The organism is Lysinibacillus telephonicus, assembly GCF_003966145.1.
Lineage (GTDB): Bacteria > Bacillota > Bacilli > Bacillales_A > Planococcaceae > Ureibacillus > Ureibacillus telephonicus.
Window position 1 is genome coordinate 1 of record NZ_RXNR01000011.1, and the last position, 57,671, is coordinate 57,671.

The window sequence follows — 57,671 nt, forward strand, 5'->3', positions numbered from 1 at the left end:
TTTTTATAATCATTATCGTTACACAAAAAAATTAAACGGCTTAAGCCCTTTAGAATTCCGAGCTCAAGCCGCTTAAAATCTTTTTATTATTTATACTGTCTACTTGACGGGGAGCAGTTCATAATTGGAGACAGTCAAATGTTTGATTAGTCTTCTTTAAAAATTGTTGACCATTCATTGCGTTTTTCGAGCATTTCTTTTGCAAGCTCTTTAGCGCCTTCTAAGCTATGATTTGCAGCCCATCCACACTGAACTTCATTGCAAGCAGGTACTTCTTTTGCATTCAGTACATCTTGAAGAGTTTTTTCCAGAATGGATAAAACATCTTCATAATCATCATGATTGATCATTGTTAAATAAAAGCCAGTTTGGCATCCCATTGGACTCATATCTACTACTTGATCTGTATGATTACGAATATTTTCTGCCATTAAATGTTCAATGGAGTGAAGTGCAGCCATTTCCATATGCTCTTTGTTCGGTTGTTTAAAGCGAACATCATATTTACGAACAACATCGCCATTTTTTCCTTCTTTAATGCCTGCAAGTCGTACATAAGGTGCAGCAACTTTTGTATGATCTAAGTTGAAACTTTCAACATTCATTTTTGTCATTTTATATAACCTCTTTTCCAATTATTTTTTTCTTGAACGAAGTGCACCAACAATTGCTGGCAACACAGAAACAAAGATAATTAATAAAATTACTGTGGAGAAGTTTTCCTTAACAACGGGGATATTGCCAAAGAAGTATCCTGCAAAAGTACAAATAACTACCCACAATACTCCGCCGATCACATTGTAACTAATGAAGTATCTATAATTCATTCGACTAGCACCCGCAACAAACGGGATAAAGGTTCTGATAAAAGGCATGAAGCGTGCAATTACTATTGTTTTGCCGCCATGCTTATTAAAGAACTTTTGTGCAGCATCCATTCTTTCTTTACTTATAAAACGTCCGATAAACGAATTTGGTGGAATAGATGTTCCAACCTTTTTACCAATATGATAATTTAGTGTATCGCCTAGTATAGCAGCAGCAATAAAAACAATAATTATTGTAGGCAAATTAAATGCCCCTAAAGCTGCCAGTGCCCCGCTTGCAAAGAGCAATGAATCCCCTGGCAAGAATGGCATAATGACGACTCCCGTTTCTACAAAGACAATTGAGAAAACAATTCCATATGCCCATATTCCAAATTGTTGAATAATCTCTACTAAATGCTCGTCAATATGTAGAATGAAGTCTATTAATCCTTGTATAACAGCCATTTGTATACTCACTTTCAATTCAATTTTCTCTTACCATTTTACAGCCTATACTTGCATATGTCACTTTGAAATTTATTCATCATTTCTTGCTAAATTAATCAATTCCATTAAAATTTAACAGAAAAAAGATGTTCCATTTAAGAAACATCTTTTAATATTTTATGATTTAGTTTTTTGTAGTTCTTTTAAGGATCTACGCAAAATTTTCCCTGTTGAATTTTTCGGTAGCTCATCTAGTATTTCTATAACTTTTGGTACTTTATACTTCACAACATGCTGCGCACAATATTGTCGAAGCTCCTCCTCGGATATACTATTATCTTTTAATACAACATAAGCATGAACCGCTTCACCTAAGTTTGGATCAGGGAATCCAACAACAGCTGCTTCGATTACATTAGGATGGGAAAATAAAACTTCTTCCACTTCCCTTGGGTAGACATTAAAGCCCCCTACGATAATCATGTCTTTTTTACGATCAACGATAAAGAAGTAGCCCTCTTCATCTTTTTTCGCTAAATCACCTGTATATAGCCATCCATCTCGTATAGCATTTGCTGTTTCCTCAGGCATTTTATAGTAGCCCTTCATAACATTTGGTCCTCGGACGATTAGTTCCCCAACTTGTCCTACAGGAACTTCATTTCCATATTCATCGACCACTTTATTTTCAACGTTGGAGATGGATGTGCCGATTGAACCTGCCTTTCGCTCGCGATCAAGCGGATTAAAGCAAGTCACTGGAGAAGCCTCTGATAATCCATATCCTTCAGAAACCCTAACCTTAAACTTTTCTTCAAAATCATTAAGCACTTGAACTGGCAGCGGTGCACCGCCCGATACAGCTAACCGTAAATTTGAGAAGTTTTCAACGTTTCCTTCAAATTGGTAGAGGAAATTATACATTGTAGGTACTCCAGCAAATACGGTAGCCTTTTGACTGCCTGCAAGTTCATAAATTTCACTAGGACTAAATCGTGGTGCTAACAAAACTGTTGCCCCTTGAAGCAGTGGTGCGTTGACAACTACTGTTAATGCGAACACGTGAAAAACAGGTAATGTCGCAATCACACGGTCATCAGGTGTCATACCTAAAAAATGGCCTACATCCCGGGCATTTGAATATAAATTGCGATGGCTAAGCATTGCACCTTTAGGATATCCAGTAGTGCCTGATGTGTATAAAATAACCGCTACATCGTCATCATCCAACTCAACTGGGTCAGCACTCGAAGTTGCCGAAGCAAGAAGCTGCGAGAAAAGATAGGTTTTTTCTTTTGCCGCAATTGATAACGAATTAAATTTTTCCCCTGTATCTGCTGTTGTTTCGCATACAATATATGTTTCTACTTGCGGCAATGCTTTTACTCCAATTTCCACAAATGGTAGTAACATATCAAGTGCAATGACAGCTTTTACATCCCCATTTCGAATAATATAGGTAACTTCATCTTGCGTATACATAGGATTGATTGGTATTGCGGTCGCACCAATACGCATAGTTGCATACAACGAAATTAAAAAATGTGGTGTATTTCCTAATAACAACGCCACATGATCTCCTTTTTCCACCCCTAATCGTTGTAGTGCATAAGCAAATTGGCTGACCTTTTGCTCAAACTCACCGTATGTAGTATCACTACCTAAAAAATGATATGCACGTCTTGCTGGCTGTTCCAATGCTGTTTGTCGAACTCGTTCAACTATATTCAAAACACCCATCCCCCTTTGCATTTCACTTCAAAAAACCTAGAATTTATATCCAGTAAAATTGAAGTGAAGAAATGAATAATCATTCATTTTCTAAATATTATAAATTAAGTATATTAATAAAACAATGAAATTTTGTAATTCATTACACATTTTCCTTAGAAAACGATATATTATTCTGCAAATAACTTTATTTCTGTCAGTCTCGTACGTGAGCAATATAACGCCATCTTATTAAGTAAAAATAGGTTACTTGTATAGCAATTAAGAAACCAAATGCAAGAACAAGTTCTTTTACAATAGAGATGTTGGCGATGTTTTCTAATATATTTTGAAGAGCAATAAAAGCAAATAAACTATGAATTAGCGCAACTCCCCAAGGCAGGAAAAATTGGGGAAATAAATATTTTGTTACAAGCTTCTTTAGCTCACCATCAGAAATTCCCATACGTTTCAATACATCAAATTTTCTCTTCTCTGAATCGAGATTTGTGTGCAATTTAAAATAAATAAAGCTTCCAGCTGCGAGCAAGAATACCGCAGCAACTAATAACCCTACTAAAGTAAATAAGGAATATGCTGATAATAAATAAGAATAATTCAGACCTGCATTTTCAAAATAATAAGGCAGTAAATAATCATCTTTTAAATATTCCTGTGCAACCTTTTGCTGAATTGGCAACCCAATTTCCTTTGTTTCAATCCATTGTGGAATATCAAATGTAAATAAATGATATCCTGGCTCAAATTCAGGAAAACCATTGTATGGATGTATGAGTTTTTTAAAGTCCTCATCGCTAATGATAATAGAATTTAAGCCAACGATAGAACTAGGGAAAATTAACTTTGGATAAACTTGGTCAATCTTTATGGATACATTATTTTCTAGTAAAACAGTGTGAACAACTTTCTCTGACAAGTCATTTATTGCATCCTCAGAGTACGGTATGAACATTCCTTGCCCCTGTGATAAACGAACCATTGGGTAGCCATAAGAAAACAATAAATTATTAACATCAGATTCCTTAAATACTTCCACACCATAACCTGTAGTTGATGATGTCTGTTTTAGTACTGTAAAGCTTGTTAAATGATAGGATAATCCCTTTTCCTCTAATTCTGAAACAATTGAAGCTATATGTTCATCCTCATATGGGTTATTAATATGCCCTTTATAAATTAACCCTAATGGATTTAATGTATCGTATTGTGAAGTATAAGAAGAAAGAGCTGCAAGCAGCCCAACAGATAAAAATGCCAGCGTTGATACTAAAGTTACAACAAAAAACATTTTCCCATTGTTTTTTAAAATAAAAGTTTGTTCTGCTATCGGCAACATTCTAGATTTTTTCCAGTAAACTTGTTTCTTATTTTTAACTCGATCGACAATAAATTGTGCAGTATCAGAAAAAAAGTAGTATGTACCAATCGTTATTAAAATCGGGATAAACATCGTAAATGTAAAAAGAGTCGTTCTCGTAGTAAGCAAAGCTAAAATATAACCGACCATAATAAATACAATCCCGATTATAGCTTTTCGTTTCATATACAATACATTGACATGAACATTTTTCGACCCCGTCATTAAATCGATAATTTTTCTTTCAGGTGCGAAATGTACGCTGAATAAAGAAATAAAAATAAATGCACTTAAATAGACCGCAATGGTTAGAACAAATGGTTCCCATGAGAAATACAACGGCAGGTCATCCAACATTAATATTTCGCGAACAATCATAAAGAAAAATTTCGAAAATGCATAGCCAAATAAAATCCCAAACATAATTGAGATTGTTCCGATTATAATGGTTTCTAAAAAAACAAGCTTACTAAGCTGTCTTCTCTCCATTCCAAGATGAAGCAAAATCGCAAACTCTCTTGTACGTGCTTCTAAAAATGCTTTCATCGAATAAAAGATGAAAAACCACGAAAATAATACTAATATAATTTCAGCAATGACCATCCAAAAAATTGGTACAGTTCCTAGAAAACCATTCTCAATTTTCGGGTGAAATACCAACATTGAATAGATAAAGAACACAAATACTGAAAAGAAGCTTGCCATGAAAAAAGCAGCGTATATTCGGATGTTTCGGACGACGTTACGGTAAGCGAATTGATGAAAGGTCACCTACTTTTCCTCCTCCTAATAAGCTAAGTACATTCAGTATGCGTTGGAAAAATGTTTGGCGTCTGTCATCGCGATAAATTTCATTGAAGAACTCTCCATCTTTTATAAACAAAACACGGTCACAGTAACTTGCAGCAATCGGGTCGTGAGTTACCATCAAAATGGTAGCCTGTTTCTCTTTATTAATTTTGCTTAATAATTCGAGAACTTCCCGAGAATTGTTTGAATCTAAGTTACCTGTAGGCTCGTCTGCTAATATAATAGTTGGCTCGTGAATCAAAGCTCTTGCAATAGCTACTCTTTGGGCTTGACCACCTGAGATTTCATTAGGTCTCTTATAAAGAAATGACTTTAAATCAAGTCTGTTCACAAGTGATTGTAATCTTTCTTCCATTACTTGAACTGGTTTTTGGTCTAACGTTAAAGGGAGGACGATATTTTCCTCGACTGTCAGCATCGGTAACAGATTAAAATCTTGAAACACAAAGCCCAGCTCACGTCTTCTAAAATAAGCAAGCTCGGTATTATTTAAGTTTAGAGGCTTTATATCATTGAATATAATTTCACCTGATGTTGGTTTATCGATTGTAGAAATTAAATTCAATAATGTTGTTTTCCCGCTTCCTGAAGGTCCCATAATAGCTAAAAATTCGCCCTTTTCAACATCGAAAGTAAGTTGATTAATGGCTCTATTCGTCACTTTTCCCTCATATACCTTGGTGACATCTCTCACTTGTAATATTGACATTAGTGCTCCCTCTTTTTTTAATCAATTTACTTTAGTCAAATTGTACCCTTGAATTTTTATAGAACTATCCTTTTTAACCGTGTCAAAACGTTAGTGTAATCGTCGTTCCAACTCCAACTTCAGAATCAATTTCCAGCTTATGACCCAGCTTTTCACATATCTCGTTTGCTAAATATAAACCCATCCCAGTAGACTCTCCAGTTTTACGACCATTTTCTCCTGTGAAAAATGGTTTTGTCACTCGAATTAAATCTGATTTTGGAATACCTATTCCTTCATCTTTAATCAATAGCTGCACATTTGATTCATTTTTAATTGCTGAAACAATAATACGCTTGTTCTGTTCAAATGTGTATTTAACGGCATTGGTAATAAACTGCCCTATAACAAATTTCAACCATTTTGAATCGGTAGTAATTGTAATCGTTTCATCAATTTGCATTTCAGGAAAGACACGATTTGTAATAAATAAACGTTTATTTTCGTTTATTGTTGCGCTGACTATTTCCTTTAACTTTACTTGCTCAACCTGCATATCTTCTTCAAATTTTTCTAATCTTGCGTTCATTAACACCATTTCTAATCCTTTTTTCAAACGATCCACTTCTTCTTGAACACTTTTTTTATCAAGATTACCCTCTTCTTGCAATAATAATTCCAGTACCGAAATAGGTGTTTTCATTTGGTGGATCCATTGGTTCAAAAATTTCTCTTGTCTATTTTGGATAGCATATAATGTTTGAACTTCGTGTTGATATACGCGGTATAATTCATGCAAGTATTGCTCTGTTTGCATATATTCAATGGTCTTAGCATTTTTCTGCAATGCATCTTCCATTGTAGTAGGAAGATGGGTAATTTTTTTCAAATAGCTTTGACGCAAATAATAACGCACCCCTAAAAAGGACGTCATTAAAACTATGCTAATAGTTATAGAGTATATTGCAGTATCAACATTTCGAAATCCGTCTAACCAGTATAAGGATAAGATAAAAATGACAATTATTAATTCAAAAATGATAAATGAAAAATGTTCCTTAATAAACAATTTAAGTCCCATTACATTTCCTCCGAGTTTAAAACAAACCGATATCCGGCACCGCGCACTGTTTCAATGATTGAAAGCACCCCATAATCCGCAAGCTTTTTTCGAACACGTGTCATATTTACATTTAGTGTATTTTCATCTACAAATGCTTGGTCATCCCAAAGCTCCTCCAACAGCTTTTCTCTAGAAACAACTTTTGGGGATTGTCCCATTAGTAAATCTAAAATGATGCATTCTTTTTTCTGCAACGGAATCTCAACATCTTTTAAATGAAGCTCCATTCTCTCTAAATACAATGTTAGTTGTCCAAGCTGAATCGTTCGTTCTTCATGTCTAGTCGAATACTCACCATATGTTCTGCGTAAATGACTTTTAATTTTTGCTAGAACAATTTCATAATTAAATGGTTTTGTAATAAAATCATCTCCACCATTTTCTAGAGCAAATATTTGATCCATTTCACCTGAACGCGCAGAGATGAATATTATTGGACATTTTGTATGCTGCCTTAATTGGCGGCACCAGTAGTAGCCATCATAAGAAGGTAAATTTATATCAAGCAACACGATATGAGGTGCAAAGGCAAGGCATTCCTCAACGATTTCTTCAAAGTTTTGCACAATTTCTACTTCGTATTGATATTTTCTTAATGTATCTGCTAAAAGTGAGGCGATTTTTATATCATCCTCAACGATAAATATTCGATGATTTTCCATAATCATTCCCCCGATATTTTTTGGAAGGTGTTATTCTTTCATTTTATCAAAAAAGAACCATCTCATAAAAGATGGTCCCTTAGAATGTAAACTAATTGTCATTCGTGCTTGTCCAGCTGTTATATAATCTTTGATACATAATGAATGGTACTTGCTTTCTAATGGAAATCAACAACTTCAGAAACGCACTAATATAGCTTAGTAAATCAACTGTAAAAATTCTTCTTTTGTTACGCCGCCGAAGTAGTGGGGGATATCGATTGCTTCAAGGGCTGCTGCAATATTTCCACGGTCGTATTTAGTGCCGACTAGTAATTTTTCAATCTCTTTTACGTCCCCAACACCAAAGAAATCTCCGAAAATTGTTGCTTCTTCAATAATTCCCTTATTTACTTCTAAACGAATATCTATATTACCTGAAGGGAAACGATGTGTTTTTTGAATGTTGAAACGTGGTGATTTTCCATAATTCCATTCCCATGTTTGATAACGTTCTTTTGAAATTTGATTGATTTTTTCCCAATCCTCTTCTGTCAACTCGTAATATTGAATGTTTTCTTCGCCGCCGAATATTGATTTTAAAATTTCCATTCGGAATTGTTCTACTGTCATCGGTTCTTTTATAAAATCTGAAATATTGCCTACTCGTGAGCGAACTGATTTAATGCCTTTTGATTCAATTTTATCTTTTTTTACTTTTAACGCATTTGCGACAGCATCAATATCAGTTTTAAACATTAATGTTCCGTGGCTAAACATACGCCCCTTTGTAGCATACTGCGCATTTCCTGATACTTTGCGTCCTTCTGCTAAAATATCATTTCTCCCTGACAGCTCTGCGTTAACGCCTAAATTAGCTAAGGCATTAACAACTGGCTGCGTAAACTTTTTATAATTGTGGAAGCTGTTTCCGTCATCTTTTGTTAAGAAACTAAAATTCAAATTATTTAAGTCATGGTAAACAGCACCACCCCCTGATAAACGTCTAACGACAATAATATTGTTCTCTTCTACATAATCTGTGTTAATTTCTTCGATTGTGTTTTGATTTTTTCCAATGATAATGGACGGCTGATTGATATAGAACAGTAAATAGTCATCTTTTTCAATATCCATATTTCTTAATATATACTCTTCTATTGCTAGGTTGATTCGTGGATCTGTAATGCCCTTATTATCTATAAAATACATGTTCATCACTCCTTCTAAGCTACATTTATTTATTTTACACGAAAATGTAATTTATGTGTTGACGAATGCAAACTGTTATAATACAATTAAAAATATCAAAACAGTATTATAACAGATTGTCCAAAAGGAGGGACTTACGCATGTTAGAAAGTGTTGTAGAATTTTTCAAAAACTTGCCTGATAAAGTTTGTGTTCAGTGTGGAGAAAAAATCGAAGAACAAAGTGAATGCTACAGCAGTACTTGTGATAAATGTAACTCTTTATAAACAATCACTATATTATTGACAATCTGTATAGGGGACCTAATTTCAAGAGATGAACCTATAAGTAAATAGCTTACACAAAAAGAAAAGCGTAATTGTCCTACTACTTCGCTGCGTTGTCGTCGCAAAAGGGTTATGCTCAAGCCCTAATCGACGAGAGGAGCCCGCGTCCTCGATGGGCTGTATGGCTTGCGCTAAAAAAATTAAACCCTCAAAGCTCGCTCAAGCTTTGAGGGTTTTCTAGTTGCTATAATTTAATGCTGATGATTACTGCTGCTATCTTGCTCCTGATTCATGTCACTTTCTTCATGAGTATCTGTTTCAAGCTCATGATTCATCATTGATTCACTGCCTTCATCTTCTTTAACTTTGCTCATATCTGGGTTGCCAACGATAATTTGTTGTTTAGGCATAACATGAAGTCCACGAGCATTAGTATGTGCATACATATAATAAACTCCATCGTGATCGAAAGTTATTTCTGCTTTATACACACCCTCGCCTTCTAGTTTACCATCAATCATTTGCCCATCATCGCGGTAGCCTGATTCCCATACTTCGAATTGAACACTATCTGCATCATCTACATTTTCATTATTTTGTGTAACATGTGCTGCAAGTTCTATCGGTTCATTAACCGCTGCTTTTTCCGGTGTTAAAATATTAACCTTTACTTCCAGCGCTTCTACATCTACCGGCTCATCATTTGTATCGACCTCAGTTTCATTTGAAGAACATCCAACTAATAATGCTGGTACTGCTATAAAAGCTAAAAATAACTGTTTCATTTATAACTCCTCCATCATTGGAATATTAATTGTTACTTTTGTTCCTTTTCCAACTTCACTTTGAATTGTTAAATTACCTTTATGCTGTTTTACTAGCTGTTCAACAATAGACAAACCTAAACCACTTCCACCGTCTGCTCGGCTTCTTGCCTTTTTCACTCGGTAGAATCTTTCTGTAATATGAGGCAAATCTTTATCTGGGATGCCAATGCCCTGATCGGTAATTTCTATCACCGCATTATCTTTCATCATCTTAGTCAAAATGGAAATCTTTGAATCGTTATTTGAATAGCGAATGGCGTTTTCAATTACATTAATAAAAATTTGCTTTAGTTTTTCTTCATTGCCCTCAACGATTATTTGTTCATCAAATGATGTTACAAAATGAATGTCCTTTGAGTCTGCCTGATTTTTTAGAAGGCGAATAGCTTCTCTAACGGTCTCTGATAAAACGATTGGATAAAATTCTACAGCTGTATTTTCATTTGATCCTCTTACTAGTTCAAGAAGCTCATTCGTGAGCCGCTCCATCCGTTCAGCTTCTCTAACGATTAAATTCATCGCTTGCTCCCGTTCCTTGCCTTCAATATAATTCTTCTGTATCGCTTCACCATAGCCTTTAACATAACTAATCGGAGTACGTAATTCATGTGATACCGTTGCAAGAAACGTTTTTTGCTGATCATCTTCCCGTTCAATCGCTGCTGCCATCTCATTAAATGCTTCGGAAAGCTTGCCCATTTCATCTTTGGATGAAACATTTACCCTAGTGCTATATTCACCATTTGACATTTTTTCAACTGCACTCTGCAATTCCTTTAAAGGCCTCAAAATATGCTTAATTCCTTGATATACGAAGGCTGCTAATATACAAGAAAAAATAATGGCACTTCCGATTAATAGCAGTACTTCTTCATTCGCTAGCTCTGTTATTTTAGCCAATGGATAATATATATAAATTATCCCTTCTAAACGATTTTGGTCTACTAAAGGAAAAATAACAGAAATAATTTGTCTTTGGAACCGCTCTTCATAGCCAATTTTTGTAACAGATTCACCTTGAAGCAAATGCTGTCTTTCATTAGGACCAATGAGTGTATCATAATCAATTTCAAATGGAACACACGCACTTAATTCCCGGGGATTTCGAACAGCAAATACATCTAAATTTGAATACGTATTGTAATCCTCTATTTCAGCAATTAATGCATCGGTTACTTTGCCGCCCTTATACTTTGTTTGAAGCTTGTCACCTACTTCTATCATCGAGGCCTCTGTGTCTTCAACATATAATTGCTCATATAAATAATCGGTTAAGACATACATGAAAACAATTGTTACCACAATAAACAGTACAATTAATCCCCAAATTTTAGCAAATATCTTTTTCATTCGTTTTTCTCGAAGCGGTAACCAATACCCCAAACTGTCTGTATATACTCGCTTGCTTCCTTCGATTCTTTCGCTAGTTTTAGCCTTAACGTTTTTATATGAGTATCAACTGTTCTTGTCCCACCTGAATATTCCATATCCCAAATTCTCTCAAGTAATTGTTCTCTCGAATAGACAGTACCAGGGTTTTTTATAAATAAATATAGCAGTTCAAATTCTTTTAATGTTAACGGAACAGATTTCTCACGGATGAAAACCTTCCTTGAAATTTCATCTATTTTTATAACACCACATTCAATATTCGACTGATTTACAAAATCGTTTTGAGGCTTAGTTCTTCTTAAAACAGCATTGATTCGTGCAACTAATTCACTAGCTGTAAAGGGTTTTACAATATAATCATCCCCACCAATTGTAAGCCCTCTCACTTTATCTTCATTAGCATCTCTTGCCGTTAAAAATATTACTGGGACAGGAGAAAGCTTTCTTATATTTTCACATACAGCAAAACCATCTTCCCTATCCATCATGACATCCAGCAATACGATGTCTATATCTTCATAGGCGATAATTTGATATGCTTCTTCTCCATTTGGCACAGATAATGTTTTAAAGTTTGATTGCGACAGCATCACTTCAATTAAATTACGCATATCTAGTTCATCATCAACTATTAATACTGTTGTCATTTTCTTCTATACCTCCCTTACTAATAGTTGAAAAGGGCCTTTGTTTGTATAAATTTCTTTCGTGATTTGTCCATTCTTTAAGAAATATAATTTATGATCATCGTAGCCAGCTACAACAACTTCATCTTCAATAATCGCAACTGAAAATGGGTTTGCACCAACTTCAGTTTTCCATAATGTATTGCCTTTTAAATCCATTGCATATAATTCATTTGCTCCATGATTGACAATATATACTACATCTTCATTTCGGGAAAAACCAATGGGCATCATAGAGACTTTTATTTTATCTACAAGGTTCCCAGTTTGTAAGTCTAGAACATCTATTGACTGATTTGGACGACTACCCTCACCATGGCCCCCTATCCAAATGGTATTTTCTTCAGGTATTATCAAAACTCCGTTTGAAGATTTTGCAATTGGCCATTCTGCTTCTAGCTTTAAATTCTCCATATTTACTACAGATAGAAGGGTATCTTTATAATTCACTACATAGAGCTTGCCATTATAAGATGCCATTGACATCGGGTAATTACGCAATTCTAACTCATTTAATTTATTTCCTTTATCATCATAACTAGTGACACTATTTCGCTCACTATTAGCAATAAAAATCTTTTTCTCTTTTTCTTCATAATAAACATTTGTCGTTCCAATGCCGGTTTTTATTGTTTGGAGCTTCTTTCCAGAAGATAACTCGTAAATATCGGCTTCATCTAATTGATGGCCGTATAATAATATTCGATCCTGCTGTATTAATGCCGCACCGGTATAAGCTTTGTTAAAGTTCCAAACTGCAATCTCTTCCCCTAATGGATTGTAAAAGGTAACAGATGGCTCCAATATACTTACAGAGGCGACGAATGATTGATGATGGTTGATTGATGAAAATTTTTCATCTCTACAACCTGCAATTACAGTGATTAATAAAAGAAATATAAATGTCTTTATATAGTTCATTTTTGCCCATCACCTCTATAGCCATCTTACTGTATAAATGTGAACTTTGATTGAAAAAAAATCGACAATCTCAAGTATTTTGAGCTTGTCGACTTTAAATCAATTATTTTTCCCCGCAATTACACCAGCCTACCATCGCTTTCGGTGCCACTATATTCTTTAGATTTCCGCCTTCGTTTCTCTTTTTATTGAATCTTTACTCTGGCCACTAAATAAAGAACTTTATGTTAACTGCATCTCAAACATTTCTTCTAGTACGTCAGAAGCAGCTTTTTTTCCTTGTGCAACACAACTCGGAATACTTATTCCTTCATAAGAGCTGCCTACTAATTTTACTTTAGGAAACTCAGTTTGTATTTGTTGACGAATTTCTTCCATTCGTTTTTCATGACCAACAGTATACTGCGGCATAGATTGATTCCAACGAGTAACGACAGTAAATAAAGGAGCCTCAGAAATACCAATTGCTTTCTTTAAATCTTGAAGAACTGTTTTTTCTATATCACTATCTGACAGTTCTACAATTGTCTCATCTCCTACGCGTCCAATATAAACTCGCAGCATGTCATAGCCATCTGGAGCAACATTATTCCATTTATGATTACACCATGTACAAGTTGTAATGGCTAAATCACTATTTCTTGATACAAAGAAGTTCATTGCATCTTTATGTCTTTTTATCTCTTCTTGCTTAAAAGCCAACGTTACAGTAGCAATTGTTGCATAATTCATATCTGGCATTTCTTCTAGTAAACCATAACTATTAAAAATCCTTTTTGTTGCATTAAAAGGCGTCGTCATAACTACCGCATCACATTTAAGTGGAGCAATATTATTAAAATAAACTTGAATTGAACCATCGCTTAGTTTATCAATCGATTCAACTTTGATCCCTTTTAAAACAGAGTTAGGCAACAATTGAGATTCCAATGACTCAATTAAAGTTTCGAGACCATTCTTAAACGTTTGATAGGATTTAATATAATCTTTACTCTGAGACAGCCCTGATTTTTTTAATCCTAGAATTAAACTTCGATATTGTTTTTCCAGCTGATAAAACTGTGGAAACATTGATTGAATGCTTAAATGATCAATATCACCAGCAAATGTTCCTGCAAGTAATGGTTCTACTAGATTTTCAACAACCTCTTTGCCAAAACGACGTCTAAAAAAGTCACCTATTGGTTCATCCTCTTCTTCTCTAGTTTTTGGCAATAATAAATCACCTGCTGCACGGACTTTTCCACTTAATGAAAATAATCCTGATGTAATGAATGAGGAGACTTCAAGCGCCCCACCGAACATTAAATTAGACGGAATAGGATACAATTGACTACCTACCGCAACATAAGTTTGCCCGTCATTATTCGAAACCATCTCTTTTTCAATTCCTAAGTCCTTTGCTAAATCGCGAACACTGTTCATATAATCTAAAAACGATTCAGGACCACGTTCGATAATAAATCCATCTTTTCTTAAAGTTTGAATTTTCCCACCTACACGTAAAGATGATTCGATTAAAACGACATCAACTGGTAAATTGTTTTGTTGTGCATATCTTTGTAAATAGAATGCTGTCGTTAAGCCGGTAATACCACCACCTATAACAGCAACTTTTCGTCTACCTAAAGTCACCCTCATCATCACTCTCTACGTTAGTTCGCTAACTTTTTATTAATCGCATCTACCATTGCATCTATAAATAATGGATGTGTATTTGGCATTGGTGGTCGTCTGTAATTTGCCCCAAGTTCTTCACAAACAACTTTACATTCATAATCGTTATCATATAGTACTTCTAAATGTTCTGTTACAAAGCCGACAGGAATATATACGAATGAACGGAATCCTTTTTCTTCATAAAGCTCACGAGTTAAATCTTGAACGTCTGGACCAAGCCAAGGTTCTGGTGTTTGTCCAGCTGATTGCCAACCAACTTCAACATTTTTTACCCCAGTAGCTTGCTGAATTAAACGTGCAGTTTCAATTAATTGTTCCTCATATGGATCTCCTGCAGCTTTAATTTTCTCTGGTAATGAATGATTCGAAACGATTAAGCATGCTTTTTCGCGCTCTTCCTCAGACATTTCAGCAAACGCATTGTTTACCACCTGTTTCCAGTACTCAATAAACTTCGGCTCATTGTACCAAGCTTCAACTGAAGTTAGCTTCATCGAGCTGCCTAATTTTTCAATCATTTCCTGCGCACGGCCATTATATGATTTGATTGAGAAAGTTGAGAAGTGCGGTGCTAAAACAATCGATACCGCTTCTTCAATTCCTTCTTTAACCATAGCTTCCACAGCATCTTCAATAAAAGGTTCAATATGTTTTAAACCGATAAATACTTTATATTCAACTTCATTTTGTACTTCATTTAAACGTTTACAAAGAGTTTCAGCTTGTAATTGCGTCATTTTTGCAAGTGGAGAAAGCCCACCAATTGCCTTATAACGGCTTTTTAAATCTTCTAAATGCTCTTCTGAAGGTTTGCGTCCATGACGAATGTGTGTATAGTATCTTTCAATATCTTCTTCTTTATATGGAGTGCCATATGCCATCACTAATAATCCACGTACGGGTTTCATAAATTTCACCTCAAATTTTTTTACAATTTCACTAAATTATATTAACACATTAATCCATTTGACCTATTTGTTGACGACTGTATTCATGGATAAGTGTAGTAAGACGTTTTAATACATCAGGATTTACTTCTGGGAAAACCCCATGACCTAGGTTAAAGATGTGGCCAGGTACTTCCAACCCTTGATCGATAATATTTTTCGTACGTTGCTCAATTACAGACCAATCTGCTAAAAGCAATGATGGATCAAGGTTGCCCTGTACAGCTTTATTTACACCTAATTCGCGTGCTTTTCGTATAGGCATGCGCCAATCTAGTCCAACTACATCAATTGGAAGGTCATTCCATTCATTTACTAAATGGCTTGCACCAACACCAAATTGAATTAAAGGAACGTTTTCCTTTCGTAGTTCTGCAAAAATCCGAGTCATAATCGGTTTAATAAATACACGATAATCCTCAACATTTAAGGCACCAACCCAAGAGTCGAATACTTGAATTGCTTTTGCACCAGCTTCAACTTGAGCTGTAATGTCGGAAATTATCATATCTCCTAATTTATCCATTAATGCGAACCACGCTTGCGGCTGTGAAACCATGAATGATTTCGTTTTATTGTAATTTCTTGATGGGCCGCCTTCGATCATATAGCTAGCCAAAGTGAAAGGTGCTCCTGCAAAGCCAATTAATGGTACATTTAATTGTTCTTCAGTTAAAAGTTTAATTGTTTCTAGAACATATGGAGTATGTTCTTTCGCATTAAATTGACCAAGCTTTTCAACGTCTGCTGCTGAACGAATAGGATTTGAAATAACAGGTCCAACACCAGCTTTAATTTTCACATCAACGCCAATACCTGGTAGAGGTGTCACAATATCTTTATAAAGAATTGCAGCGTCAACATCATAGTTTTCTACCGGTAATCTCGTTACATATGCACACAGCTCAGGCTGATGTGTAATTTCCTCAAGTGAATATTTTTCTTTAATTTTTCTATATTCGGGTTGTGAACGTCCAGCTTGGCGCATATACCAAACTGGTGTGTATTCAGTACGTTCTCCTCTAGCTGCTCGCAATAATGTATCATTAATCGCTTTCATTTTTGTACCTTCCCCTCGAATTAATAAGCCCTCTGTTAAACTATTTACAAAAATTTTGCTATAAATTTACAAAGGCATGTTTTTATTCAGTATAGGCAATTCTATACAGAATAAGCTTTTAATATAGTGTTTGTTCATTGATATCCGTTTTCAAATATATACTTTTGCGTTTGTATTGTATAGTTTTATCGACCAAATGTCATAAAATTGTTCGTTAATGCAAAATTTTTAATCATTATTTTTTGACAGAAAATAGTATTATTCTTTAAATAAAATTATATAATTGTAAAATCTAACTAGAGAGGGGCTTACTAAAAGATGTTTGTATATATAACTTCAGGAACAGCAGATTATATGGAGAAGATGCGCAAGAAGTATGTTGAGAAGGAAAATATGATTATATTACACGGTTCAGGCAATTCTGTGCTTCTTCATGAATCAGAAAAAAAATCACTATTTGCTACACCTCGCAAATACGAAGTAATCGATCAAGTAAACGTTCTTGAACAAAGAGGCTATTTTGTTTTAAATAATATACCTGTATCGGATGAAGGCAGGCCTATATTTGAACAACGTTTTTTAAATCGTGCCCGTGCAATCGAAAATGAACCAGGATTTATCGCATTTCGCCTTTTGCGTCCACTCGATTCAGACACATACATCGTACTAACTCAATGGACTGGTCCGAATTCATATGAAGCTTGGAATAACTCTCAGTCTTTTAAAAATGCCCATAGTAAACCCGATTCAGCTCCCGGCGTTAAAAAACAAAATATTTTCAATGCAGCAAGTTATATTACTACCTATTCTGGGAAGGTATCTGAAGAATAAATAAAAGTTATTTTAACTGTAAGAACAGTACAATTGGGCATCGTGCTGAATTGTACTGTTTTATTATAAGATTTTACATGCTGTTTTTTCTTCAAAGGAGCTGTTATTTAACACGGGTTCGGAACTTTTCATATGGTTTTTATTCATATTTATATGGGTTTATTTTTTTACGCGGTTTTCTCACTTTTTTACGCGGTTTGCTCAATTATTTACGCGGATTTATTTTTTTACGCGGTTGCCGTGCTTTTTTACGCGGTTTACTCTATTATTTACGCGGGTTCGCCCTATTTTTACGCGATTTCCACTCATTTTTACGCGGGTTTATTTTTTTACGCGGTTTTCTCGCTTTTTTACGCGGTTTCCTCAATTATTTACGCGGGTCCGCCCTATTTTTACGCGATTTCCACTCATTTTTACGCGGATTTATTTTTTTACGCGGTTTTTCCTCACTTATTTACGCGGTTTTCTCAATTATTTACGCGGGTCCGCCCTATTTTTACGCGATTTCCATTCATATTTACGCGGGTTTATTTTTCATGCGGTTTCTACTTGTTTTTACGCAAATCTATTTAAACTAAAAAAATAAAAGTGCCGTAAAAGCAATTTAACATACTTGCTTCTACAGCACTTTTTTATTCACGTGAAGGATCTTTAGACATTATAAATGTTATTTCACTTATTAATATAACAACAATCGCAGGTACAAAAAATAATGGTTGTTCAATAGCACAAATTAGAACAATGAATGCTTGTACTACCATAAAAATGCGTAATACTTTTTGAACAGCTTTTTTTCTAAGATTGCTATCAATTGGATAAAGCCTATCCATTCGAAAGTCTGAAGATGACAGCAGCGCATATTTTAATTGAAGCGTTGTTGCAAAGGATAAAGCACCGGCTACAACCCATATAACAATTGGAATATTGACAAAAATTGCTATCACCCCAGAGATAAACGTTAAGCGAACCCAGAGATAAAAATGGTCATCTGTGCGGATAAACGTTCTGAACACTAAATAATTATGAGCATTTTCTTTTTTATATGGTATTAAATTATAAACAAAGTTTAGCCAGCCACGACGTCGAATTGACCCCCGTAAATGTGGTACATCAGTAAAGTAGTTTGCAAAGCGATAGAACCCCATCATACGGTTTTGTTCTAATTTTACAAAATGCTCATAAGGCACTGGCTGTACCTTAACCCTTCTTTTCAACGAGCTATTATAGAAAATCAATAACACTACAAAAATAATAGCCAATGCAAAATTAGAAGAGAGCATCGCTTGAACTGTTAGTATTGAAATGACTACTCTAACAATTCGATCTACAAACGTATTGCTCCCTCGATTGCAATAGCGATAATTAAATTCAATTTGCACATTCAAATATTTTAAAATAACGACCACAGCTAGCCCCAGCCAAATAAATGTAGAGGATAGCTCTGTTACTGTATTTAATAATGGGATACCTATAATGTAAACAACAACCGCAAGTCCTACTTGAGACCAAAATGTCCAGTTGAGCGCTCTATTAAAGAAATAGGACATTTTAGATTCCAAAGGTAATAAATACACTTGGTCAGGTTCTCGCAATAACGTAACAGGACGACTGAATGCTAAAATAAGGCCGACAATAGCCGCTACAACCCATTCACCAGGAAACGCATCAGAAACAACTTTTAACCACTCACTATATTGATATCCAACCGCACCAATGACAAAGACTAGTACGAGCGCCAAATGCCCTGTGAAAACAAAGCGCATATATTTTTGCACTTCATTTATATAGTGATTAAATCGTTTTGACCAAACTTCCTGCAAATTATTCATTATAGGTCTCCTCGGTCATTGCGATATATAAATCATCTAATGTAGCATTTGGCATATTAAAGCTTTTTCTTAAATCATCCATCGTCCCTTGTGCACGAACTTGTCCTTCATGCAATAAAATAATTCGGTCACAATGCTTTTCAGCAGTCGATAAAATATGCGTGGACATTAAAATTGAAGCGCCTTCCTTTTTCTTCTCATCCACTTGATCAAGCAAAGACTGAATACCAAGAGGATCAAGGCCGACAAACGGCTCATCAATAATATAAAGCTGAGGATTAACTAGGAACGCACACATTATCATTACTTTTTGACGCATTCCTTTTGAAAAATGCGAAGGAAACCAATTAAGACGCTTCTCCATTCTGAATTCCTTTAGTAATTCCTGTGAACGATTTTTTAGTGTATTTTCATCTATTCCATAAGCCATTGCAGTTAATTCAAGGTGCTCTTTTAAAGTTAATTCATCATATAATACTGGCGTTTCAGGTATATAAGAAAATGATGATCGATATAAATCAATATTTTCATTTAACGTTACGCCATTTAATCGAATTTCTCCTCGTTGTGGAAGGAGTGTACCGATAATATGCTTTATCGTTGTACTTTTTCCCGCACCATTTAAACCAATTAATCCAACTAGCTCTCCTTTTTCTATAGAAAAAGATAAATCTTTAATTACTGGTTTTCTCGTATAGCCGCCTGTAACATCAGTTAGTTGTAACAATGTCATTTTTTAACGTCACTCCTATTCTTTCTACAGTTTAACAAAAAATGCGAATGGAATCAGTTGTCATATGTTAAAATAAATTAAAACTTGTTTGAAAGGATGTTTCCTATGAGCGATTGCATTTTTTGCAAGATTATTGATGGTACTATTCCAAGCGTGAAAGTCTATGAAGATGAGAACGTCTATGCTTTCATGGATGTTGCACCTTTAACGAAAGGTCATACTTTATTAATTCCAAAACAACATGTAAAAGATCTTTTTGAAATGCCAGAGGAAGTAGCAAAAAATCTATATGGAGCTGCACCAAAAATCGCTAATGCAATTAAATCGGCATTTAACCCTGCTGGTATGAATACATTAAATAATAATGATGCGTTTGCCGGACAAACTGTTTTCCACTACCACTTACATTTTATACCACGCTACGATGAAAATGATGGACTAAAAGTAAAATGGGAAACAAAACAAAACGAATTTACACCTGAAGCATTACAATCAATTGCTGCACAAATTCATGATAAATTAAATGCTTAGTATCTTGAATTAACCGAAAATACTATAAATTTCAGCAAAGATTCAACTATGAAACATCTCTCTTTAAAGAATATGAAACTATGTTTTTTCTATTCTATTACATGAGGTTGCAAATTATTTATTTTACAATTAAAATCATATGTAAGTTTCGCTAACGGCAAAGAGTGCACGTTGGGAAATGGATGAGCATAGAACTGCAGAGGAGAGATTTGAATTGAATACAAAGAATCTTGTTTTAATGGCGCTTTTAGTTGGTGTAGGAGCTGCGCTTTATCTAATTATCCCAGGCTACGGTGAGGGGATGAAACCGGACTTTATGCTAACAATGATGTTTATCGGAATATTATTATTCCCTACATTTAAAGAAACATTTTTATTAGCAATTACGACTGGTGTCCTTTCCGGATTATTTTCATCATTCCCTGGTGGATTTGTACCAAATATAATTGATAAAGTTGTTACAGGCATAATCTTTTTTGTTGTTGTTGTTTTATTACGACATGCCGCACAAAAGGTTGCAGTTGGAACTGTATTAGTTTGCTTAGGAACACTTCTTTCTGGAGTAACTTTCCTATCTATGGCACTAGTATTAGTAGGTTTACCTGGCGATGCTGCTTTTGGTGTACTTTTCGCAACTGTAGTATTACCGGCTGTTGTTTTAAATGCTGTTGCATTTATCATCATCTACCCAATTATCACAAGTCTATTAAAACGCTCGAACTTCAACACATCGGTTTCACAAGCGTAGTTAGTTAGTGTAGACAAAGTCTTTCATATGACTTTGTCTACACTTATTTTTTTGGCTTTAAACGAATTTCCTTATAGCATTTTTAACAGCCACTTCAGCTTTTTTAATTTGCCTTTTCATGGTTTAATAAGTTTAAGAATAGTAAAATTTTTTAAATAGAAAGTGATTACCTATCCCATATTAAGTAATAACTATACAAGTAAAATAAGGAGATGACTAATATGCGCGGAAAACCATTTTTAATCGGATTATCAACAGGAGTTATTGGAGGAATCGCAGCAATTTTATTGACAACACCACAATCTGGACAGCAGATCCGTTCGAATATCGTTTCAAATGCAAAAAAAACAAAGACGACTTTAAAAGAAATGAAAGTGCATTCACAATCATTAAAAGAGTCTTTTTCGACATTAAAATATGAAGCGAAAAATAATATACCAAAAATAATTAATGACTTAAAATATTCTATTACCAATTTCAGGGATGAAATCGAACCTGAAACATTAAAGTTAAAAGAAGAAATAGCAGGATTGCAGAAAACCATTACAGAAATCGAGAATAATCTTTCAGAAATAAATAATAAAAAGAAAAATGAATAGATAGATTTATACTCAAAATTACCTAAAAAATATCGTTTCATTAAGTAATTTTCAATCATTTTTAAGTAATTTATGGCATTTTTTAGGCAACTTCCAATTATTTAATTTTTCTAACTTTAAACTTTTTTCTTTTATTGCTATAATATTTTCATAATGTTAATGAAAGAAGAAGGTGATTGCTTTGTCTGATGAAACATACACAATGAAGGAAGCAATGCTTTATAGTCAAAGAATTGCTCAATTGTCAAAAGCACTTTGGAAAGCTGTAGAAAAAGACTGGCAACAATGGATTAAACCTTATGATTTAAACATCAATGAACATCACATTTTATGGATCTCATACCATTTAAAGGGCGCATCTATTTCAGATGTTGCGAGATTTGGCGTAATGCATGTTTCAACCGCTTTCAATTTTTCGAAAAAGCTAGAAGAAAGAGGCTTATTGAAGTTTTCAAAACGTGATGACGACAAACGCAATACATATGTCGAACTCACAGAAAAAGGTACCGAGCTTATTTTACTTATGTATGATCATTATTACGATACACATCATTCAATCCTTGAAGGCTCACTAGCATTAAAAGAATTATATGGTAGATTCCCAGAGTTTTTAGATGTGATGGCCGTAATTCGAAACATTTATGGTGAAGATTTTATCGAAATCTTTGAACGATCATTCAAAAACTTTAAAGAATCTTTAGTTGAAGAGGCTGACACAGTTAGTGTTAAAAGATAAATAAATTACTTGATAAACTTACTAGGTGAATGAATAATTTACAAAATGTCAAGGATTACTATGAGTGTAGCGATACACTCTTTTTCTTTTTCCTGAATTGTTTGTTTTAAAAGTATAGTATTTCACCTTTTTTTCATATACAATATTTTCACTATCACTCGTTAAAGGGGTTATCAAATTTGCATTGCTGGAAAACAATTAACATTAAAACGGAATATGGAACAGCATGGCTATCAATTATGTCTGTAACTTTATTTGTCATCGTGTTTTCATTTTCATTTGTATTATTTGATCGGATACACCCTACCCTTTACCGGGATGATTATTTTTGGCTTTTTTCTATATCCGTCATCCTACTTTATCCATTTCATAAAGTTGTCCATTATTTTTCATTATTCGAATATAGAAAATCTGTAAAACTACGCATCCGAATTGATCATAAATTTATCCCAATTATCCGTATGCGTATTAAGACATTAATTCCAAAAAGACGTTATATATTAACATTACTTGCACCATTTATTTTAATAAATTGCATATTAGTTATTCTCTTATTAGCTTACCCGCAATTTACACATTATATATGTTTATTGCTTTCGTATCATTGTAGTATTTGCTTAATCGACATACTATATGTTAAAAATTTAATACTTGCACCAAAAAACTCGGTAATTGAAGAAACTCCAAAAGGGTACGAAATTTTAGTTCCGCCTGCGCTATAAAAGTGTATTTGCTTGTATTATTTTAACTTTTTTTGTTATCCTTAAAGGAAGTGAAAGAGGGGAGGAATAGACTTGCTACTTCTAGTTGTAGTGCTATTCTCGGTGTTTTATTTATTTCAAATTAATCGTATGACATATGCACTTGTTATACAGAAAGAAATACCAGAAGAAAAACATGAAAAAATATTCCGTACAATTAATGTACTTATAACTATTCTATTAGTTTCCTTTTATATTGAAGTATCCTTCGCTATGTAAGTTTCGAATCGCAATTCGAACAATAAAAAGAGCTAAAGGCGTTTGCCTTTAGCTCCCAGTTGTATTTATACTTGTTAAATATTAGTAGATGAACGCTGCACCAACAATAATTAATAAGATGAACAATACAACTAATAACGCAAATCCATTACCATGGCCGTATTCGCCACCACCGTAGTTGCCTCCCATCACGACACCCCCTTTCAAAGTCTATATTATGCACCCGTGTTATTGGTACCTAGGCAAACGAACATGCAACCATTTTGTTTTTTAATCGTTTATGTTATAGTTACTATTGATTTAACTGATTTTAAATGATGTTAGGAGAGTATTATACCGATGAAAAAACCATTATTAGCATTAACACTTGCTACTTCTGTCTTCGCACTAGCTGCATGTAACTCGGGCGATGAAGTAGTTGTATCAACAACGTATGGCGATATTACAAAAGATCAATTTTATGAAGACATAAAAAACCTTGCTGGGAATGCATTATTAGAACAAGTAGTCATTGAACAAATTCTTGAAAATAACTATGAAGTAACAGATGAAGAAGTGGAAGAACAATTCAATACTGTTAAAGAACAATATGGTGACTCTTTCCAATCAGTATTAGAAGCAAACGGCCTAACTGAAAGTGCATTCAAGGATAATGTACGTTTCTCACTTCTACAAGAAAAAGCTACAAAAGATGTTGAAGTAACAGACGAAGAAATTAAAAACTACTATGAACAAGGTAAATATGAATTAAATGCCCGTCATATTTTAGTTGCAGATGAAGAAACTGCAAATGAAGTAGTTGAGAAGCTTAACAATGGTGGAGACTTCGCTAAATTAGCGGAAGAATATTCTCAAGATGGATCAGCTTCTAACGGCGGAGAACTTGGTTGGTTTACTGTTGGCTCAATGGTTCCAGAATTTAACGATGCTGCTTATGCATTAGAAGTTAATGAAATTAGTGAACCAGTAAAATCACAATTCGGCTACCATATTATCCAAGTTACGGACAAGCGTGAAGTTAAAGATTACGGCACTTTAGAAGAGAAAAAAGATGAAATTAAAGAAGCAATTGCAGCTACTAAAGGCGACTGGAATGCAAAAATCAAAGAGTTAGTAAAAGAAGCTGATATCGATATTAAAGATGAAGACTTAAAAGCAGCTTTAGATCACTACACAACATCATCAGATTCTGACGGAGCTAAAGAAGATTCAAAAGAAGAGACTAAAGAAGAAGCTAAATAATAAAATAATAATAAACAAAACACACCGTGTAACTTTTATGCGGTGTGTTTTGTTCTGAATAATCCCAGTAGCATAGGGTTTTGCGTTTATGATACTTGTATTCTTTATTTAAGCTTTCTTTACAAACTCTGATTTTAATTTCATTGCACCAAACCCATCAATCTTACAATCAATATTGTGATCTCCTTCAACCAATCGAATATTTTTTACCTTCGTCCCTATTTTCAAAGTAGATGAACTCCCTTTTACTTTTAAATCCTTCATAACCACAACCGCGTCGCCATCTACTAAAATATTGCCATTTGCATCTTTAACAACTAAACCTTCTTCAACCTGCTCATCTACTGTCCATTCATATGCACATTCTGGACAAATGAAAAGCTCTCCATCTTGATACGTATATTGTGAGTTACATTTCAGGCAATTTGGTAAATTCAATTTTATATCCTCCATTTTCCATTTATAAAAGTATATATAAGGTTATATTACTTTTCAATCTTTTTAATTTATAGACCGCCAAAGCGTATGTAATCAAAAAAGAGACACCCCAACTTTGGGATGCCTTCAAAATTATTTATTCAAACGTTGGCTTATAGAATGAACGATTGTCTAATGCAAATAATCTTTCTGTAAATTCGCCAGGTTTAGTTTTTGACAATGCTCTTGTTAACATATTCATTTTTGCATCAATATTATCAATGTAATGAAGAATTTCAGCCTCTTGAATCATTGGCTTTTTCGGGCTTCCCCATTCTTCTTTACCATGATGAGAAAGAACAATGTGTTTTAATACTACTACTTCCTCACCTTCAATACCCAACTCTTTTGCTGCTTGACCTATCTCATCCACCATAATTGAAATATGGCCTAATAAATTACCCTCTACTGTATAAGAAGTTGCAATAGGGCCTGTAAGTTCCTTTACCTTACCTACATCGTGCAGAATTATTCCGGCATAAATTAAATCACGGTTTAAGGACGGATATAAGTCACAAATCGTCTTTCCAAGCCGCAGCATTGATACAACATGATCGAGCAAACCTGAAGCATAATCATGGTGGTTTTTAGATGCAGCTGGAAAAACTATTAGCTCAGGTTGATGCTTTTTAATTAAATATCTAGTAATTCTAGAAATACTAGGATTCTTAATTTCAAAGAAAAATTGTGTTAACTCCTCAAAAAGTTCCTCTTTAGGGGTAGTAGAAGAAGGCAATAAATCATTAATTTGAATTCCTTCATCAGCCTTCGCAACTCTTATTTGCTTAATGCGAAGTTGATTTTTTCCCCTATAGTCATGAATTTCTCCACCAATATGGACAATTACTTCTGGTTGGTAAATTTTTTCATGCTCTTCATTTGTATCCCAAAGCTTCGCCTCTATATCCCCACTCTTATCTTGTAAGATGAGTGTCATGAAAGGTTTTCCTACTGTTGTAACTCCTTTTATAGCTTGTTTAATTAATAGAAACTGATTAACTGGCTCACCCGCTTGGAGTTGTGTAATTCCTTTCATAAGCAAACACTCCTTTATTCGTTTATTACTTTTTATTCTCTTTTTCTTAATTCTATTGTAACATGGGAACACAACTGAAACGATTGAAAACATAATGAACTCTATATAAAACTAATATTCCTTTAATACATCGATAAATCGATATTTTTCATGAATTATCTCAATATATTATGTATAATGTTAATATCTTCTATCTAAAGGGGTTGGATACTATGGAGAATTATCGTTTTACAGCATTTGAAAAAACAGGGGAAGTTTTATTCGATGAAGTATGGACTTTTGAAAGCGAAGCACTGGCAAAAGTAGAAGGACAAAAAAAAATTGAAGAAATGGCAGTAGCCGATAAAACCCATCGACTTGTGAATTCTTCAGGGAAGCTTATTCTATTTCATATTTAAGAGCGATATTGTCATAAATTAGGGCGATAACTTCACAAACATGGGCGATATTGTTAATCAGGACGGTAACTTCACAAACATGGGCGATATTGTTAATCAGGGCGGTAACTTCACAAATGAAATATAATACGATATAAATTCAAAAATCGAGGCGATCCAAATTTTCGAACCGCCTCGATTTTTTATTTACCTTTAAATTGCTGTGTACGTTTTTCTATAAAGGCTTTAATTCCTTCCAAGTGATCATCTGTTTTTCTCATTCTCGATTGAGCAGCTGCTTCCATTTCCAAAACTTTTTTAAGCTCTGGCAGCTTTTGGGCATGCAAAATTGCTTTAGTTTCAAGTACCGCTAAAATAGGAGACGCAAGGAATTTACCAACTATCTGGTCTACCGTAGCTTCCATCTCCCCTTTTTCAACAATTTGATCAATTAATCCTAAATCTAAAGCTTCTTTTGGTTCCATAATGTTGCCTTGCCAAATTAATTGCTTTGCCTTAGTTATACCTACTCGCTCTTTCATAAAGAAGTGACCACCGCCATCTGGGACAAGTCCAATACCGATAAAATTCATTGCAAGCTTACTATTTTCTTCTACAACAATTACATCGCACCCAAGTGCCAAACTAAATCCTAACCCTGCTGCAGCACCTTGTATTTGAGCTACCGTCACCATCGGCAGTTGGTATAAAGCCAGTACCATTCGAGTTATGTAACCCATAATAATTTCAAAGTCGACTGGATCTCCTGATGTCATCATCATTTTGATGTCTCCACCAGCTGAGAATATTTTTCCTTCTCCCTTTATTACTAAAATTTGAACTTCTGGATTGTCCTTCAAAAACTCAAAACAATCAGCTAACTCCTGCATCATTAATAAATTCATTGCATTTGCTATTTTCGGTCTGTTAAACGTTAAAGTTGCACGTCTATCTGCAATATCAACTTTTATCGTTTCATATGCCACAAAGACCACCCCCAATTAATTAATGAACGTTCATTCAGTAACTATATTCAATTTCTTGTTTCACTTTTCCTTTATTTACTTAAATATTTCCCAACTTGTCTTCCTGTAAACAGGCATCCTCCAACAAAAGTACCCTCTAACGATCTGTAACCATGAACACCGCCTCCACCAAATCCACTCACCTCTCCCGCAGCAAATAATCCTTGAATTGGTTCTCCAGCTTCATTAAGCACTTGACCATTTAAGTTTGTTTGTAATCCACCCAACGTTTTTCGTGTTAAAATATTTAGCCTAACAGCAATAAGCGGACCATTTTCAGGGGCAAGTAATTTATGCGGTTTAGCTACTCGAATTAATTTATCTCCCACATAATTTCTCGCACTTTGAATTGCCATCACTTGCAAATCTTTTGTAAATTTATTATCCATCTCTCTATCTCTTGCAAGAATCTGATCCTTAATCTTAATAAAATCAATTAGTTCATTGCCCGCAAGTCTATTCATCCCATCCACTAAATCTTTTAAACTATCAGCAATGATAAAATCTTCACCATGGTCTTTAAATGCTTGCACAGGTACTGGAGGTCCTGGCAATACACGTTTTAATATTTGTTTTATACTCTTATTTGTAAGATCAGGATTTTGCTCAGAGCCAGATAAAGCAAATTCCTTTTCGATAATTTTTTCTGTTAATATGAACCAGGAATATTCATAACCTGTCTTTTGTATCGCTTCTAAAGTACTTAATGTATCAAAACCCGGAAAGTTAGGTGCATTAAATCGGTTTCCTAATGCGTCAAACCACATAGATGATGGACCGGGTAATATTCTTATCCCATGGTTTTTCCAAATCGGATTCCAATTTTTTAGTCCTTCTGTGTAATGCCACATGCGATCTCGATTTACAATTCGCGCGCCAGTATTTGCAGATATTTTTAACATACTTCCATCTACATAAGCGGGCACTCCCGATACCATACTTTTAGGCGGCGTACCAAGTCTAGTTGGCCAGTTTTCTCGAACAAGCTCTAAATTCGCTCCTATTCCTCCACTTGCTACAATGACAGCATCTCCATAATATTCGAAATCAGAAATTTCTACTCTGGAACTTTCTTGTCCACGTTGAATAGAGCTTTCTTCAAGAATTTTTCCTCGAATTCCGACAACTGAGCCATTCGTTGTAAGAAGTTCATCCACTTTATGCCGTGGTTTATACTGAATTTTCCCAACTTCTACAGCTTGCTCTACTTTTTTTGCAAAAGGCTCGACAAGTCCTGGGCCTGTTCCCCATACGATATGAAAACGAGGAACAGAGTTTCCATGCCCTCCTGCCAAAGAGCCACCTCTTTCTGCCCAACCTACAACAGGAAAAAATTTAATTCCAAGCGACTTTAACCATTGGTACTTTTCACCGGCTGCAAAATCAACATACGCCTTCGCCCACTGATATCCCCATTTATCTTCATCATCTAATCGATCAAACCCTGCAGTTCCCAGCCAATCTTGCCAAGCCAGCTCTTTGCTGTCTTTTATTCCAAGTCTTCTCTGTTCAGGTGAATCAACTAAAAATAATCCTCCAAATGACCAAAAGGCTTGCCCACCAATTGAATTTGCCGGTTCTTGATCAACAATTAATACATTTTTATTTGCGTCAATTAACTCACATGCCGCTGTCAATCCCGCAAGTCCAGCCCCAACAATAATGACATCATATTTCACACTTCCACCCCTTTGTAAAAGTTAATATAAAACTTCTTGATTCCCTTTTTATTTCCCTTTAATTGCAAGTTATTTTTTTGTTCATGTTATAAAGCTATCATTCGCTTTATTCACAAAGTTACTGAACATTTTTCTAACGAGAATTTTTGATATAATCGCTATAATATTCTGATTTCTCAACAGGAAATCACAACCGTGATAGTCATTTTCGAAAAATTAGAAAAACTCTATTATACGAACTTTATTCGCATTTAAATTGTTTAATGTTCGTGTTTTTAACGTTTACTTAAGCGTTTTCATAAGGAATTTTAATTTTTTTATTAAAATCTGTTGACAAAGCTGAACAATTGGGATTATGATGTTAACAATTAAATCAACGAAAAAATATTATGACGGAGACATGCTCCTTCATTTGGAATCTAAAGAGAGCTGATGGTTGGTGTAAATCAGCGTTTTCAATGACTGTAGTTCCACTCCCGAATTGATAGGCGGAAATTGTAGTATGCCATATCCGAATCATGCACGTTACGCATTTGCTTTCGAGGTTGTTTGAAATATTTATTGTATTTCAGCAACGAAAAAGGGTGGTACCGCGTAAGTAATGTTAAGTTAGCCTTTCGCCCCTTACATAATTGTAGGGAGTGAAAGGCTTTTTATATTTATTACCCTTTCCACAAGATGAGCTAGTGGTTTAGGTACAAAATTATCAAAATTATTTGGAAAAATTATTTTTAAAGGAGAGTTTTAATCAATGGTAACAAAAACTACAACTGCAACTAATGTAATTAACGTATTTATCGCTGACCCGTTAAGTGAAGATGGTATTTTCCCTCTTCGTCAGGAAACTGGACTAAACTTAAATGTCATTATAGATACAGGTCTTACAGCAGAACAATTAATCGCAAAAATCGAAGACATACATGTTTTACTTGTACGCAGCCAAACAAAAGTTACTCGTGAAATTATTGAAGCTGCTAAAAATTTAAAATTAATTGGTCGTGCGGGTGTTGGTGTTGATAATATCGACTTAGCTGCTGCAACTGAACATGGGATCATCGTAGTTAACGCACCAGATGGAAACACAAACTCTGCGGCAGAACATACAATTGCAATGATGACGTCTCTTGCTCGCCACATTCCTCAAGCTTATAATTCATTAAAAAATGGTAAGTGGGATCGTAAATCTTATGTTGGGGTTGAGCTTAAAAATAAAACTTTAGGTGTTGTTGGTTTCGGCCGTATCGGTGCAGAAGTTGCTTACCGCGCTAAAGGTCAACGTATGGAAGTGATGGCATATGACCCATTCTTAACAGAAGAACGTGCGAAAGAACTTGGCGTAACAAAAGCAACAGTTGAAGAAATTTGCGAAGCTGCAGATTTTATTACAGTGCATACTCCATTATTACCTGAAACACGCAACTTAATTAACAAAGAAAAATTCGCTATGATGAAAGATGGCGTACGTATTATTAACTGTGCTCGTGGTGGTATTATTAACGAAGATGACCTATACGATGCAATCGTAGAAGGAAAAGTAGCAGGTGCAGCCCTTGACGTATTCGTTGAAGAGCCTGCAACAGATCACAAACTATTAACGTTGCCGCAAGTAATTGCTACACCACATTTAGGTGCGTCAACAATTGAAGCTCAAGAATCTGTAGCAGTTGACGTCTCTAACGACATTATTAAATTCTTCAAAACAGGCACTGTAACAAACCCAGTTAATATGCCGTCAATTCCAAAAGAATTGCTTGCACAAGTAGAGCCATTCTTTGAATTAGCTGAAAAATTAGGAGCATTTTTATCTCAAGTTACTGCTGGCCCAGTAAAAGAAATCAACATTTCATATGCTGGTGAAGTTGCAAATTATGATGTTCGCCCGCTAACTGCAAACGGATTAAAAGGGCTATTAAAGAAAAACCATGGCGAACACGTAAACGATGTGAATGCACGCTACTTATCTGAGCGTGTTGGCATTAAAATTAATGAACATAAAACAACAACAGCAAAAGGCTTCACTAACTTAATTACAGTTGAAGTAAAAACTGAAAACGAAGTGCATTCAGTAGCTGGTACATTACTGAATGGTTTAGGTGCTCGTATCGTAAAAGTTGAAAACTATGTAGTAGACGTGATTCCACAAGGTCACTTATTATACATTAAAAACACTGACAAACCAGGTGCAATCGGGCGTGTAGCAACAAAGCTGGCTGAAAAAGAGATTAACATCGCAACAATGCAAGTAGGACGTGATCAAGTAGGCGGTACAGCTGTAATGATGCTTACAATTGATAATGAAGTTACGGCATTAGACTTGGAATATGTTGCTCAACTTGAAAATATTGATGAAGTAAAAGCAATTACATTATAACTTTATATTAAATCGGTTAAGAGCCACGCATATATTGCTGGCTCTCTTTTTATTGGCTCAATAAGTTTGGTATGAATACATAAATTTTCTTTCTAAGAGCAAAATAAATGAAATGTATGCAAAGAGAAACAAAAAAGGGGAAACAAAAAATTGTTTGATAATCAATCAAAACAGCATCAACAATTAGAACAAAATTCTCTTCTAAAGAAAAAAAGCATTGACCCTAATTTAGAAAGTACAATTGAAATTTTAAAAACGATTTATTCCATACCTTTAAATAGTGATATAAAAATCCGCAACATTTTAATTGGCGGTTTAAACAAAAAAGCCTCAATTATTTATATTAGTACAATTTCAGATTCTAAAATAATTGAGAAACAAGTTATTGAGCCTTTACTTTCAAACAATGATGATTCTAAAGATATAGAAAATATCGTCTCCGCTCAATCAATTAAAACCTTTGAAAAAATTGAAGATGTGCTGTCGGAAATAAATAAAGGAAATGCAGCACTTCTTGTAGATGGATATTCGGAAGCCTTTCTAATTGGCTCCAGCAACTTTCAAGGCAGAGCTATTGAAAAAACAGAGAATGAGGTTGTTTTAAAAGGTCCCAAAGAAGCGTTTAATGAAAAAGGCAGCACGAACATCTCATTAATCAGGAAAAAAATTAAGAGTGAAAATCTTGTTGTTGAAGTAATTACTGTCTCCCAAACTTCAAAAAATGAATTGTATATAGTTTATAAGAAAGATTTAGTTAATAATGAATTGCTAAATACTATTAAAGAAAAAGTTAATTCCATAGAAGTCGATTCAATTCAAAATCTTTCATTAATGGAACAATATATTGAAGAACGTAAAAATTCCATTTTCCCAACCATTTTATATACTGAAAGACCTGACCGAGCAGCTTCATTTATTGAAGATGGCTTCATCGTTTTATTGATGGAAAATTCCCCATCTTCTTTGGTGCTGCCCGCTACCTTTTGGTCATTTTTCCATACTTCCGAGGACTACTATTTGAGATTCTTATACGGAAATTTTATAAGAATTTTACGGTTACTTGCATTATTAATCACTTTATTTATCCATTTCATGAGGCTATCCGATATATTCAATTCGGTTTTTTAACTAATGTGGAATCCTTGTTTTTCCCTTTTTGGCTACTTTCTACTTTTACACGCTTTGCGTTTTATTTTTATATTAGCTCTTTACTTTTTGGAACGATATTTAAAATACGCCAGTTTGAATATATCATCCCTACATTGGCAACCGTAACCGTACTTTTAGGCTCAATACCAGAGACTCCAACTTTCTCTATTTTTTATTTAAGAGTAGCTCTTCTACACACCGCAACTCCTATATTTTTGTTATTACCCTTCCTATTATGGGTTTTGGCAAAACTGAAAGGGGATGTTAAACCTGAAAAAACAAAAACCTCTTAGTAAAATTATTTATTTCTTATTTCTATTGCTAATCCTAAGTGGATGCTGGGATCAAACAAAAATAGATGAAAGAGCATATGTAATTGCCATCGGTTTAGATAAAGGCGATAATGAAAATCAAATTAAAATTACTTATTTAATTACAAATCCAGAGCTTTCAAAGCAAGAAGGGGGCTCAAGTAACGAACCGCCACGAGAAATTATTACATTCCAAACAAACGATTTGATATCTGCCAAAGATATGGCAAATACTGTAGTTGCAAAAGAAATAACATATAGCCAATTAGGTGTCTTTTTAGTATCAGAGGAATTAGCAAAGGACAAGGATTTAATAAGATGCATGTATGATGCTACAAAAGATAGAGAAATTAAACGTAGTACACGTTTTATCGTAACAAAAGAAAATGCAAGTGATTTCTTAAAAGAAAATCAACCTAAACTCGAGACAAGAATCCATAAATATTTTGAATTAATACTTGATGATGGCATCGAAAAGGGCTATATACCTGATTCAAGACTTTACGGATATTTTAGGATAACCGAAGCAGATGCCGATCTCTATTTAGCAATTTATGGAACAACCGAGAGGAATAATTCCGGAAAAAACCATGGTGATGAAGATCAATTTTTAGCAGGAGAGTTGATAACAGAAGGACAAACAAATAATACTCAATTTAGCGGATCAGCTGTTTTTAAGGAAGGTAAAATGGTTGGAAAACTAAATAGTGAAGAAACACGGCTTTCTACCATATTAAATGAATCTTTAAATGCAGAAGATATGTTAACAACATTTCCTGATCCATTTAATGAAAAGTATCGAATTACCACCAGAATTATGAAGAAAAGTAAAAATAAAGTGAAAATGAACTTAAAAAACGGAACTCCTACTATTGACGTTACTATTCCACTTTATATTGAAGTTTTATCAAACCACAGCATGGTTAACTATGCAAAAAACAAAGAAAAAAGAGATTACTTAAAGAAATATTTAGATGACAGAATAACAAGTAAATTTAATAATCTTGTAAAGAGAACGCAGGAGGAATTTAAAGGTCAACCATTTGGTTGGTCGCTAATAGGAAGGAAGGAATTCTTGACAATTCCAGAATATGATAATTTTGACTGGGTGAAAACATATCCAAGTATGAAAGTAAATATTTCAGTAGAAATCAAGTTTGGCGAGTTCGGTCGTCAAAGTGAACTGCCAGATTTACAAGAAGTGAGAGATTAAATTTGAATGTATTCATTTGGGTAATCATAATGATAATGTTAATTTATTCGGTTGGTTTTTCAATTACGCTTTGGAAAGAAAAAAATAAAGTAGGCTCAATTGCAGTTTTTATTTTAGCTCTACTTATTGCAATCATTCCGCTTTTCACAAATATTAGTATTGAGTAATAGGAAAGTGCGAAACGCTTTGTTAAAGATTAATTTTCTTATTAAGTTGTAAAGGTAAAAATTTAGAAGATTTTCGTTTATTCCGTGGAACACAAATTACCTCGGGGGCTGTGCTTCTTCCGTGAACACTCTTTAAAAAATTTTATACTTCTTCTTTAATAAAACAGCGAAATGACTATTATCTCATCATTTCGCTTTGTTGTTTTTATAGACTTTTTAGAAGCTCTTTAAATTCAGTTAATGATTTTACTTCGTATGTTGGAGTAACTTGTGAGTTGTTCATATTTCCTTCTCGATTAATCCACACGTTTTTCATGCCAACTCGAGAGGAGCCTAAAATATCCGTATTTAAATTATCCCCGACCATAATTCCTTCACTTGCAGTAATACCTGCTTTGTCCATCATAAATTCGAACAACGATGCATCTGGCTTCCCTTTACCAAAATCACCTGAAATAATAATATGATCAAAATACGGTACAATTCCCGGGGTAATTTCTAATTTTAAATTTTGCAAGCTTGGCGCTCCATTTGTTAATAGTACTAATTGATAATTTCCTTTTAACGCATCTAATACTGCAAAAGTATCTTCATATACAAAAGGTGATTTTTTGCGCTCTTCAACAAAGTGTTCTCCTAGTTCAGCACCAAGTTGAGCATTGTCTATACCTAAAGCATTTAGTCCATTTGTCCAAGCATTTTTTCGGTACTCTGGAACAATTCCCTTCATCTTCTGAAATGAATCAGTTGGATCATCAAAAGTTCCCCAAAGCCCTTCGAAAGGATTAATTCCAATTAATACAGTGTAATCATATATTTCATATGATTCATAAAGGCGTCGAGCCTCTTGTCGAACCGCTTCTTCTAATTTTGCCGGGTCTACATCACATTTGAGTGCTGCATAATCACACGTTTTCTCAAAAGCTGTTTTTATACTTTTTTTATCCCATAATAATGTATCGTCTAAATCAAATATGATGGTATTTATTGACATTTCAAATTCTCCTATGTATTTTTATAGTATTCTTATATTTATTTTAACATATTTTCAGAATTGTTAGGATAACCGTTAAAGTTTCGTTATAATAAAGATGTCGTCTGATTCGAGACGACAGTTTTCTACGAAAATGGCTGTACCATCTCAGGAGCAGTGTTTATAGTTTTCCCTTTGTGAACAGCTTTTGGAAAAAAGTCATACTACACACTCCTGTATGCATAAAATACCTTTGTGCCAATCGGGGACCGGTAAATTAACTTTAGATGCTCGTTGGCATACGCTAGCCATTATTCAAAAATTTTATTTTTTTCAAATAAGGAGAGGGATTCTATGTTAAAAAAGTTTGCTTCAGATGCACTTGGACTATCGGATATTGGGAAAGTAATTGAACCACAAGACTACGATAAAACTGAATCAGATGATTATGTATTGCATGAAAAAGGAGAAAAAATTTATTTTCTAATCAAAACAAAAGCAGACGAATATTGCTTTACAAACTATGCACTAATCCACGTTGATGGAGATTCTGCTGTCAGCAAAAAGCGTACTTTAAGACGCTATGATTATAAATTCAACACAATCCGCAATGTCTCTCTTGAAACAGCAGGAACAATCGATCTTGATGTTGAGATTAAATTTACGATTGGAGAAACTCCATTAAGTCTCGATATTAACAAAAACTATGCTGAGAAGATTAGAGATTTATATAAAAGTTTAATTACAATTGAACGCATCATGAGAGAAAACGAGAAAAATAGAAATTATGCATTAGATAGCTTAGAGTATGCGACAAGAAGTCTTGCAACAACAGGTCATGGGCAAACATCCCCAGCTGATTCGTTTAAATCAATCGTCGAGTTTACAAATACATGGTTGCAAGAAAATAGTAAAACATACAATACTGAAGATTTTGGCGACATATTTGATTTATTTATTAAAAACTAATCTTTAATGAATATCCCAAAGGTTTACTATGAAACCTTTGGGATTTTTTTAATATAACTAATAAGAGTAAAATTTATTAATAAAAATTTATAATACGATAACTATTTGCCTAAACTATTACAGAAATTTCTGTTAATGGAGGTAGTTATGAAAATTAAAGCAGCTATTACCCACGCCCAAGGAGAACCCTTTAAAATTGAAGAAGTTGAATTAGCAGATCCTAAATCAAACGAGGTGTTAGTAAAAATTGTTGCTTCTGGTGTCTGTCACACAGACGCAGTTGCACGTGATGCAGCAATTGCTCCACTTCCGGCAGTTCTCGGACACGAAGGCTCTGGAATTGTTGAACGTGTAGGTGAAGGAGTAACAACAATCCAACCTGGGGACCATGTTGTACTATCATTTGCACATTGTGGACATTGTGAAAATTGTTTAACAGGCCACCCTACTGTATGTGAAACGTTTAACGACTTGAACTTCGGAGGAATTAATGACGATCATACTCATCGTTTAAGTCAAGATGGAAAAGACCTTTCAACTTTTTTTGGACAATCATCATTCGGTACTTATGCCATTTCACACGAACGCAATGTCGTGAAAGTAGATAAAGATGTAGATTTGGCGTTGCTTGGTCCATTAGGATGTGGTATCCAAACAGGTGCAGGAACAGTGTTAAATAGAATTCAACCCGAATTTGGATCAACAATCGCAATATATGGAGCAGGAGCAGTTGGATTAAGTGCTATAATGGCTGCGGCTATTGTTGGCTGTAAAACAATAATAGCAGTGGATGTTCATGATAGTCGTTTAGAACTAGCAAAGAAACTAGGGGCAACGCATACATTTAATGGTTCAAAAGTAGATGTAGTAAAAGAAATAAAAGCAATTACAAATGGCGGCACTCATTATGCGGTTGATACAACAGGAGTTCCCCCAGTGGTACGGCAATGTTTACAAGCGCTGCGACCACTTGGTACAGCAGCAATTGTTGGTGTAACACCAGAAATGACTATAGATGTTCATAATGATTTAATGGCCGAGGGAAAAACAATGATGGGTGTAATTGAGGGCGATGCAGTACCCCGTGTATTTATCCCTCAACTGGTGGAATATTATAAAGCAGGCAAGTTTCCATTTGATAAACTAGTAAAATATTTTGAATTCGACCAAATAAACGAAGCATTTGAAGCTTCAAAAAATGGTTCTGTCATAAAACCAATTTTAAAAATTCAACAGTAAATTTTCATAAAGGAAATGAAAATGTCGATTTCTCACAAGGCTTGTGGGAAATCGACATTTTTACTAAATTTTATTTTTATTTTTTAATTCATCAATCATTTTTTCAATACTTGCTTTTTTATTTTTTGTGTCTTCTTTTAGTACTTTGAATGTGTATTTTTCACCATCATCCGTAATTTGTACAATATCGCCTTCTTTTACTGGTACATCGATTTCTGTACGATGAATAAGGAGCTGATCTATTTCTTCTGGACGTTTCAAAAAGATTGCGTAGTCTCCTTCAAAGCGGTCTAATGTATAGTTATTGAAGTTCACTTACAATTTCCCCTTCCGGATTAATAAGTCTTGCTTCATCGCCTGAATTAAGCCAAATTTGTCGACGAGTCCATTGAATGTAACCATTGCCTTCTTTAGCTTCAGGACCACTTGTAATATAAATGGTATCCCCGGGTTGTAATGTAATATTCGGGAAATTAAAAATTTGATTACCTTCCACTGAAACTAGCTGCCAGTCCATTAAATTCACTGATTCCGTCCCATTATTTTTAATCGCTACAATTTCATCCTCTACATTCTTACTGTCAATTACTACTTCACTAGTACTATTAGTATTTTGCTGAACAATTGAATTAGATGCGCCGATTCCCGTCCACTCATCAGCTAATACTTGATATGTATTCCCATTAGTTTTTACTACAATTGTTCCTGATTCGGCTGTACCATAAATTTTGCTATTAACTTTCTTTAAATTATTAATCACTTCAGCATGGGGATGTCCATAAGAATTATCTTGACCATAGCTCAATATTGCAGCTTCTGGATTTACGGCTTGGATAAAAGGCAAAGAACTACTCGTATTAGAACCATGGTGCCCTGCCTTAAGGATAGTGGCTTTAACATTTTGAGCTGCCATCAATTTCTTTTCCATGTCAATATCAGCGTCACCCATTAAAAGAAATGAAACTTCTCCATATTCAGCTTTTAAAACGATAGACGCTTCATTGTTATCTGAAGCATGTTCATCTGCATGTAGTACTTTTATTGCGACTTCCTCATCTAATTTTATTTCATCACCTATTTTAGGTATTATATAAGGAATATTTTTATTGTGAATCGCGTATAGCATTTCCTCATATGTTGCAGATGTATGAGGCTTACCTGAATCAATAAAATTATTTATTGAAATTGAGTTTAATACTGATATTAATCCACCAATATGATCTGCATCTGGATGAGTTGCAACAACATAATCCAGATGGTCTATATTTTGATTACTCAAATAACTAACAACATCTTCGCCAGCCGATTTCGTTCCTCCATCAACCAGCATCGTTTTACCATTTGGACCTACAATCAAAATTGAATCTCCTTGTCCAACATCAATAAAATGTACTGACATGGCTTTCCCTGAAATATTATTGGCTGTACTGTGTGTTTGTTCAACCGAACTGCCATCTGAACAAGCAGCTAATAAAATGCTTAAAAACAAAATAATTATTTTTTTCATAGTTTCTATCCTTCATTTCTGAAAAAAAAACTCAGGGATCCCTGAGTTTTTTATTATTTTTCAACAGTGATGCCATTATATAGATCATTTAACATCTCAATCTTTTTCTCTATTGCATCCTCGAATGTCATGATATAGGCAGCTGGATCTTTTGGATTGTGGAATTGAGTAATTTTTCCGCTATTTGGATTTACAAATTTAGATGAAGCACCACAGCCAATTCCAAGAATTGTTTGTACTTCTTCCATGATAACAATGTTATAAATGCTTTCCTCACCAGGTTTACAGTAACCGACATTCTCTAAATTACCTAAAATATTTTTTTGTCGGTATAAGTAGTATGGTTTGTAGCCATTTTCCTTTGTCCAATCACTTGCCATATCCATCATTTTTGTTACAGTTTCACGATCTGCAACTTTATACTTATCCTTGTTATGTGTCATTTCAGATGCACGTTTAAAGGATAATGTATGAACAGTTAAAGATTCCGGCTGCATTTTTTCCGTTTCATCTAGAGAATGCTGGAATTCTTCAATACCTTCGTTGGGGAGCCCAATAATTAAATCCATATTAATATTGTTCATGCCTGAATTTCGCGATAACCAAAACTTATCGATTGTCTCTTGAACCGTATGATGACGACCAATCGCTTTTAATGTTTCGTCTGTATAAGATTGCGGGTTTACAGAAATACGGTCAATTCCCCATTTCTTAAGGACCGCTATTTTTTCAGGCGTAATTGTATCAGGACGACCTGCTTCTACTGTTATTTCCCGAATTTTATCCGGATTTGGAAAAGATTCAAACATCGTTTTATATAGAGCGTCCATTTCATCAGCTTCAATAGAAGTTGGCGTACCTCCACCCCAATAAACAGATGTAATATTCATATTGTTTTCCTTTAACCATTTCCCCATTGCACGGATTTCAACATGCAGTCCGTCTATAAATGATTCAACACGACCCGCTTTTCGATTGCTTGCAATAGCGTAGGCAGGGAATGTGCAATAAGCACATTTTGTCGGGCAAAATGGAACACCAATATAAACAGAGAGTTCTTTTCCAATTTCATCGAGATCAGGAATTGTAACTAATTGGCGCTCGACAATCTCACGCATTAAAGCAATTTTAGAATCTGAGATGCGGAAATCCTTCTTTAAAATAGCAAAAATTTCGCCGTCGCTTAATCCTTCTTTACGGTATTTATGATAAAGCTTAGTTGGGCGAACACCAGTTAAAATTCCCCATTGCTGCGTCATGCCGGTATATTGCTCAAGTACATCAAGCATAACGTGAGAAAGAGCTCTTTTCATACGAATGCCTTGTTCTTTTTCTGTTCCTTCTGTCTCATAACGGATTGAGTAAGTACTTGTATATGTTTGACCTTCAGCAACTAATTCACTTGCTGTATGGATGGTAAAATCTTTATCTATAGAATGCTGAAAACGAAAAGAAAGTTCAGCATCATCTGAAGTTACAACAATCTTAGAGTCTTCAAAAAATAAATTTGCAATATGATTTAACACACGATTCCAATCTTCTTTAAACAGTTCGTTTACTTCAATCTTTTTCATGATTAAACTCTCTTTCCTTAAAAATCTTATTGTTAAATTCCAAACGTTAATTATAGCATTTCATCTTAATATAACAAACCTCTTATGCTTGCGAGGGTATTTTACGTGATTTTCTGTTTATTTATACGGGTTTAAATTTCAGCATTTTTTACGAAGTTCTTACTTATATTTACGGGTGTTTGATTTTTTACGCGATTTCACTTCTTATTTACGCGGATTGCTCAATTATTTACGTGATTTTCACTATTTTTTACGCGGTTCTCACTTATATTTACGCGTGTTTGATTTTTTACGCGATTTCAACACTTATTTACGCGGATTGCTCAATTATTTACGTGATTTTCACTATTTTTTACGCGGTTCTTACTTATATTTACGCGTGTTTGATTTTTTACGCGATTTCACTTCTTATTTACGCGGATTGCACAATTATTTACGTGATTTTCATTATTTTTTACGCGGTTCTTACTTATATTTACGCGTGTTTGATTTTTTACGCGATTTCACTTCTTATTTACGCGGATTGCTCAATTATTTACGTGATTTTCACTATTTTTTACGCGGTTCTCACTTATATTTACGCGTGTTTGATTTTTTACGCGATTTCAACACTTATTTACGCGGATTGCTCAATTATTTACGTGATTTTCATTATTTTTTACGCGGTTCTTACTTATATTTACGCGTATTTGATTTTTTACGCGATTTCACTTCTTATATAAGCAGATTGCACAATTATTTACGTGATTTTCATTACTTTTTACGCGGTTTTCACTTATATTTACGCGTATTGAATTTTTAGCACTTATACTATTTTATTGAATTAAAAATAAAAAAACCACACAAACTTGTGTGGTTAGAATGAAGACATCTGAACTGTCATTCTTATTAAATAAAAAAGTATAGATTACAACCCGTCATATAATGATTGAATTGGTTTTACTAAGATGCGATTTACTTCTTCTATTACTTTACTTAGTGCCATTTCTGCTTCCAGCATTGCTAAAATTTTCGGGCTTTGTTGTGCTAATTGCGCGGCTTTTTGAGCATAAACTAGTTCATCTTCTTGCAATTGTTCACCAGCCATTTGTTTTTGCTGTAGTTTCATTTGAATATCGCGGAAGTTTGTAAATAAATTTTTAGCCTCTTCATCCGCTCGAACTGCTTCAACAGTTTCCTTTAGCACTTTAAACTCTTCCGTTTGGCGCAATGTTGCTTCTAACTTGTTAATGTCATTGTAAATGTTAATCAATTGATTACCTACTCTCATTTTTTAATTTAAAACTAAAACAATTAAACCTTGAATAATTCCTATTAGACCACCTAAAACAGCACCTAAAATGGTAATCATTTTTAACTCTTTGTTTGCAATATTGATAACAAGTTCTTCTAATTTTTCTAGTGGGAATGAATCAACTTGTTCTCTTACTACTTCCTGCAAGTTTAAACGATTTAGCACATCTTCAAGTTTGTTTTCAGCTTGTGCAAAACCTTTATCGACTAAATTTGGCAACAGATTTGTTTTGACATATTCATTGCCGTCTTGCCAATAATGATTGATTGGTTTGTTCAATCTATCATGGATGGCAAGCTCTTTTTTCGCGTATGATTGAATATTTTTTAAAATTGGTTCAAAATCAACATCTGTTAAATAATTCATAACAGGCTGCTGTTTAATTTTATCCCATTCCTGCGAGAAAATGCTAACTAATAAATTTTTTGTTCCAGGTGCATTTAATAGATTTATGATTTCACGTTGAATTTTATTTACTATACTAGATGAATCTCCAAGGAACATTTGAATCATACCACCAAAAGAACCTTTAGACTCTAAGAAATCATCCATCATATTTTTTATCGTCATCTCACCTTTAGATGAAGTAAAATATTCTTTTCCTTTTTCTAATATATATGATGCAGCCTCTGGGATTTTTTTATTAATATACTGTTCCATGTTGCTAGGTAAAAGCTGTTCAATCGTCTTTGTAGATAATGTATTCTTCATATTTAAAAATTGATCATCAATTATAGTATCCACATTGTTTTCGATTGTTTGCGGCAAATGTTCAAAGCCCGCAAGCTTCAACCAATCCAAAATCGTTTTGTCGTTTGTAAATATCATTTTCTCAATTTTTTGTTGAGCAAACGTTAACACGGAGCTGCGAATTTCTTCAGAAAATAATTTTTTCCGAAAGACTTCAGGTGTTAATAAATAATTTGTAACTGTAACTCCTAATTGTTTAGCGAGCTCTCCGCGCCGTTTGGGGATTAAACCAGGTGTAAATGGCAGCCGCCAATTTTTTAAATAAATTGCTTTGTATGGTCGAAACAACATTTTTATGGCTAAGAAATTTGTAAAACCACCTATTGCAGCTCCGACGATTGCCATGAAAATTATTGTAATTACTGCATTCTCCATATAATTCCTCTCATTTCTTTCAAACTCTTCCACAATTATAGCAAAGGTATGTAGTCTAAAGATAATGTTAGCCTTTCTTGCAAACATTTAGTACGATAAATCGTAACTAGAATGTTGCAAGGGGGATTCAAATGATTCAGCACTTTAGCTTCAAACCGTTATATGAAAATACGCAATTGCCTGGATGGGCTATATCATTCTACTATAAACAGCAATATTATAATGCAGAGTATAAAAAAGATGGCGGGATTAAGTGGTTGGGTATTACCCCAGACGCCAATGAAAAAGAAGCAGTAGAAAAAATGGTCCACGAACTAATGCTTTTTCATGTGTATGACTAAAAAGATTGTTTCTAATTATAAGAGCAAGTAAATAATGTATCACTTATTTTGAATATATTTTAAGTAGGTTATCTTCTCAACAAAATAGATTTTCATTCACGCCTCTCATGCCGCAGGAGCCAAAGTGTGAGATCCAAGTCTGCGATTTTCGATCGCAGACTTGGATCTCACACGTCGGCTGCGGCCAGCGTGAATGACCTTAAGTAATATTACATTTTAAATATTCTTTAGTAGCATTTATATGATATTGATTGCTCTTAAGAAAAAAAGGAATACAAGCAGCTAGTGCTTGTATCCCCATGCTTAAATTATGCGCGTTTAAGCTAAATGAAAGAAAATTATATACAGGCTTAGGCTATGATTTTATTTGCTGGCGGCTTTTTTGTCATAACCTATACCATAACTTTCTTACATTTTTTGTTATGTCATTAACATTAGCACAACAAATTTGAATGTCAATAATTTTTAGATAACTGGCAAAGCTATATAGGAAACAGTTAAATATTTAGTCAATCTAAATCTATAACTTTAACAATCTTATACTTTATAAAATAATCAAAATTTTCTTTTTTATAACGCGTTCACAATTTGTATTTTTAATTAAAATATTTTATCATTGTATTATTCAATTATTTTTTTATTATAGGAGGTGTACTCTTTGTTCGCTCCCCTCATTTGGGTCGGGAACAAAGAATGTATTTGGACGTAGACATAGTAGAGTTAACCATTAGGTTGGCAGCATTTTTCTTGTTAATTGCTGCTACGGCATTTTTCGTTGCAACTGAGTTTGCAATTGTAAAGGTAAGAACAACACGAATTGATCAGCTAGTTGCTGAAGGCAATAAAAAGGCAATGAAAGCAAAAAAAGTTATCTCAAATTTAGATGAGTACTTATCTGCTTGTCAGCTAGGGATTACAATTACTGCCCTTGGTTTAGGTTGGTTAGGTGAACCTACCTTCGATTTAATTTTACATCCTTTATTTGAGATGTTTCATTTAGATCCTAGATTATCCGGGGTACTTTCAATAGTTGTTGCTTTCGTAATTGTAACTTACTTACACGTTGTCGTAGGGGAATTAACACCTAAAACGTTTGCCATCGAAAAATCAGAAGAACTTACTTTAAATCTTTCAGGACCATTATTGTTGTTCCATAATATTATGTATCCTTTTATTAGAGCATTAAATGGATCAGCACGTGCTTTATCCGGTCTATTCGGATATAAAATGGCTTCTGAATCTGAAGTAGCTCACTCTGAAGAAGAACTTCGCATGATTTTAGCAGATAGCTATAAAGGTGGAGAAATTAACCACTCTGAATACGAATACGTAAATAGTATTTTCGAATTCTCTGATCGTACTGCGAAGGAAATTATGGTACCTCGAACTGAAATTGTTAGCATCGAAAAAGATTTAACAGTTAAAGAAGTATTTGATGTAATGGGTGTAGAACAGTATACTCGATATCCAATAACAGATGGCGACAAAGACCATGTTATTGGGCTAGTGAATTTAAAACATTTATTAACTGCGTTTATAAAAAATCCAGCAAATGGTGATAAACCAGTTATTGATTATATGCAGCCAATTATTCGTGTTTTCGAAACCGTTCCAATCAGTGATTTATTACTTAAAATCCAACAGGAACGCATCCATATGGCAATTTTAATGGATGAATATGGTGGTACATCAGGACTAGTCACAATCGAAGATATCATTGAAGAGATTGTTGGTGATATTCAAGACGAATTCGATGAGGATGAGATCCCTGAAGTTCAAGAAATTAGTAGTGGCCACTATATTTTAGACGCAAAAATGTTGCTTGAAGAAGTTAACGATATGTTAGGAACTAATATTGAAGATGATGATATCGATACAATCGGTGGATGGTTCTTAACTCAACGCTTTGATGCAGTTGAAGGAGATAGCTTCGATTTTGAAGGATATGAATTTAAAATTAAAGAATTAGATGGTCATCATATTCTTTACATTGAAGTAACAAAATTACCAGAATTAGAAAATCAATCAGAAGAAGACCAAGAAATAAAAGAAGACTAAACATAAACTAACGACTTTCCAGCACTTGGAAAGTCGTTTTATCATGTTCTAAAGTTTTGTAGGGAGGAAACATTGTGGAGCTATATACAAATTTACGGGCAGGGGAAAAAGGCGCATGGCTATCAATTGGTACATATCTCTTGCTTAGCTCTATTAAACTCATTATCGCCCATTTTGGGGCATCCGAAGCATTAAAAGCAGACGGTCTTAACAACACAACAGATATTATTGCATCGGTTGCTGTCTTAATTGGATTAAGAATTTCACAAAGACCTCCAGATTTAAACCATCAATATGGTCATCTTCGTGCAGAAACAATAGCGGCTTTAATTGCCTCATTTATTATGATGATTGTTGGATTGCAGGTGCTTGCCAGCTCTGTAATGAATTTGTGGAATCCTGCCCAAGAAACTCCAGCCCCATTAACTGCCTACGTCGCATTAGGCAGTGCAGCTGTCATGTATTGTGTTTATCGATACAATTTATCATTAGCTAAGAAAATTAATAGCTCGGCAGTAAAAGCAGCAGCATATGACAATCGTTCTGATGCACTTGTTAGTATCGGTACGGCAATTGGGATATTTGGAGCCATTATTGGTTTTCCAATACTTGATACAATCACTGCAATCATTGTTGCCATTATTATCATTAAAACTGCCATTGAAATTTTTTGGGAATCAGTTCAAACATTGACGGACGGATTTGATATAGAAGAGGCAGAAACATTATCAGTCCTTATACAAAATGTAGACGGAGTAATTCATTTATTGGATCTTAAAGGACGAACTCATGGCAATATGACTTTTGTTGATGTTACTGTAACAGTTAATCCACACTTGAATGTTTGGGAAAGCCATAGAATAACAGAAAAAATTGAGTCAACTGTCAAACGATTTAATCCATTTAGTACAGTACTTGTCCATATTGAACCACATGAGATTCGAACTGCTACTGAAGAGGATTATCATTTCTAAATAAAAAAATCGCAGTCTAATTAATAAATAAACCTACCGAGTATTCGTGCTACTAGGTAGGTTTTTTACTGTGTTTTATAACGATTTTCATAATAGGATAGTGAACACTTTTCCACTACACACTCATATCGATTGTTCACTGCCCTCCGTCAACCCATGCTTAACAGCGTAAAGAGCTGCTTGTGTACGATCCTGTACTTCTAATTTTGTAAAGATATTGGATATATGTGTTTTAACTGTTTTTTCAGTAACAAATAACGATGAGGCAATTTCCCGATTGCTTTTCCCTTTCGTAAGCTCAGCCAAAACATCACGTTCTCTTGGGGTAAGAGCATTTTTCACATGCGGCAAGTTTTCCTCTTCACGAAGTGTTTCTTCCAATTGAGAAGTTGCAGCGGGATGGATAATATTTTCACCGTTTATTATTTGGCGTATCGAGTTAACTAAATCATCTGGCTCAATATCCTTTAATTGATAGCCCGCCGCCCCTGCTTCAATAGCAGGCAGAACATGATCCTTATCAGAAAAACTAGTAAGCATAAGAATCGCTATATTCGGCCATTTTGATTTTATTTTTTTTGTTGCTTGAATTCCATCCATCTCAGGCATAACTAGGTCCATTAAAACGATATCAGGCTGCAATGCTTCCACAAGTTCTACAGCTTCTTGTCCATTTTTTGCTTCCCCAACAACTTCAATATCCTTTTGAGTTTTTAAAAAGAACAATAAACCTCTACGGACGACATGGTGATCATCTGCAATTAAAACTCGAATCATTTTTCTTCCCCCCTTAATATGGTAGACGGACTAAAAGCTCCGTACCTTTGCCGATTTCAGTAACCCAATCTGCAGTTCCGCCAACTGCAATTGCCCGATCCCGAATCGATTGCAGGCCGATTGATGGGATACTTAACTCTGGGTCAATAACAAATCCTCTTCCCTCATCCTTAATAACAAGCAAAATATCAGTGGCTGTAACAGTTATATAAATAATTGCTTCTTGAACACCTGAATGTTTTCTAACATTGTTTAATGCTTCTTGTGTAATTCGGAATAATGTTTCTTCTATACGAGATGGGAATTGTATAACCCCGGAAACATTTACAGTTAGTTTTATATTTAACATCTCTGCATACGCTTTTATTGCTTCGATTAAACCACTCTCAAGCCCTTTTGGCCGCAATTGCCAAATTAGTGCCCGCATCTCAGTCAGCGCAGACTGTGTTAGCTGTTGAATTTCCTTAAAGGTTTCTTTAATTTCCTGTTGCTCGCTCATTTCAATACCTGCACGAGCAGTCAGCGTTACTGAAAATAAAAGTTGATTTACTGAATCATGTAAATCTCTGGCAAGTCGATTCCGTTCTTGTACTAAAGCAATTTCCTGTTCTTGTTTTGTTAAATAAATTCGTTTAATTGCAGAACCTAATTGAAATGCAACTGACTCAAGCAATTCAAGCTCCTCATCAGAAAAGCTAATCGTGTTTGGAGTAGCAACATTTAAAATGCCGAATCGTTCATCTCCTGATTGCAGCGGGACTGTTGCATGGTGGGTAATGCCCGCATGATCCCCGATATCCGCTTCAATAGCAGCTTCAATTCGTTGACATTCAATAATGTTAGACGCCTTTCTTAACTCATTATTTCGATATCTAGAAACACACCAGCAGCCGCCTTTGCTTAAATGCTGGCAATGATTAAAGGCAAGGGCGTCGGGCAAATTTTCATGAGCAACCAACTCCGACTTTCCCTTTTCATTAATGAAAAAAATCCAACCCGTCTCAAATTTCGTACCATTTAAAAACTTACTTAACGCTCCATTCAACATAGGAATCATTTCGGTTTCTTCATTCAATAGCTCGGCGATTTCTTTTAAAATTGTAATATTGGAATGATCGTTTACAGACATGTCCGATTCACCTCTAATTTATTCTTTTTTATCATATCATTGAACCTAATATATCTGCATTTCTTCTCTACTCATACTTTTGGATGAAATTTGTTTCGTTTACATTCTAAAATTTAGGCAAAGTTAAAAGGATTTTCAGTGTATAATAGTTAGTGAGAACTGAATTCAATTTAATTTACTTCTATTTATGAACACTCTATAATCAAAACAGCGATAGAATCTAATATAGGAGATGCGTAATGAATAAAAAACTAGAAAATAGTTTACTATTTATATGGCTTGTATCATTAGTAGCGACACTGGGGTCCCTTTACTTTTCCGAGGTGCGCGGCTATGAACCATGTGAATTATGCTGGTATCAGCGTATTTTAATGTACCCAATTGTCATTATGACAACGATAGCCTACATACAAAAAAATGCTCGTATTGCGATTACAACTGCAGTTTTCTCATGTATTGGCGGTGCTATTTCTATTTACCATTACGGAATTCAAAAGCTGGATTTTTTAGCGGATTCAGCCCCGGCTTGTGGACGAGTTCCATGTACAGGACAATATATTAATGTTTTAGGATTTATTACGATTCCATTTTTAGCTGGAGTAGCATTTATTTTAATCGCCATTACAAGCTTTTATATGATTAAACAATTAAAGGGGGATAAATAATTGAAGAAATTAGGAATTATTGGTGCAGTTGTTGTAGTATTATTTATCGTAATCATTTTACTTACAAACTTAGCGAATCAAAATAAATTAAAAGATAATCCATATGGAACAGATAATTTAAGACAATCAACAATTGATTTGCTTGATAATGAAAATTATCAAAATATTATACTGCCTGAAGCATTAGAAGAAAAAATTGCTTCTGGAGAGCCTGTTGTTGCTTATATGTTTAGCCCTGAATGTCCACACTGTATGAAAATGACGCCAGCATTAATGCCTATTGCAGATGAAGTAGGTGTACACATCGACCAATTAAACATTCTGGAGTATGACCAAGGCTGGGATGAATACAACGTGGAATATACACCAACTTTAATTTATTTTAAAGATGGCAAAGAAGTAAGTCGCATTGTTGGTGATTACTCAGACAAAGAACAAGTTATTTATGATTTTTTAGAACAAGTAAAATAAGGATAAACTGAAGGACAAGGTCGAAAATCGGCTTTGTCTTCTTTTTTACGATATTATTGGAGGTACTAGATGTTTCAATATGAAATAACACAAGATGGATTAACAATAGAAGAATTGCTGCGATCAAAGTGGCGTTTGGGGAAAAAGATTGTCCATGAATTGCGAATGGCTAAAGCGGTTACTTTTAAAGATGGTGCACCAGTACAATGGAAGGATAATCTTGAAGCTGGAACAATTCTTCAATTTACATTTGATATACCAAAGTCAAACTACGTACCATCAGATTCTTTTGACATAGCTATTCAATATGAAGATGACCATTGTTTAATCGTGTCAAAGCCAAAAGGGATGGCAACTCATCCAAATGACCCACAAGACAAAGATACATGCATGAATCAGGTTATTGCACATATTCAAAAAAACGGTGGACAGTATGCAGAGCATGTTCACCGTTTAGACCGCGGAACAAAAGGATTATTATTAGTTGCAAAACATCCAATTGCAAAATCAATTTTTGACCGGATGATTGAAGAAAAATCTATAATTCGGACTTACGAAGCGGAAGTGCAAGGCAATATACGACAAGAAAGTGGTACGATTAATGCACCAATCGGAAAGGACCGCCACCATGCAACCCGACGTGTCGTTTCAAAGTCTGGCCAGCATGCTGTCACCCATTTTGAAGTAGTAAAACGGTTTAAAAATACCTGCCTTGTTCATTTAGTTCTTGAAACTGGCCGTACACATCAAATTCGTGTTCATATGGCTCATATCGGACACCCAATTGTAGGGGACACAATGTATAATGCTAGAAAAACAGCATCAGGAGACTATGAGCTGCATGCCATTCAGCTTGAATTTGAACATCCATTTTTAAACAAAACAATTACCATAAAGGATAATGACCACACTATATGAGATATGGCCGTTCAAACATTAATTAAAAAAGGGGGTGTCATCCTGAGACACCCCCTTACTATTTACAGTTCATCTGGCATTATTTGCTCCATGTATTGCTTTATGATCGTTTCATTCATTTCACCAGTAATTATTTTTTCTATTTTACCTTCTGGACTCACTAAAAATGTTGTCGGCAATGGATTAATATTATATGCTTCCATAACACTTTTATTTTTATCAATTACTACTGGAAAAGTTAAACCTTTACTATCGATATAATTTTGAACAGCAAAATCGGACTCAGCTATATTGACAGCTAACACTTGTACACCTTTCTCTTTATACTCATGATATTGCCTGTCAATAATAGGAAATTCCCGTTTACATGGCTCACACCAAGTTCCCCAAAAATTTAAAAATATGCCTTGCCCTTTATATTCAGACAAACGATGTTTTTCGCCGTTCAAATCTATTAATTCAAAATCTGGCGCTTCATCTCCAATTTGTAAAACTTCAACTTTTTCTTTTGTTAAACTAGAGTAGATAGTAAAAATAATAGCCCCAAATAAAACGATTAGTATTAAGAATCGAACGACCGTCCTTGTTTTCTTTTTATTGTTCATATTTCACCAGGCCTTATTTCCATAATTTTTTATTTACGCTTCCACAATATGACCATAGCAATTGTAATCATAGTAAAAGCAACTAGTGATAAAAATGGAATCGTCACAAATCCAAACCAGTTAATATACTGGCCCGAACATGGTACGCCGTTTGTACAGGCACTAAATTCATTCATTGAAGGGATTTTTTGCAGTGCATAATGATATGCAGCCATTAACACGCCAATAGAAGAAATCGGTAAAATATATTTATATATTTCCTTATCATTTCGATAGAACGCAATTCCTAAAAATATGACGAGTGGATACATTAAAATTCGTTGGTACCAACAAAGTGTACAAGGTACAAATCCCATGCGTTCACTAAAAAATAAACTGCCACTTATAGCAATAATCGATGTAATCCACGCAAGTAAAATTGATTTATTGACCATTAGCAGCCTCATCTACCATCTTGGCGAAATCATCCATTGTCATTCCTTCAAACTTTTTTCCACCGATAAAGATTGATGGAGTTGAATTAACGCCTAAACTATTGGCCATATCCATATCTTTCTCAAGGCCATCTTTTCCTTTATTTTCACCGAATGCTTGCATCACCTGCTCAGTTTCTTCAGCAGTTGCTACTTCAGCTAAAACAGCTTCGAGAAATTCTTCGCTCATAAAGTTTTCTTTTCCATCAACAGTTGTTTGATTTGCAAATAAGTGTTCATGGAAGTCCCAAAATTTTTCATTTCCCAATTCTTGATAAACTGTTTCTGCAAATGTTGCCGCTGTTGTTGAATCAGTTGAAATAAATGCATAATTCATAAAATAAAACTTGGCTTTCCCTGTATCTATAAATTGTTCATGGATAAGAGGCAAAAGAGTATTATTGAATTCTGCACAATGCGGGCATTTATAATCCCCAAACTCTACGATTTCTACAGGTGCAGATTCTTCCCCAACAAATGGTTGATTTTCATATGAAAGCTCTGCTGACTTTTCACTAACATCTGTTAACACTATGATTCCGATTAAACAGACAGCTATGATACCGATAATCCAAAAAATTTTCTTTGACATAATATTTCGCTCCTCAAAACTACATTATGTAGTGTAATTAGGTAAAAAATTTACGCTAAATTAAAGCGTAAATAAAAATAATGCAAATTAAGCTAAATACAATAAGTGACCACATCGCCATAACCAAAGGTATCTTAATTTGATTACTTTGTAATGGGTTTAACAAATATTCAATTCTATAATTTACAGAAGACTCAGCAAAGGAGGCATATGCAAAAGACTTTGAATCTAGTTTTCCTACTTTCAGCATTTTTAATAATGCACTTCCAATATGAATTGCTGATTGTTGTTTTTCAATTGCATTTTCATCCGCCATAATTTCTTGAATAATGCGGTAATTTTCATTAAACCATTTTAAAATAGGAATGTAAGGTAATATTGCTGCACTAATTGAAAGTAAAAATAATTTTAAAGGATCATGGCTCTTCTTATGATACATCTCATGAAAAATAACCGCCTCTAATTCCTCTTCACTAAGCACTGCAACTAATGCTGTTGACAGAACAATTTTAGGGGAAATAAATCCTATTGTAATAGCTACTGGAACAGGATAAGAAATGACAATAAAGTCCTCTTTTCCAGTTCCGTAACGATAATTATATTCTTCTGATAGTTTTTTATTTTCATATTGATGTAATTTTGCCTTTAAACGAATCGTATGGATTATTTGGGTGCCAATTTTCCATAAGGAAAAAAGAACAGTGGACAAAACTAATATATCAACAGCATATTGAAGTGAAGTTAAACCTATCATTTTTAATGTATTTTGACATACTTCAATAATATTAAAATTTAAATTTGTCCCAGATAATAGAGCAATTAAATAGGCAATCATTTGAATTAAAATCGTTCCAGATATGACAATAGACAAGAAGAACATTTTTGTTGATTGATATTTATTCATTGCGTTTATCCTTTTTCAATTCTTTAATCTTCAATTCAAGCTTTGCTACAAGATCGTCATCAACATCCTCAAGTGCATCCAACATATGACTAACGACTACATTTCCAAACTCGTCCATTAACTCATGCGTCATTTCTTTTGATTGTGTATTTAAAAAATCCTGCCTTGATTGAATCGGATTATAATATGAGGATCTTCCTACAACTTTCCGATCAAGAATTCCCTTCTCCACTAAACGATTCATTACAGTCATTACAGTATTAAAATTTGTAGATTTTTCTTTTTCGAGAACTGATTGAACTTCCTTAATCGTCATCTGTTCATTATCCCAAAGGATGTCCATAATTTTTGCCTCTAGAGGTCCGAAAAAGCGGTTTAAACCACTTTCCTGCATATTAAACTTTCGAATTTTCAAATTACCTCACCTCACATTACTCATTGTAGTGTTAGAACGATTACCCGTCAACTATTAATAATTAACGATAAATTTCAGATGACTGCCTGCAATTGCGTATGTTTTGCCATTGCAATGTTTCAATTAAAAAAGGCTGACCCAAAGAGAGTCAACCTATAATTACTCTAACGATTAGAAATCAAAATGGAAATTGTCGGGGTTTTGACCAAAACGTTGATTTTTATTTAATTTATCGATTTGGGCCACTTGTTCTTGTGAAAGCTCAAAATCAAAAATTTGCATATTTTCTTCAATTCGGCTTGGTGTAACAGACTTTGGTATCGAAATAATACCATGTTGATAATGCCAGCGCAGGATTACTTGAGCAGTTGATTTTTCTAATTGCTGTGCGATTTTTGTAATCGTTGCATCCTGTAAAACTCCTCCACGTCCAAGAGGCGACCATGCAGTTACAGCGATATCGTTTTCTTTACAAAACTCACGCAGCTCTAATTGTGTAAGATAAGGATGCAGTTCAATTTGGTTTACCATAGGTTTCACGTTCGCTGTAGCGAAGATTTTTTCTAGATGGTGTGCATGATGATTTGATACACCTGGTACACGAATCAACTTTTCTTCATAAAGTCGCTCAATTGCACGGTAAGTATCCACCAATTTATCCTCTACAGGCCAATGTGTTAAATATAAATCAATATAATCAAGCCCAAGTTTTTCCAATGATGTTTCAAATGCACGTAATGTTTCATCATAACCTTGATCTGAATTCCATACTTTTGTTGTAACAAAAATTTCTTCTCTAGGAACTCGAGAGTTGCGAATTGCTTCTCCAACCTCTCCCTCATTTTTATAAAGTGCTGCTGTATCAATTGCACGATACCCAACTTCTAAGGCTTTTGAAACTGCTTGAATAGCCTCCTCAGGATCAGTCATTTTAAACACACCTAGACCTAAGTAAGGCATATTCACTCCATTTGTTAAAACTTTTGATGGTATAACTGTCAAATTGCTCACTCCCCTTTTTCAATATCTTCCATTATACGATGAACTGTAATCTTTACTTAAAAGATATGCTTAATTATTTAATTTTTTCTTAATTTCGTTGGAAAAATAGATTCTTATTTAGTAAATTTCAAAAAAATATATTTAATTTCTACCATCATTCTCGTTCTAAGACTCTTGAACTATAAATATATTAATAAGAAAGACCTTTTTATCATGGTCACGTAATTTTTGTATGGAATATTTTTGAAAAGGAGCTGATCGTTATGATGGAAACACCTTTACTATTAACAAGCTTTTTAAAACGTGCAGAGAGATATTTTCCTCACAAATTAATCATCTCTAGAACAAGCCCTGAAACAATACACCGCATTACGTACAAGGAATATGTAAAGCGAACTCACAAACTTGCTGCTGCATTAACAAAACTAGGTATGAAAAAAGGGACAAAAGTTGGTTCATTCGCTTGGAACCATCATCGTCATTTAGAAGCTTATTTTGCTGTACCTTGTGCAGGGGCAATTTTGCATATGGTTAATATTCGCCTTTCGCCTGAACATATTATTTATGTCATCAACCACGCCGAGGATGAAATTTTATTAATTGATGGGGACTTGTTCCCACTGCTTAGTAAAGCGATTCCATACTTAAAAACAGTAAAACATATTGTTGTAATGCAAGATAATATGGAAGTTCCTGAATCAACTTTCCCAAATGTCTACTCATACGAAAAACTATTAGCGGAAGCAGATGATAACTTTGCTTTCCCTGAAGATTTAGATGAAAACTCCCCTGCTGGCATGTGTTATACAAGCGCAACTACTGGCATGCCTAAAGGTGTCGTTTATTCACACCGCGGTTTAGTACTACACAGTCTTGCACTTGGTTTAAGTGATAGCATGGGTATTCGTGAAAAAGATGTCATTATGCCAATTGTGCCAATGTTCCATGTAAATGCATGGGGAATGCCGTTTGCTGCTGTAAACTATGGATCTACTCAAGTTCTACCTGGTCCTATGTTCACACCTTCTCTACTGCTTGATTTAATCGAACAAGAAAAAGTTACAGTTACTGCTGGCGTTCCAACTATTTGGCTAGGTGTTGCTCAAGAGCAAGAGAAAAATCCGAGAGATTTATCATCTCTTCGCTCAGTTGTTTGCGGCGGGTCTGCCTCTCCAAAAGGACTTATTAAAACATTTGAAGACAAATTTAATGTTCCTTTTGTCGTTGGGTATGGAATGACTGAAACAACACCAATTGTCTCTTTATCAACCTATACTTCTGAAATGGAAGATTGGACTCGAGAACAAAAATTAGATATTCGTGCAACACAAGGATTACCTGTATCTTTATTGGACACAGAAGTGGTAAATGAAGCTGGCGAGGTTCCTTGGGACGGTCAAACAATGGGTGAACTTCGCATTCGCGGTCCTTGGATTGCAGATGAATACTATAAAGATGAACGAACAGTAGAAGCATTTAAAGATGGATGGCTTTATACAGGCGATATAGCAGTAGTTACTCCTGAAGGATATATAAAGATTACGGACCGAACAAAAGATTTAATTAAAAGCGGTGGCGAATGGATTTCTTCTGTTGATTTGGAAAACGCATTAATGACACATGAAGCCGTTTTTGAAGCAGCTGTAATCGCTATTCCTCATGAAAAATGGCAAGAGCGTCCCCTTGCATGTGTTGTATTAAAAGAAGGGAAAGACGCTACGAAAGAGGAGTTAATAAGCTTTTTAGAAGGACAATTTGCTAAATGGTGGCTGCCAGATGATGTTGTATTTATAAACGAAATTCCGAAAACATCTGTAGGTAAATTTTTAAAAGCAAAACTCCGCGAGGATCTAAAGGACTATCAAGTAATTATATAGTGATGCCGCCAAGTAATAAGTTCTGAACCATTATAGACATAAATTAATGTAGTAAAGTTGTTATCTATGAGCTATACTAAAAATAGAGATTTTATAACATGAGGAGGATACTTCCATGAACTTATTATTAATTCTTGGTGTTATTGTAGCTTTCCTAGTTGCTATCTTCACAGCTGGCTACGAAGGTGACTATACTTCAGAAAAATAATCTCAAAAGAAGGAGTGATAACTATTGTTGTCACTTCTTCTTTTTTATTCTATTGTAGAGATTTTTGATTTATTATTGCCCGATTTTGTGAAATTATCGCTCTAATTTGTGAATTTATCGCCCATATTAGTGACAATATCGCTCTCTTTTATAAACTTATCGCCTTTTTAACTTTTCAAGCAAGGCGCTTGCTCTTTTCCTATGTTAATGTTTTCATTAGTTTAAAAAACAAGGAGGCCTTTATATGCCTACACATTTTCATAAAAAGCCTAACAATTATGTTTCCCATGTTCAAATAAAAGTATCAAACTTACAAAGTTCAGTTGATTATTATAAAACGATTATTGGATTCAAAGTGCTTGAACAAACTACAAATACAGCAATTTTAACAATCGATGGTACAGATAGTATTCTTTCTTTGGAAGAAGTACCAAACGCACAGCCTTTACAAAACGGTCAAACAGGTCTTTATCATTTTGCAATCCTTTTACCGACCCGCAAAGATTTAGGAAACTTTATTCAGCATATTATAAAGCACAATGTTCGAATAGGTGCTGGAGATCATCATGTTAGTGAAGCTATATATTTAAATGATCCAGATGGAAATGGAATCGAAGTTTATTCAGATCGACCTGAAGATGAATGGATTTGGTACGGTGATTCAACAGTCCATATGGTAACTGAACAACTCAATATCCCTTCGATTTTGGCTAATGCCAATAATTTGTGGGATGGGCTCCCTAATGGGACAGTAATGGGACATATCCATCTTTCTGTCGCAAATTTACATGACTCTGAAAAATTTTATACTGAAGGATTAGGATTCGAAGTTGTAGCGCGCTACGGAACTCAAGCTCTATTTATTTCAACAGGTAAGTATCATCATCATATTGGGCTTAATATTTGGAACAGCGCTGATGGGGCACCTGCACCAGTAAATAGCCTTGGAT

62 protein-coding genes (1 of these 62 running past the window's edge) are annotated in these 57,671 nt (G+C 34.5%); 26 read left to right on the forward strand and 36 right to left on the reverse strand.

The annotated features are described in order from the left end of the window. Positions 1-146 precede the first annotated feature (146 nt). The 8 genes from EKG35_RS05285 to lplA form a co-directional block, all read right to left on the reverse strand. Entirely contained in the window at positions 147-614 is a 468-nt protein-coding gene (locus tag EKG35_RS05285) for an S-ribosylhomocysteine lyase (RefSeq protein ID WP_126293414.1), read from the reverse strand. 21 nt (positions 615-635) lie between these two features. Continuing rightward, positions 636-1,274, reverse strand: a complete 639-nt coding sequence (locus EKG35_RS05290; RefSeq protein WP_126293498.1) for a DedA family protein — start codon at positions 1,272-1,274, stop codon at positions 636-638. Positions 1,275-1,433: 159 nt separating this feature from the next. Beyond that, the gene (locus EKG35_RS05295) at positions 1,434-2,987 is read right to left on the reverse strand and encodes a fatty acid--CoA ligase family protein (protein WP_126293415.1); all 1,554 of its coding nucleotides are present in this window, start codon (positions 2,985-2,987) and stop codon (positions 1,434-1,436) included. Positions 2,988-3,183: 196 nt separating this feature from the next. Next, a complete protein-coding gene (locus EKG35_RS05300; RefSeq protein WP_126293416.1) occupies positions 3,184-5,115 on the reverse strand; it encodes an ABC transporter permease in 1,932 nt (643 codons plus the stop codon). Further along, on the reverse strand, positions 5,087-5,863 hold the full coding sequence (locus tag EKG35_RS05305) for an ABC transporter ATP-binding protein (RefSeq protein ID WP_126293417.1): 777 nt from the start codon (positions 5,861-5,863) through the stop codon (positions 5,087-5,089). The genes EKG35_RS05300 and EKG35_RS05305 overlap by 29 nt, the downstream gene beginning before the upstream one ends. A gap of 82 nt (positions 5,864-5,945) precedes the next feature. Next, a complete protein-coding gene (locus EKG35_RS05310; RefSeq protein ID WP_126293418.1) occupies positions 5,946-6,923 on the reverse strand; it encodes a sensor histidine kinase in 978 nt (325 codons plus the stop codon). Continuing rightward, positions 6,923-7,627, reverse strand: coding sequence for a response regulator transcription factor (locus tag EKG35_RS05315; RefSeq protein ID WP_126293419.1), 705 nt, complete (start codon positions 7,625-7,627; stop codon positions 6,923-6,925). The genes EKG35_RS05310 and EKG35_RS05315 overlap by 1 nt, the downstream gene beginning before the upstream one ends. 198 nt (positions 7,628-7,825) lie before the next feature. Further along, positions 7,826-8,818 carry a lipoate--protein ligase gene (lplA, locus tag EKG35_RS05320; protein ID WP_126293420.1) on the reverse strand — a complete coding sequence of 331 codons (993 nt, stop codon included), beginning with the start codon at positions 8,816-8,818 and terminating at the stop codon, positions 7,826-7,828. A 140-nt stretch (positions 8,819-8,958) separates the two neighbouring features. Between lplA and yhfH the strand changes: the two genes are divergently transcribed. Continuing rightward, the gene (gene yhfH, locus EKG35_RS05325; RefSeq protein WP_126293421.1) at positions 8,959-9,084 is read left to right on the forward strand and encodes a protein YhfH; all 126 of its coding nucleotides are present in this window, start codon (positions 8,959-8,961) and stop codon (positions 9,082-9,084) included. Positions 9,085-9,335: 251 nt separating this feature from the next. Here yhfH and EKG35_RS05330 read toward each other — a convergent pair whose 3' ends face one another. The 7 genes from EKG35_RS05330 to hemE form a co-directional block, all read right to left on the reverse strand. Next, positions 9,336-9,869: a FixH family protein gene (locus EKG35_RS05330; protein WP_126293422.1), complete on the reverse strand. Its 534-nt coding sequence runs from the start codon at positions 9,867-9,869 to the stop codon at positions 9,336-9,338. Next, a complete protein-coding gene (locus EKG35_RS05335) occupies positions 9,870-11,294 on the reverse strand; it encodes a sensor histidine kinase (RefSeq protein ID WP_246020201.1) in 1,425 nt (474 codons plus the stop codon). Next, complete coding sequence (locus EKG35_RS05340) at positions 11,258-11,950, reverse strand: response regulator transcription factor (protein ID WP_126293423.1); 693 nt, start codon at positions 11,948-11,950, stop codon at positions 11,258-11,260. The genes EKG35_RS05335 and EKG35_RS05340 overlap by 37 nt, the downstream gene beginning before the upstream one ends. A gap of 6 nt (positions 11,951-11,956) precedes the next feature. After that, positions 11,957-12,910: a YncE family protein gene (locus EKG35_RS05345; protein ID WP_126293424.1), complete on the reverse strand. Its 954-nt coding sequence runs from the start codon at positions 12,908-12,910 to the stop codon at positions 11,957-11,959. Between the two features lie 222 nt (positions 12,911-13,132). Next, entirely contained in the window at positions 13,133-14,554 is a 1,422-nt protein-coding gene (gene hemY, locus EKG35_RS05350; RefSeq protein ID WP_126293425.1) for a protoporphyrinogen oxidase, read from the reverse strand. 11 nt (positions 14,555-14,565) lie between these two features. After that, complete coding sequence (gene hemH / locus EKG35_RS05355) at positions 14,566-15,498, reverse strand: ferrochelatase (RefSeq protein WP_126293426.1); 933 nt, start codon at positions 15,496-15,498, stop codon at positions 14,566-14,568. Positions 15,499-15,547: 49 nt separating this feature from the next. Further along, positions 15,548-16,597 (reverse strand): uroporphyrinogen decarboxylase, encoded by a 1,050-nt coding sequence (hemE, locus tag EKG35_RS05360; protein ID WP_126293427.1) that lies wholly within the window; start codon positions 16,595-16,597, stop codon positions 15,548-15,550. A gap of 318 nt (positions 16,598-16,915) precedes the next feature. Here hemE and EKG35_RS05365 point away from each other — a divergent pair, with 318 nt between their 5' ends. Next, positions 16,916-17,428 carry an antibiotic biosynthesis monooxygenase family protein gene (locus tag EKG35_RS05365; protein ID WP_126293428.1) on the forward strand — a complete coding sequence of 171 codons (513 nt, stop codon included), beginning with the start codon at positions 16,916-16,918 and terminating at the stop codon, positions 17,426-17,428. Positions 17,429-18,060: 632 nt separating this feature from the next. Here EKG35_RS05365 and EKG35_RS05370 read toward each other — a convergent pair. Both EKG35_RS05370 and EKG35_RS05375 read right to left on the reverse strand, forming a co-directional pair. Continuing rightward, complete coding sequence (locus EKG35_RS05370) at positions 18,061-19,257, reverse strand: ABC transporter permease (RefSeq protein WP_126293429.1); 1,197 nt, start codon at positions 19,255-19,257, stop codon at positions 18,061-18,063. Continuing rightward, the gene (locus EKG35_RS05375) at positions 19,250-19,990 is read right to left on the reverse strand and encodes an ABC transporter ATP-binding protein (RefSeq protein ID WP_126293430.1); all 741 of its coding nucleotides are present in this window, start codon (positions 19,988-19,990) and stop codon (positions 19,250-19,252) included. The genes EKG35_RS05370 and EKG35_RS05375 overlap by 8 nt, the downstream gene beginning before the upstream one ends. Before the next feature lie 105 nt (positions 19,991-20,095). Between EKG35_RS05375 and EKG35_RS05380 the strand changes: the two genes are divergently transcribed. The 6 genes from EKG35_RS05380 (at position 20,096) to EKG35_RS05405 (ending at position 23,584) form a co-directional block, all read left to right on the forward strand. Beyond that, positions 20,096-20,521, forward strand: a complete 426-nt coding sequence (locus tag EKG35_RS05380) for an HIT family protein (RefSeq protein ID WP_126293431.1) — start codon at positions 20,096-20,098, stop codon at positions 20,519-20,521. 214 nt (positions 20,522-20,735) lie between these two features. Further along, a complete protein-coding gene (locus EKG35_RS05385; protein ID WP_126293432.1) occupies positions 20,736-21,269 on the forward strand; it encodes a tryptophan transporter in 534 nt (177 codons plus the stop codon). A 221-nt stretch (positions 21,270-21,490) separates the two neighbouring features. Then, on the forward strand, positions 21,491-21,868 hold the full coding sequence (locus tag EKG35_RS05390) for a YtxH domain-containing protein (RefSeq protein ID WP_126293433.1): 378 nt from the start codon (positions 21,491-21,493) through the stop codon (positions 21,866-21,868). A gap of 175 nt (positions 21,869-22,043) precedes the next feature. Then, complete coding sequence (locus EKG35_RS05395; RefSeq protein ID WP_185807654.1) at positions 22,044-22,604, forward strand: HTH-type transcriptional regulator Hpr; 561 nt, start codon at positions 22,044-22,046, stop codon at positions 22,602-22,604. Between the two features lie 179 nt (positions 22,605-22,783). After that, entirely contained in the window at positions 22,784-23,326 is a 543-nt protein-coding gene (locus tag EKG35_RS05400; RefSeq protein WP_126293435.1) for a DUF3267 domain-containing protein, read from the forward strand. Between the two features lie 72 nt (positions 23,327-23,398). Next, positions 23,399-23,584, forward strand: coding sequence for a hypothetical protein (locus EKG35_RS05405; protein WP_126293436.1), 186 nt, complete (start codon positions 23,399-23,401; stop codon positions 23,582-23,584). Positions 23,585-23,665: 81 nt separating this feature from the next. Here the strand turns inward: EKG35_RS05405 and EKG35_RS05410 are convergent, their stop codons facing one another. Beyond that, positions 23,666-23,773 (reverse strand): YjcZ family sporulation protein, encoded by a 108-nt coding sequence (locus tag EKG35_RS05410; RefSeq protein ID WP_126293437.1) that lies wholly within the window; start codon positions 23,771-23,773, stop codon positions 23,666-23,668. 150 nt (positions 23,774-23,923) lie between these two features. Between EKG35_RS05410 and EKG35_RS05415 the strand changes: the two genes are divergently transcribed. After that, positions 23,924-24,826 carry a peptidylprolyl isomerase gene (locus tag EKG35_RS05415; protein ID WP_126293438.1) on the forward strand — a complete coding sequence of 301 codons (903 nt, stop codon included), beginning with the start codon at positions 23,924-23,926 and terminating at the stop codon, positions 24,824-24,826. Between the two features lie 108 nt (positions 24,827-24,934). Here the strand turns inward: EKG35_RS05415 and EKG35_RS05420 are convergent, their stop codons facing one another. Both EKG35_RS05420 and yhaM read right to left on the reverse strand, forming a co-directional pair. Next, positions 24,935-25,264 (reverse strand): zinc ribbon domain-containing protein YjdM, encoded by a 330-nt coding sequence (locus EKG35_RS05420; protein WP_246020203.1) that lies wholly within the window; start codon positions 25,262-25,264, stop codon positions 24,935-24,937. Positions 25,265-25,400: 136 nt separating this feature from the next. Further along, complete coding sequence (yhaM, locus tag EKG35_RS05425) at positions 25,401-26,339, reverse strand: 3'-5' exoribonuclease YhaM (protein ID WP_126293440.1); 939 nt, start codon at positions 26,337-26,339, stop codon at positions 25,401-25,403. A gap of 212 nt (positions 26,340-26,551) precedes the next feature. Here yhaM and EKG35_RS05430 point away from each other — a divergent pair, with 212 nt between their 5' ends. Further along, complete coding sequence (locus EKG35_RS05430) at positions 26,552-26,737, forward strand: YhzD family protein (protein WP_126293441.1); 186 nt, start codon at positions 26,552-26,554, stop codon at positions 26,735-26,737. Between the two features lie 182 nt (positions 26,738-26,919). On the opposite strand, the gene EKG35_RS05435 is transcribed toward EKG35_RS05430, so the two are convergent. After that, the gene (locus tag EKG35_RS05435; protein WP_126293442.1) at positions 26,920-27,702 is read right to left on the reverse strand and encodes an enoyl-CoA hydratase; all 783 of its coding nucleotides are present in this window, start codon (positions 27,700-27,702) and stop codon (positions 26,920-26,922) included. Between the two features lie 71 nt (positions 27,703-27,773). Continuing rightward, positions 27,774-29,420 (reverse strand): FAD-binding dehydrogenase, encoded by a 1,647-nt coding sequence (locus EKG35_RS05440; RefSeq protein ID WP_126293443.1) that lies wholly within the window; start codon positions 29,418-29,420, stop codon positions 27,774-27,776. A gap of 751 nt (positions 29,421-30,171) precedes the next feature. Here EKG35_RS05440 and serA point away from each other — a divergent pair. The 5 genes from serA to EKG35_RS20825 all read left to right on the forward strand — a co-directional run bounded on the left by serA (position 30,172) and on the right by EKG35_RS20825 (position 34,631). Beyond that, positions 30,172-31,791 carry a phosphoglycerate dehydrogenase gene (gene serA, locus EKG35_RS05445; protein ID WP_126293444.1) on the forward strand — a complete coding sequence of 540 codons (1,620 nt, stop codon included), beginning with the start codon at positions 30,172-30,174 and terminating at the stop codon, positions 31,789-31,791. 150 nt (positions 31,792-31,941) lie between these two features. Further along, the gene (locus EKG35_RS05450) at positions 31,942-32,919 is read left to right on the forward strand and encodes a spore germination protein (protein WP_126293445.1); all 978 of its coding nucleotides are present in this window, start codon (positions 31,942-31,944) and stop codon (positions 32,917-32,919) included. Next, positions 32,901-33,233 (forward strand): GerAB/ArcD/ProY family transporter, encoded by a 333-nt coding sequence (locus EKG35_RS21585; protein ID WP_400195070.1) that lies wholly within the window; start codon positions 32,901-32,903, stop codon positions 33,231-33,233. Before EKG35_RS05450 ends, EKG35_RS21585 begins: the two co-directional genes overlap by 19 nt. Next, entirely contained in the window at positions 33,202-34,464 is a 1,263-nt protein-coding gene (locus tag EKG35_RS05460; protein ID WP_126293447.1) for a Ger(x)C family spore germination protein, read from the forward strand. The genes EKG35_RS21585 and EKG35_RS05460 overlap by 32 nt, the downstream gene beginning before the upstream one ends. 29 nt (positions 34,465-34,493) lie before the next feature. Then, positions 34,494-34,631 (forward strand): hypothetical protein, encoded by a 138-nt coding sequence (locus EKG35_RS20825; RefSeq protein ID WP_185807650.1) that lies wholly within the window; start codon positions 34,494-34,496, stop codon positions 34,629-34,631. Positions 34,632-34,836: 205 nt separating this feature from the next. Here the strand turns inward: EKG35_RS20825 and EKG35_RS05465 are convergent, their stop codons facing one another. Beyond that, positions 34,837-35,625, reverse strand: a complete 789-nt coding sequence (locus EKG35_RS05465) for an HAD family hydrolase (protein ID WP_126293448.1) — start codon at positions 35,623-35,625, stop codon at positions 34,837-34,839. A 333-nt stretch (positions 35,626-35,958) separates the two neighbouring features. Between EKG35_RS05465 and EKG35_RS05470 the strand changes: the two genes are divergently transcribed. Together EKG35_RS05470 and EKG35_RS05475 are read left to right on the forward strand one after the other, a co-directional pair. After that, positions 35,959-36,573, forward strand: coding sequence for a PH domain-containing protein (locus EKG35_RS05470; RefSeq protein WP_126293449.1), 615 nt, complete (start codon positions 35,959-35,961; stop codon positions 36,571-36,573). 147 nt (positions 36,574-36,720) lie between these two features. Continuing rightward, complete coding sequence (locus tag EKG35_RS05475) at positions 36,721-37,812, forward strand: NAD(P)-dependent alcohol dehydrogenase (protein ID WP_126293450.1); 1,092 nt, start codon at positions 36,721-36,723, stop codon at positions 37,810-37,812. A 63-nt stretch (positions 37,813-37,875) separates the two neighbouring features. Here EKG35_RS05475 and EKG35_RS05480 read toward each other — a convergent pair whose 3' ends face one another. The 3 genes from EKG35_RS05480 to EKG35_RS05490 are packed head-to-tail and all read right to left on the reverse strand — an operon-like array spanning position 37,876 to position 40,893. Beyond that, positions 37,876-38,127, reverse strand: coding sequence for a DUF3006 domain-containing protein (locus tag EKG35_RS05480; protein ID WP_126293451.1), 252 nt, complete (start codon positions 38,125-38,127; stop codon positions 37,876-37,878). Then, a complete protein-coding gene (locus EKG35_RS05485) occupies positions 38,114-39,319 on the reverse strand; it encodes an MBL fold metallo-hydrolase (protein WP_126293452.1) in 1,206 nt (401 codons plus the stop codon). The genes EKG35_RS05480 and EKG35_RS05485 overlap by 14 nt, the downstream gene beginning before the upstream one ends. A gap of 53 nt (positions 39,320-39,372) precedes the next feature. Further along, complete coding sequence (locus tag EKG35_RS05490) at positions 39,373-40,893, reverse strand: coproporphyrinogen III oxidase (protein WP_126293453.1); 1,521 nt, start codon at positions 40,891-40,893, stop codon at positions 39,373-39,375. Positions 40,894-41,068: 175 nt separating this feature from the next. Between EKG35_RS05490 and EKG35_RS05495 the strand changes: the two genes are divergently transcribed. Continuing rightward, the gene (locus tag EKG35_RS05495; protein WP_126293454.1) at positions 41,069-41,695 is read left to right on the forward strand and encodes a hypothetical protein; all 627 of its coding nucleotides are present in this window, start codon (positions 41,069-41,071) and stop codon (positions 41,693-41,695) included. Between the two features lie 105 nt (positions 41,696-41,800). Here EKG35_RS05495 and EKG35_RS05500 read toward each other — a convergent pair whose 3' ends face one another. After that, positions 41,801-42,145 carry a YlbF family regulator gene (locus EKG35_RS05500; protein ID WP_126293455.1) on the reverse strand — a complete coding sequence of 115 codons (345 nt, stop codon included), beginning with the start codon at positions 42,143-42,145 and terminating at the stop codon, positions 41,801-41,803. Positions 42,146-42,166: 21 nt separating this feature from the next. After that, on the reverse strand, positions 42,167-43,312 hold the full coding sequence (locus EKG35_RS05505; protein WP_126293456.1) for a DUF445 domain-containing protein: 1,146 nt from the start codon (positions 43,310-43,312) through the stop codon (positions 42,167-42,169). 131 nt (positions 43,313-43,443) lie between these two features. Here EKG35_RS05505 and EKG35_RS05510 point away from each other — a divergent pair, with 131 nt between their 5' ends. The 3 genes from EKG35_RS05510 to EKG35_RS05520 all read left to right on the forward strand — a co-directional run bounded on the left by EKG35_RS05510 (position 43,444) and on the right by EKG35_RS05520 (position 46,685). Then, entirely contained in the window at positions 43,444-43,653 is a 210-nt protein-coding gene (locus tag EKG35_RS05510; protein WP_126293457.1) for a YheE family protein, read from the forward strand. A 693-nt stretch (positions 43,654-44,346) separates the two neighbouring features. Beyond that, positions 44,347-45,711: a hemolysin family protein gene (locus EKG35_RS05515; protein WP_185807655.1), complete on the forward strand. Its 1,365-nt coding sequence runs from the start codon at positions 44,347-44,349 to the stop codon at positions 45,709-45,711. A 74-nt stretch (positions 45,712-45,785) separates the two neighbouring features. Beyond that, positions 45,786-46,685, forward strand: a complete 900-nt coding sequence (locus EKG35_RS05520) for a cation diffusion facilitator family transporter (RefSeq protein ID WP_126293458.1) — start codon at positions 45,786-45,788, stop codon at positions 46,683-46,685. Positions 46,686-46,808: 123 nt separating this feature from the next. Here EKG35_RS05520 and EKG35_RS05525 read toward each other — a convergent pair whose 3' ends face one another. Both EKG35_RS05525 and EKG35_RS05530 read right to left on the reverse strand, forming a co-directional pair. Then, positions 46,809-47,462, reverse strand: coding sequence for a response regulator (locus EKG35_RS05525; protein ID WP_126293459.1), 654 nt, complete (start codon positions 47,460-47,462; stop codon positions 46,809-46,811). 13 nt (positions 47,463-47,475) lie between these two features. After that, a complete protein-coding gene (locus EKG35_RS05530) occupies positions 47,476-48,591 on the reverse strand; it encodes a GAF domain-containing sensor histidine kinase (RefSeq protein ID WP_126293460.1) in 1,116 nt (371 codons plus the stop codon). Between the two features lie 239 nt (positions 48,592-48,830). On the opposite strand from EKG35_RS05530, the gene EKG35_RS05535 reads away from it, so the two are divergent. From EKG35_RS05535 to EKG35_RS05545, 3 genes are all read left to right on the forward strand, one after another. Then, positions 48,831-49,256: a disulfide oxidoreductase gene (locus EKG35_RS05535; protein ID WP_126293461.1), complete on the forward strand. Its 426-nt coding sequence runs from the start codon at positions 48,831-48,833 to the stop codon at positions 49,254-49,256. After that, the gene (locus tag EKG35_RS05540) at positions 49,257-49,727 is read left to right on the forward strand and encodes a thioredoxin family protein (RefSeq protein ID WP_126293462.1); all 471 of its coding nucleotides are present in this window, start codon (positions 49,257-49,259) and stop codon (positions 49,725-49,727) included. Positions 49,728-49,796: 69 nt separating this feature from the next. Further along, positions 49,797-50,645: an RluA family pseudouridine synthase gene (locus EKG35_RS05545; protein ID WP_126293463.1), complete on the forward strand. Its 849-nt coding sequence runs from the start codon at positions 49,797-49,799 to the stop codon at positions 50,643-50,645. Between the two features lie 62 nt (positions 50,646-50,707). Here EKG35_RS05545 and resA read toward each other — a convergent pair whose 3' ends face one another. The 6 genes from resA to EKG35_RS05575 form a co-directional block, all read right to left on the reverse strand. Next, on the reverse strand, positions 50,708-51,250 hold the full coding sequence (resA, locus tag EKG35_RS05550) for a thiol-disulfide oxidoreductase ResA (RefSeq protein WP_126293464.1): 543 nt from the start codon (positions 51,248-51,250) through the stop codon (positions 50,708-50,710). Between the two features lie 29 nt (positions 51,251-51,279). Beyond that, positions 51,280-51,684, reverse strand: coding sequence for a disulfide oxidoreductase (locus EKG35_RS05555; protein WP_126293465.1), 405 nt, complete (start codon positions 51,682-51,684; stop codon positions 51,280-51,282). Further along, entirely contained in the window at positions 51,674-52,315 is a 642-nt protein-coding gene (locus EKG35_RS05560) for a DsbA family protein (RefSeq protein ID WP_126293466.1), read from the reverse strand. The genes EKG35_RS05555 and EKG35_RS05560 overlap by 11 nt, the downstream gene beginning before the upstream one ends. Positions 52,316-52,370: 55 nt before the next feature. Beyond that, the gene (locus EKG35_RS05565) at positions 52,371-53,219 is read right to left on the reverse strand and encodes a M56 family metallopeptidase (protein WP_126293467.1); all 849 of its coding nucleotides are present in this window, start codon (positions 53,217-53,219) and stop codon (positions 52,371-52,373) included. Further along, positions 53,212-53,634: a BlaI/MecI/CopY family transcriptional regulator gene (locus EKG35_RS05570; RefSeq protein ID WP_246020207.1), complete on the reverse strand. Its 423-nt coding sequence runs from the start codon at positions 53,632-53,634 to the stop codon at positions 53,212-53,214. Before EKG35_RS05570 ends, EKG35_RS05565 begins: the two co-directional genes overlap by 8 nt. A 171-nt stretch (positions 53,635-53,805) precedes the next feature. Next, positions 53,806-54,594, reverse strand: coding sequence for an aldo/keto reductase (locus EKG35_RS05575; protein WP_185807656.1), 789 nt, complete (start codon positions 54,592-54,594; stop codon positions 53,806-53,808). A 305-nt stretch (positions 54,595-54,899) separates the two neighbouring features. Here EKG35_RS05575 and EKG35_RS05580 point away from each other — a divergent pair, with 305 nt between their 5' ends. Together EKG35_RS05580 and EKG35_RS05585 are read left to right on the forward strand one after the other, a co-directional pair. Next, positions 54,900-56,513, forward strand: coding sequence for a long-chain fatty acid--CoA ligase (locus tag EKG35_RS05580; RefSeq protein ID WP_126293469.1), 1,614 nt, complete (start codon positions 54,900-54,902; stop codon positions 56,511-56,513). A gap of 452 nt (positions 56,514-56,965) precedes the next feature. After that, a protein-coding gene (locus EKG35_RS05585) for a VOC family protein (protein WP_126293470.1) crosses the window boundary here: on the forward strand, positions 56,966-57,671 show its 5' portion. 182 nt of this gene lie beyond the right edge of the window; only the first 706 of its 888 coding nucleotides appear in the window; it begins with the start codon at positions 56,966-56,968; its stop codon lies beyond the right edge, outside the window.

Bases quoted from the DNA above. Each gene is read 5' to 3' on its own strand.
- EKG35_RS05430 (WP_126293441.1), top strand. From the start codon at position 26,552: ATGGAGAATTATCGTTTTACAGCATTTGAAAAAACAGGGGAAGTTTTA.
- EKG35_RS05310 (WP_126293418.1), bottom strand. From the start codon at position 6,923: ATGGGACTTAAATTGTTTATTAAGGAACATTTTTCATTTATCATTTTT.
- EKG35_RS05410 (WP_126293437.1), bottom strand. From the start codon at position 23,773: ATGGGAGGCAACTACGGTGGTGGCGAATACGGCCATGGTAATGGATTT.
- EKG35_RS05515 (WP_185807655.1), top strand. From the start codon at position 44,347: ATGTATTTGGACGTAGACATAGTAGAGTTAACCATTAGGTTGGCAGCA.
- EKG35_RS05510 (WP_126293457.1), top strand. From the start codon at position 43,444: ATGATTCAGCACTTTAGCTTCAAACCGTTATATGAAAATACGCAATTG.
- EKG35_RS05470 (WP_126293449.1), top strand. From the start codon at position 35,959: ATGTTAAAAAAGTTTGCTTCAGATGCACTTGGACTATCGGATATTGGG.
- EKG35_RS05560 (WP_126293466.1), bottom strand. From the start codon at position 52,315: ATGTCAAAGAAAATTTTTTGGATTATCGGTATCATAGCTGTCTGTTTA.
- EKG35_RS05345 (WP_126293424.1), bottom strand. From the start codon at position 12,910: ATGAACTATATAAAGACATTTATATTTCTTTTATTAATCACTGTAATT.
- EKG35_RS05375 (WP_126293430.1), bottom strand. From the start codon at position 19,990: ATGACATTGTTACAACTAACTGATGTTACAGGCGGCTATACGAGAAAA.
- EKG35_RS05390 (WP_126293433.1), top strand. From the start codon at position 21,491: ATGCGCGGAAAACCATTTTTAATCGGATTATCAACAGGAGTTATTGGA.
- EKG35_RS05330 (WP_126293422.1), bottom strand. From the start codon at position 9,869: ATGAAACAGTTATTTTTAGCTTTTATAGCAGTACCAGCATTATTAGTT.
- EKG35_RS05465 (WP_126293448.1), bottom strand. From the start codon at position 35,625: ATGTCAATAAATACCATCATATTTGATTTAGACGATACATTATTATGG.
- hemH (WP_126293426.1), bottom strand. From the start codon at position 15,498: ATGAAACCCGTACGTGGATTATTAGTGATGGCATATGGCACTCCATAT.
- resA (WP_126293464.1), bottom strand. From the start codon at position 51,250: ATGAACAATAAAAAGAAAACAAGGACGGTCGTTCGATTCTTAATACTA.
- EKG35_RS05580 (WP_126293469.1), top strand. From the start codon at position 54,900: ATGATGGAAACACCTTTACTATTAACAAGCTTTTTAAAACGTGCAGAG.
- serA (WP_126293444.1), top strand. From the start codon at position 30,172: ATGGTAACAAAAACTACAACTGCAACTAATGTAATTAACGTATTTATC.
- EKG35_RS20825 (WP_185807650.1), top strand. From the start codon at position 34,494: ATGATAATGTTAATTTATTCGGTTGGTTTTTCAATTACGCTTTGGAAA.
- EKG35_RS05365 (WP_126293428.1), top strand. From the start codon at position 16,916: ATGTTTGTATATATAACTTCAGGAACAGCAGATTATATGGAGAAGATG.
- EKG35_RS05490 (WP_126293453.1), bottom strand. From the start codon at position 40,893: ATGAAAAAGATTGAAGTAAACGAACTGTTTAAAGAAGATTGGAATCGT.
- EKG35_RS05535 (WP_126293461.1), top strand. From the start codon at position 48,831: ATGAATAAAAAACTAGAAAATAGTTTACTATTTATATGGCTTGTATCA.
- EKG35_RS05545 (WP_126293463.1), top strand. From the start codon at position 49,797: ATGTTTCAATATGAAATAACACAAGATGGATTAACAATAGAAGAATTG.
- yhfH (WP_126293421.1), top strand. From the start codon at position 8,959: ATGTTAGAAAGTGTTGTAGAATTTTTCAAAAACTTGCCTGATAAAGTT.
- EKG35_RS05505 (WP_126293456.1), bottom strand. From the start codon at position 43,312: ATGGAGAATGCAGTAATTACAATAATTTTCATGGCAATCGTCGGAGCT.
- hemY (WP_126293425.1), bottom strand. From the start codon at position 14,554: ATGATGAGGGTGACTTTAGGTAGACGAAAAGTTGCTGTTATAGGTGGT.
- EKG35_RS05530 (WP_126293460.1), bottom strand. From the start codon at position 48,591: ATGTCTGTAAACGATCATTCCAATATTACAATTTTAAAAGAAATCGCC.
- EKG35_RS05315 (WP_126293419.1), bottom strand. From the start codon at position 7,627: ATGGAAAATCATCGAATATTTATCGTTGAGGATGATATAAAAATCGCC.
- hemE (WP_126293427.1), bottom strand. From the start codon at position 16,597: ATGAAAGCGATTAATGATACATTATTGCGAGCAGCTAGAGGAGAACGT.
- EKG35_RS05305 (WP_126293417.1), bottom strand. From the start codon at position 5,863: ATGTCAATATTACAAGTGAGAGATGTCACCAAGGTATATGAGGGAAAA.
- EKG35_RS05460 (WP_126293447.1), top strand. From the start codon at position 33,202: ATGTTAAACCTGAAAAAACAAAAACCTCTTAGTAAAATTATTTATTTC.
- EKG35_RS05380 (WP_126293431.1), top strand. From the start codon at position 20,096: ATGAGCGATTGCATTTTTTGCAAGATTATTGATGGTACTATTCCAAGC.
- EKG35_RS05555 (WP_126293465.1), bottom strand. From the start codon at position 51,684: ATGGTCAATAAATCAATTTTACTTGCGTGGATTACATCGATTATTGCT.
- EKG35_RS05525 (WP_126293459.1), bottom strand. From the start codon at position 47,462: ATGATTCGAGTTTTAATTGCAGATGATCACCATGTCGTCCGTAGAGGT.
- lplA (WP_126293420.1), bottom strand. From the start codon at position 8,818: ATGTATTTTATAGATAATAAGGGCATTACAGATCCACGAATCAACCTA.
- EKG35_RS05485 (WP_126293452.1), bottom strand. From the start codon at position 39,319: ATGAAAAAAATAATTATTTTGTTTTTAAGCATTTTATTAGCTGCTTGT.
- yhaM (WP_126293440.1), bottom strand. From the start codon at position 26,339: ATGAAAGGAATTACACAACTCCAAGCGGGTGAGCCAGTTAATCAGTTT.
- EKG35_RS05290 (WP_126293498.1), bottom strand. From the start codon at position 1,274: ATGGCTGTTATACAAGGATTAATAGACTTCATTCTACATATTGACGAG.
- EKG35_RS05575 (WP_185807656.1), bottom strand. From the start codon at position 54,594: ATGCCTTACTTAGGTCTAGGTGTGTTTAAAATGACTGATCCTGAGGAG.
- EKG35_RS05285 (WP_126293414.1), bottom strand. From the start codon at position 614: ATGACAAAAATGAATGTTGAAAGTTTCAACTTAGATCATACAAAAGTT.
- EKG35_RS05415 (WP_126293438.1), top strand. From the start codon at position 23,924: ATGAAAAAACCATTATTAGCATTAACACTTGCTACTTCTGTCTTCGCA.
- EKG35_RS05340 (WP_126293423.1), bottom strand. From the start codon at position 11,950: ATGACAACAGTATTAATAGTTGATGATGAACTAGATATGCGTAATTTA.
- EKG35_RS05475 (WP_126293450.1), top strand. From the start codon at position 36,721: ATGAAAATTAAAGCAGCTATTACCCACGCCCAAGGAGAACCCTTTAAA.
- EKG35_RS05565 (WP_126293467.1), bottom strand. From the start codon at position 53,219: ATGAATAAATATCAATCAACAAAAATGTTCTTCTTGTCTATTGTCATA.
- EKG35_RS05370 (WP_126293429.1), bottom strand. From the start codon at position 19,257: ATGAATAATTTGCAGGAAGTTTGGTCAAAACGATTTAATCACTATATA.